The sequence below is a fragment of the Mesoterricola sp. MK458 genome (genome assembly GCF_055384935.1).
Genome location: NZ_AP045075.1, coordinates 4,562,180 through 4,619,175, shown reverse-complemented (window position 1 = coordinate 4,619,175; position 56,996 = coordinate 4,562,180). Strand labels below are relative to the sequence as shown.

Genomic DNA, 56,996 nt, shown 5'->3' with positions numbered 1-56,996 from the left:
GGAAGGCCAGCCAGCGCCAGCGCGATCTTCCCGCTCACGTGGTGGTCTACTACGTCATCGCCTTGGCCCTGTTCACACAGGCCTCCTGCAGGGAGGTGCTTCGCTGCCTTCTGGAGGGCCTCCGTTGGCTCAAGGAAGCCGATGCCACCCTCAAGATCACGGGCAAGTCCGGCATCTCCCAGGCCCGTTCCCGGCTCGGATGGGAGCCGCTCCAGCGGTTGCATGACGACCTGGTCAAGCCCATTGCCACTCCAGCAACCCGCGGGGCCTGGTACAAGCGTTGGCGTGTGGTCAGCCTCGATGGCAGCACCCTCGATCTTCCCGACGATCCAGCCATCGAGGCGGAATTCGGCAGGCCGGCAGCCTCTCGGGGCGAAAGCGGCTTTCCCCAACTCCGCTTCGTCTCACTGGTAGAGAGCGGAACTCACGTGCTCTTCGGATCCCGGATGGGGTCCTTTGCCACCAGCGAACGGGTCCTGGCCGAGGAAGCGCTCCGGCGCCTGGAGCCCGGGATGCTCTGCCTGGCCGATCGTGGCTTCTATGGCTTCGAGTTTTGGGAGAAGGCCCGGGCCACGTGCGCGGACCTGGCCTGGCGGGTCAACGCCAAACTGGGCCTGCCTCGGGAAGTGGAGCTTGAGGACGGCTCTTACTTGTCCCGGGTTTGGGACATCAAGGACCGGTGGCGCCGACGCTCGGAAGGGGTCACAGTCCGCGTCGTGGAATACACGCTCGACGGCGTGCGGGATCCCAGGCTGCCCGCGGCCCCAGAAGGCGAGCATGCCTACCGAATCATCACCACCATCCTAGATCCCAAGGCCGCTCCAGCCCAAGAACTGGCCGCCCTCTACCCCGAGCGCTGGGAGATCGAGTCTGCCTTCGACGAGCTCAAGACCCACCTCCGCGGCCGCCAAACCCTTCTGCGCAGCAAGACGCCCGATCTGGTCCGCCAGGAATTCTACGGTCTCCTTCTCGCCCATTTTGCGGTGCGAGGACTGATGCATGAGGCCGCCTTGCAGGCGACGGTGGATCCGGATCGCCTATCCTTCGTCCATGCCGTCAGGGTGGTCCGCCGGACACTGCCGCACTTCGCGGCTCTCTCCCCCCAAGCCAACGCCTGAAGGCCCATGCCGCGGTGCTGAAGGAGCTCCTGGACGAGATGGTGAGTTCCAGCAGGCGCCGCTGCAATCCACGGGGCGTGAAGCGTAAGATGAGTGGCTGGACCGTCCGCAACCGAACCTTGAAATGCAACGCACGCACCAACCCCGTGGTCCACGTCGTTGGCCTTAAGTGAACCGTATTGGGCCTAGCCCAGAGTTCGACCCCGGACGCCGCTCTTGAGGCACCCCCTTCAGGCATACCTCCTTCTCAATCTCTTTCCCTCCCACCGTCGCGCCGCCAGGGCAGCGCCGATCAACTGGAGCGTTAGCCGTTACCGACGTTATCGCATAATTCCTCGAAGGACCTTCAACCAACAAGTTTCAGAAGTGCTCTATTCGGTAACGCAATCAGAGGAGATTCTGAAATGAACTTCAAACAGGCCTTTATTACACTTGGAATTTCCTTACTAGTCGGGTGCACACCGCCAATTGCCTATACAACTTCCTACCTATTTCCTATTCATGGGCCACTATCAACCAGCAAACCAATTCCAGTCATTCCTGTTACCTTCACTAATGATTCTAGAAATGGCGTTGGGCTTATTATGGCAGGGGATATTTCATTCTCCCTTCCTAGCGGTGAATCGTTTAGTGGGCGCTGGTCAAGAGAGGGCTATATCAACAGTGATCCTATTGCTCTTGCTCAGCAGAGAGAAACAGACATCAGCGCGGCCTGGGACACTGTTTATGGCGAAGGGTATTACATAGCTGACGTACTCGGCTCTCTCATTCATGCACGAGCAATTCTCAAAGGATCAAATGGAAACAGCATTCAGATTGAATTCAATAGTGCTCAGCCTTGGCCCACTCGAGGTGTTGCCAGAGACGATCAAGGCAACATCTATAAGCTAGTGGTCCCGTGATCATTCCGATTCTAAACGCCTACCCTTGAGCTCGGCCCGGACCCCAAAGTGCCTTCATCCCACCACCGCTCCATGACCTCCTTCCTCCTTCTCCGCCGCCCGCGCCGCCACTTTGGGGCCGGTCTGCTTCTGCATTAGGCATTAAGTTGATGAATCTTTGGATGGCCACATTCTGTAACAATTAAATGGAAATGTTCGATGATCGCATACCATGTAACCCAGGGCAAAGTGGCTTTGTTGCTTCGGCGATGTATCATTCTGCTACTTGCCGGACTTCTGATTTTTTACCATACCTACACCCTCTTCGATTTGTATTTGGGTACAGGCACGAGTGTCCATACAAAATATGAATATGTGCAGTCGATTCTTCGCGTTGGTATCACTCTAAGCTTGCTTCTGGTCGTCTTTGGTATCCGTCGAGCTTTGTGGGGAATGTGGGTCGCGATAACCGGCTTGATTATCACTCACTATTGGGCCCATTTTGGAAATCTTCCCGTTGATTTCACTCAGGGCAGGCACCCCCTCTCCTATCTGAAGGGGTTTATTATTCCGACCATCATCACCTTGGCATTCCATTCTTCAAACCATTCCAAAGATTTGAAAACGAAGGCTAAAAATCATTCAATTTGATACGCAATTTCGGCCTCGCCCTCCGGCCAACTCGGACCCCGCCTGCATTGCCTCCCGCTCTCTCTCAACTCCCTGCATTCTCTGCTTCGCTCATCGCGTCGGTTCAGGCGTGGCCAGGTAGCTTCATTCGTTAGGGCATGGAGCTAGAACCCTAGGGCCGTCTTCTCTCAATCAAAGCGAAAGCGTATCGTGATACTTAACCATAATTGATCCAGCGCTTGCCATGTCCTATGAGCTCGAATTTATGGAATCGGCTCTGAAGGAATGGTGAAAACAAGACGGAGACATCCGGGAGCAATTCAAGGGAAACGGGCCCCAAGCTGCACTTCTCGCCTTGGTGGTATCGTCATTCCAACCTCCCTTCCCCTCCCCTCGTGCCGCCAGGTTGGGGCCGACCCCACTTCGGCGTCAGGCCATGGGACGGGCCGCTTCATTCCTAAAACTGGAAAGCATCTGGAACCGACCAATCCATGAACTCCTTTGCCCGACTCTTCGGCTCCGGCCCGCTTGGCGTGGCATCTAGCGCTGTTCTAACGTGGCTTGCCTTGGTCGTCAGGCAACTGAACCCCAAGGGGGTCCTCTGCTTTCCAGATAGCCTCCGATGGACGGTTTTGATCCTGGGCACGCTCGGGGCTTTTCTTAGCATCCTCTGGTCATTTCGCTCCCTTCCCGTCCATCGCCGAGGTCATGAGCTCTGCACCGCAGGGGCCTACCATTGGGTACGACACCCGCTCTATGCTTCCTTCATCTCAATTGCTGCGCCCTGCGTTGCCGTGTTCATCAATCACTGGATAGCCATCGTATGGTTGGCTGCTCTCCACGGCGCCTGGCACCTGGTGATCCCCTGGGAGGAAAAGTTGATGCTGGCCCAATTTGGCGACGATTACCGGGATTACTCAAATCACACCGGCCGTTTCGTTCCCAGGGTGCATAGAGGGGCTTAGGAAACTCCAATCCGATTGCATTCGCCATCGACTAGGCAGGCGCCCAAGCCGATCAACATCATCCACCAGAAAGGCACGCTGGCCAGCGCACCCATCCCTTATGCGCCGAATCAAAATCATGACAAATATATAAATTTCAACAAATAGGGCGGTCTTGACCGCACCAGAATTAGCAATACGCTGTATTTACGATCCGGTTCGAATGGGATCCCGCCAAGGCATAAGCCAATATCACGAAACATCGGATCACCTTCGAAGAGGCCCAATCCGTTTTCTACGATGAATTCGCTGTCCAGTTCTTTGACGAGGAACATTCCAAGGAGGAAGATCGCTTCCTCATGCTTGGCCTGAGCGCCCTGGCCCGATTGCTGCTCGTCTGCCATTGCGAGCGCCATGGGGGTAGCGCCATCCGGATCATTTCCGCGCGCCTCGCCACCAAGTCCGAAAGTGCCTTCTACGGGGGTGAAGCCAGATGAAAGCAGAATACGATCTGTCCAGAATGAAGGCCCGGAAGAACCCCTACGCCTCCCTGCTGAAGAAGCCTGTCACCATGCGGCTTTCCGAGGATGTCGTGCTCTACTTCAAGGCCATGGCCACCGAGGCTGGGGTGCCCTACCAAAGCCTGATCAACCTCTATCTCCGGGATTGCGTGGCCAAGCACCGCAAGGTCCAGATCACATGGCCGGCCAAGGCGTAAGAGGCTCACGCAAGTCTCTCTGCCCCAGGTGCCTTTGCCAGCTTTCGATCAAAGGTGAGCAGCTTGCGGGCCCCCGTCGCCTTTGACAGGTGAAGAGCCAGGTAGTCAGCAAAGTCTGCGGGTCCCGTCTTGTAGGCATCCAGCGCTTCCAGCACCGCAGCTGCCTGATCCATATGCACGGTGGGCTGCAGCAACAGGGTCCCGAGGGCATCAACGATCTGCTGCCTGTTCCAGCCCACCGACTTCAGGACGCAGGCCACCTCGACGATCACGGTCACTGGAACCGCAATTCCCCTCGCCTTTTCAATCGCCTTCCGGGCCAACGGCGACTGCTTTGGGTCATCCCCAAGGATGGCCCTGACCAGGATGTTCGTATCGACGCCAATCAACGGTCACTCCGGTCCCGGACCATGGTCGCAATGGCAGCGTCGATATCAACAGGCTTCGATGGGCGCGGTGCCGAACTGGCCATCTGCCAGAGGTCGGCCCAGGTTTTCTTGCGGATCGGCCGAACCTTGAATTCGCCCTCGGAAAGCTCGAAACTCAGCTGGGTCCCCGCATCCAGGCCCAATGCCTGCCTAATTGCTAATGGGATTGTGACTTGCCCCTTACTCGCGCAAGCCCCCTCTCGATCCTTTTCCCCGCAGAGACCGACAGGGTTGGCCCCTCCATCGTTCCCTCCCCCAGTCGCTCCACCCTTCGTCCGGCATAACCCCTTCCGCCCCGTTTTCGCATAAACTTCCCAGCACGTCGCCCGAAGGGGTGGGTCAAGGAGGAAGCCATGGCAAGGCAAGTTTTCATCAATCTCCCCGTCGCCGACCTGCCCAAGTCGATGGCCTTCTTCAAGGCCCTCGGGTTCGAGCACAATCCGCAATTCACGGGCGAGGACGCGGCCTGCATCGTCATCAGCGACTCCATCTTCGTGATGCTGGGCACCCATGCCAAATTCCGGGAATTCACGCCCAAGGCGGTGTGCGACACGAGCCGGGCGGTGGAGGTCCTGATCTCGCTGAGCTGCGGGAGCCGCGAGGAGGTGGACGATCTGGTGGCCAAGGCGATCGCGGCGGGGGGGTCGACGTACGATGTGCCGGAAGACTTCGGGTTCATGTACACCCACAGCTTCGTGGACCTGGACGGCCACGGGTGGGGGCTGCTCCACATGACGGGCCTGCCCACCAAGCCGTAGGCCTTCGTTGGGCTTCCCCAGCCGTAGGCGGTGCGTCGCGTACCCCGGAAGGAGGACACCTTGGGAATCCTGACCTTCAGCATCAACCTCACCCTGGACGGCTGCCTGGACCACCGGGAAGGCATCGCCGACGACGAGACCCATGCCTTCTTCACGCGCCTCATGGATGAGAACGGGGCGATGCTTTGGGGGCGCGTCACCTACGAGATGATGGAGAGCTACTGGCCGGCGGTCGCCCGCGGCGACGTGGAGGCGCCGCCGGCGTTGCGCGAATGGGCGGTGAAGCTGGACGCCAAGCCTAAGTACGTGGTGTCCTCCACCCGGACGGACTTCCCCTGGACGAACAGCCACCCCATCGCCGGGGACCTGCGCGGGGGCGTTCGGGCGCTCAAGGACGCCACCCCGGACGGCGTGCTTCTCGGCAGCGGCCAGCTGGCGACGGCCCTGGACCGGCTGGACCTCATCGACGAATACCGGCTGCTCGTGCACCCCAGGATCGCCGGCCACGGCCCGACCCTGCACGGGCGCGGTCTGCCCTGCACGCGACGGCTCGAGTTGATTTCGGCGGATCCACTCCGCAACGGCGCGGTGGCCATGCACTACCGGCGCGCGGGTTGACCATGGGGTGATTCAGGCCTATCGCCGCGCCAGGCCCCCCTGCCCCCGCAGGCCCTCCAGGATCCCCGGCAGGACGGCTTCCACCCGGGCCACCTCGGCCTCGGTGGTGTACCGGCTCAGGGAGAACCGCACGGCGCCCAGGGCGTCGGGGGCTCCCATGGCCCGGAGCACGTGGCTGGCCTCCTTCTGGCCGGTGGTGCAGGCGCTGCCGGTGGACACGCAGATGCCGGCCTCGTCCAGGCGCAGGAGGACGGCTTCGCCCTCCACGTCCGCGAAGCTGATCATGGAGGTGTTGGGCACGCGGGGGGCCTGGGCGCCGTGTACGGTCGACCCGGGGATGCGGTCCAGGATGAAGGCCTCCAGGCGGTCCCGCAGGATCCTCACCCGGGAAACGCCGGCCAGATGGGTGCGGGCCAGGTCCGCGGCCACGCCCAGGCTCACGAGGCCCGGCACGTTCTCGGTGCCGCCGCGGCGGCCGCGCTCCTGGCCGCCGCCGATCATGAAGGGGCGCAGGCGCAGGCCCCGCCTCAGGAAGAGGCCGCCGGTGCCCTTGGGGCCGTGGAACTTGTGGCCGCTGAAGTTGAAGAGGTCCGCGGGGATCCGGGCCAGGTCCATGGGCACCTTGCCCAGGGCCTGGGTGCCGTCCACGTGGAAGAGGATGCCGCGGGCCTTCACGATGCGGGCGATGTCCTCCAGGGGGAAGAGGACGCCGGTCTCGTTGTTGGCGGCCATGACCGACACCAGGGCGGTGGCGGGGGTGAGGGCGGCCTCGAGCGCGTCCAGGTCCAGGCGGCCCTGGGCGTCCACGCCCAGGATGGTGACCTCGGCGCCCTGCTTGCGAAGCCAGTCGGCGCAGGCCAGCACGGCGCTGTGCTCCACGGCGGTGGTGACGAAGTGGCGCTTTGCGGGCAGGGCCTCGAAGACGCCGCGGAAGGCGTGGTTGATGCCCTCGGTGCCGCCGCTGTTGAAGACCAGCTCCGCCGGGGCGCACCCCAGGAGTCCGGCCACGCGCTCCCGGGCCACGACCACGGCCCCTTCGGAGAGCCGGCCCAGGGTGTGGGCGCTGCCGGCGTTGCCGAACTGGTCGCCCAGGAAGGGAAGCATGGCCTCCAGGGCTTCCGGGGCCAGGCGGGTGGTGGCGTTGTTGTCAAGGTAGGCGGGGGCTTCCGGCATCCGCCTATGCTACCTCAGAACCGCCAGGAGGTTCTTGTCGGTGCGGGCCAGCACCTGGAAGGCGGCCTTCTGGTCCTCGGGCAGGTCGCGCCAGGCCCAGCGGTCGATGAGGGCCGCCACGGGGCGGGCGGGATCCTCGGCGCGCAGGCGCTGGGCCATGGGCAGGAGCCGGTCCACGTCCTCCTGGAACCAGCGGTCGCGGGTGGCGGGGTCCAGGCGGTCCCGGCCGAAGGCCAGTTCCCCGGTGCCCGCCACCACCACCACCCGCTCCCGGGTGAGGAAGGGGAGCACCTGGTAGTAGTCGCCGCAGCTGATCCACTGGGCGCCGGCCGGGGCCTTGCGGATGAGGGCGCTGGCGTCCTTGGTGGGCGGGGCCACCCGGGAGGCGGCGAAGGTGAGCAGCAGCAGGGCCGCGCCCAGGCCCGCCATGAACCGGGGCCCGGTGAGCGCCCGGGGCCTCAGGCCCCAGAAGCCCATGCCGGCGAAGGCCATTCCCAGGGCCAGGATCCAGGCGGGGCCCGCCAGGTCCTTGACGATGAAGGGAGCCGCCAGGAACAGCGCGCCCAGGAAGATGAGCTCCCTGCCGGCGCGGGCCAGGGCGGTCCATTCCTCCCCTTCCTTCTCCAGCGCGCAGGCCAGGGCCACCAGCGGGACGATGGCGGGGTGGATGTAGGGGGGCAGCTTGGATCCGGAAAGGCTGTAGAAGAGCAGCGGCACGGCGGCGCCCAGGATGACCGCGGCCACGGTCCACCGGATGAGGGGCGCGCCCTCGGAGACCGGGCCCGAGGTGCGGCGCAGGATGGCCACGCCCCGGCGCAGGCCCGCCACGCAGGCGCCGAGCCAGGGCAGGACGCCCACGGCCAGGAAGGCCGTGAAGTAGAACTTGTCCAGGATGGGGTTCTTGGAGCCGGCGCGGTCGTGGACGTGGCTGGTGTAGCGGGCGAAGTGCTCGTGGATGAAGAAGAAGTTGGCATGCCCGGGATTGGCCCGCTCCACCAGGATGAACCAGGGGGCGGCCACGGCCGCGAAGAGGAGCCAGCCCAGGGGGTCCACCAGGGTCCGCAGCAGGGCCGAGCGCATGCGCGGCGAGGACCAGGCGAAGGGAAGGGAGGCGATCAGGACGCAGCCCACCAGCACCGGCGCCGCCAGCCCCTTGGTGAGCATGGCCAGGGCCAGGGCCCCGAAGGCCAGGAGGGTCCAGCCGGTGGCGGGCCTGCCCTCGAACCGCGCCGCCACCGCCTCGATGCCGGCGACCAGGGCCAGCACCTGGAAGGCGGAGAACAGCGCGTCCAGGGTGAGCACCTGGGCGCAGACGTAGGCCAGGATGGCCGTTCCGGCCATGAAGCCCGCCCAGGTGGCCTGGCGCGCCCCCAGCCGCGACGCCAGCTTCCACGCGCACCAGAGGGTGATGAGCGTGGCCAGGGCCAGGGGCAGGCGCGCCGCGAAGGCGTGCAGGCCGAAGGTCTTCATGGAAAGGGCGGAAAGCCAGTACTGGAGGGGCGGCTTCTCGAAGTAGAGGACCTGGTTGAGCCGGGGCGTGAGCCAGTCGGCGCTCGCCAGCATCTCCCGGGGGATCTCGGCGTAGCGGGCCTCGTCAGGTTCCCACAGGGGCCGCATGAACAGCGGGATCAGGCCAAGGAAGAACCAGATCCAGAGAAGGGTGCCCCGTTCCTTTTTCGTCAACCCTCGGTCTCCACGATCTTCTCCATGGCCTTGTGCTCTTCCACGAAGAAGTCGATGGCCTTGCGCAGGGCCTCCTTGATGCCGATCTTCGGCTCGAAGCCGAAGGTCTCGCGCATGCGCCGGATGCTGGGGGTGCGCACCAGGACGTCCTGGTAGCCCTTGCCGTAGAAGGCGCCACTGGTCTCCTGCACGATGTGCGACAGGGGGATGTTGCGCTCGAGGCGGAAGGGATGGTCCTTCCAGATCTCCAGCATGCGCTCGGCGATGTCCTTGACGCTATGGTCGTTGGCGGGGTTGCCGATGTTGAAGATCTTGCCGTCGGCCTTGCCGCCCTCGTTGCGCAGGACGGCCATGAGCCCGTCCATGGCGTCCTCCACGTCGCAGAAGCAGCGGCGCTGCTCGCCGCCGTCCACCAGCTTCAGGGGCTCGCCGTTGAACAGGTTCCAGGCGAACTGGGTCACCAGGCGGCTGGAGCCCTCCTTGGCGGTGTTGAGGCTGTCGAGCTTGGGGCCCATCCAGTTGAAGGGGCGGAACAGGGTGAACTGGAGGTTGTCCCGGAACCCGTAGCCCCAGATGACGCGGTCCAGGAGCTGCTTGGAGGTGGAGTAGATCCACCGCTGCATGGGGATGGGGCCGGTGACCAGGGCCGAGGTCTCCTCGTCGAACTCGGCGTCCGGGCACATGCCGTAGACTTCCGAGGTGCTGGGGAAGACCACCCGCTTCTTGTACTTGACGCACTGGCGGACGACGCGGAGGTTCTCCTCGAAGTCCAGCTCGAACACGCGCAGGGGATCGGTGACGTAGACCTTGGGGGTGGCGATGGCCACCAGGGGCAGCACCACGTCGCAGTTCTTCACGTGGTACTCGATCCACTCCTTGCTGATGCTGATGTCGCCCTCGCGGTAGTGGAAGCGGGGGTTGCCCAGGTATTCGGCCACCTTGTGGTTGCCGAGATCCATGCCATAGACTTCCCAGGTGGTGTCGCGCAGGATGCGGCCCACGAGATGCGACCCGATGAATCCGTTCACGCCGAGGATGAGGATTTTCACGATGAACTCCGTTCACAAAAACACTCCAGTCTATCAGGTCGCCCCGGGCCGGTCATGAACCTCGTGCTCCTCCGGGAGGAGGATTTCACGGCCCCGGGAAAGGTCCGGATCCAGGGGCGGAGGCTTCGGCACGTCCTGGAGGTTCACCGGGCGGGCGTAGGCGACGAGCTGGTGGTGGGCCTCCTGGGCGGGTCCGTGGGCCGGGGACGGGTGACGTCCCTGGAGGGCGGGCTGCACCTGGACGTGACGCTGGACCAGCCCCCGCCCCCCAAGCTGCCCCTGACCCTGGTGCTGGCCCTGCCGCGGCCCAAGGTGCTCAACCGCACCCTGGCGGCGGCCACGAGCCTGGGCGCGGCCCGCATCTTCCTGGTGAACGCCTGGAAGGTGGAAAAAAGCTACTGGAAGAGCCCCCGGCTCTCGGAGGAGAACCTCCTGGAGCAGCGGATCCTGGGCCTGGAGCAGGCCCGGGACACCGTGCTCCCGGAACTGCACCTGCGCCGCCTCCTGCGGCCCTTCGCGGAGGACGAGCTCCCCGGAATCCTCCAGGGCACCCTCCCTATCCTGGCGCATCCGGGCGTGCCCGAGCCCTGCCCCCGCGCCGCCGGGGGGCCCGTGACCCTGGTCATCGGCCCCGAGGGCGGGTTCATCCCCGCCGAGGTGGAGCTTCTCACCCGCAGCGGATGCAGGCCCGTGAACCTCGGGGAGCGGATCCTGCGGGTGGAGACCGCCGTGGCCGCGCTCACCGGCCGCCTTTTCTGAGGGACCGGAGAAGATTCCGATGCGAAGATGGGGGAATCCAAACCCAGAAGGAGAACTCATGGCCACAGGCACGGGACCGCGCATCATCCAGGTGGAGGAGAAGCTCCCCTTCCTCGAAACGATCCCCCTCAGCCTCCAGCACCTCTTCGCCATGTTCGGCGCGACGGTGCTGGTCCCCTTCCTGCTCCACGTGGACCCCGCCACCTCGCTGCTCATGAATGGCGTGGGCACCCTGGTGTACCTCACCGTGACCCGCGGGAAGATCCCGGCCTACCTGGGCTCGAGCTTCGCGTTCATCGCTCCGGTGCTGGCGGTGCTGGCGGTGCCGGCCCTGGGCGGCTACGCGGCCGCGCAGGGCGGCTTCATCGTCTTCGGGCTCTTCTTCATGGCCATTTCCCTCATCGTGCGCCAGGTGGGCACCCGGTGGCTGGAGGTGGTGTTCCCGCCCGCGGCCATGGGGGCCGTGGTGGCCATCATCGGCCTGGAGCTGGCCCCCACCGCCGCGCAGATGGCGGGCCTCGTGCAGGGCCCGGCCACCTCGCCCCTGCCCCACGGGCTGAGCATGGTGGTCTCGCTCTCCACCCTGGCCGTGGTGATCCTGGTCTCACTCTTCGCGCGGGGATTCTTCAGCATCATCCCCGTCCTGGTGGGCGTGGTGGCCGGCTATTGCCTCTCCCTCTACCTGGGCCTGGTGGACCTCACGGCCATCCGCAACGCGCCCTGGTTCGCGGTGCCGCACCTCTACAAGCCCGTCTACAACCTCCAGGCCATCATGATGATCTTCCCGGCCTGCTTCGTGGTGCTGGCCGAGCACATCGGCCACCTGATCGTCACCGGCAACATCGTGGACCGCGACCTCATGAAGGATCCCGGCCTCCACCGTTCGCTTCTGGGCGACGGCCTGTCCAACGTCCTCTCCGGCCTCACGGGCGCCACCCCCAACACCACCTACGGCGAGAACATCGGCGTCATGGCCATCACGAGGGTGTTCAGCGTGTGGGTCATCGGCGGCGCCGCCTGCGTGGCCATCGCCGTCTCCTTCGTGGGCAAGATCGGCGCCGTCATCCGCAGCATCCCCGGCCCCGTCATGGGCGGGGTGTGCCTCCTGCTCTTCGGCGTCATCGCCGCCGCCGGCATCCGCATGATCATCGAGAAGAAGGTGGACTACACCCGGCCCTCCAACCTGATCCTCACCGCCGTCACCTTCGTGGTGGGCATCAGCGGCGCGAAGATCACCCTGGGCCACGTGGCGCTCCAGGGCATGGCCCTGGCCACGGTGGTGGCCATCCTGCTGGGCGTGGTGGTGTGGCTCGGCGAGAAGTGCGCCCCCGCGCCCGCGGCGGCGGCCGAGCCCGAGTAGCCGTCAGGGCGCCAAGGCGCGCACCTTCAGGCCCATCTTCAGGTCCAGCTTGTAGATCCGGTACTTGAGATCCAGGGACGAGCCCACCTTCCGGAAAGCCAGGAGGGTCTGGGCCACATAGAAGTCGTTGTTGTCGAAGGCGGGTTCCTCCACCAGGTCGGAGGCCAGGTTCCCGGCGTAGGTCTGGGCCCGCAGCATTTCCTCGTAGAAAGTGGTCCTGGGGTCCGCGTAATCGTACGCGTAGATGAACACGGCCCCGCCCTTGCCCATGCCGGGGTCCCCCCCTTCGCCGCCCAGGGCCCGGTTGCCCTGGAAGGTGCACCCGCGGAGGTCCAGGTCGCCCCACCGGAGGAAGACGGCGCCGCCCATGGCCCCGCCCGCGCCGCCCCGGCCCCCGGTGACCCCGTCGCCGGGCACGCCGTCCCCGCCGAAGACGCCGCCGGCGCCGCCCGCGGCCCCGGGCAGGAACAGCCCGGAGGCGCTGCCGCCGCTGCTGCCCCCGCCCCCGCCGAAGGCGCCGTCCCCGCCTCCCCCTTCGGGCCCCACGCTGAAGCCGCCGCCTCCACCGAAGGTGGCGGGGCCCCCGGGCAGGTTGTCGGCCCAGATGGAAACCGGATCGCTCGGCATCCCGCCGCGGGCCGCGCCGCCCCCGGCGCCGTCGCCATCCACGGCCGGGCCTCCGCCCCCGTCCGTGGTGGCCACGCCGTCCAGGTGGCCTTCACCGCCGACGCCCAGGAGCCATCCGCCGTCGGCGCCCTTGCCGCCCAGGGCCGGGCTGTCGCCGCCGAACCCGGCACCGCCGCCGTTCTCGCCGTCGCTGCCGGGCGCGCTGTTCCCGCCGATGGCGCGGTTGTCCAGGAAGGTCATGCGCCGGAGGACCACCTTGCCGTCGTTGATGAACAGGCCGCCCCCCATGCCCGCGGCCCCGCCGCCGCCGCCCGGGGCGTCTCCCCCCTTGGCCAGGCCGTTGGCCACCGTGAAGCGGTCGAGGACCACGTCCCCTCCGTCCACGGCGAAGGGCCGGTGGGCCCCGCCCCCGTCCACCGTCAGGACCCGGCCGGAGGGGCCCAGGATGCGGACCTTCGCGGTGATGGGGGGAAGGTCGGCCTGGAGGCGGATGGTCCACGGCTGGTCCAGCGGCAGGCCGAACTGGATGCCGTTGACGCCCTCGAAGGTCTCGGCGCTCCTCAGCACCTCCCGGAGGGTGCCGGGCCCGTCGTCCTCGGCGCTGGTGACAATCCAGGCGTTGTCCGCCGGCAGCAGGTCGTAGGGCTCGGACGTCACGGCCGCGTCCCCTCCCGTAACCCGCACCTGGTAGGTTCCCGCGTCCTCCAGCCCCACCGGGTCCAGGACCAGCGTCGGGCCTGAGACCCCTTCGAGCTCCACGCCGTCCTTGAGCCACAGGAAGGTGTGCGAAGGCGGTTCGGCCCCGGTGTCCACCACCCTGGCTTCCAGGACCACGGCCGATCCCGGCGCGGGCATGGGGTCCAGGGGGCCGTGGAGCGTGACGGTGGTGGTGGCGGGCGTCCCCCCGCAACCCAGCAGGGCGAGGAGGGCAAAGCCGGTCAGCCAGCGGAAGGGGAATGGCATGGTCGCAACCCGGGTCAGGGCCCCGCGGGGGGCGGCATGGACAGGATGTCGATTAATAATTTATCCAAAGCGCGCCGTCGGGCAAGGCCACAGTTCAATCGTGGCCTGCATTCAGCAATTCCAAGGTTGCTTTGACGATCTCAATTTAAAAATCATTCATTGACAGATTCCGCCTCGTTCCTAACTTGTGGATCAACTTGCCAACCGTCAACGGGCAACGCACTTCCCTTCCCGGCCCCACGCTTCCAGGTCCAGGGCCATCACCCCCCCAATGGAGTTCTCCATGAACCGAAAGGTCCTGACCCCCCTTGTCATCTGCCTGCTCGCAGCGGGTTCCCAGGCCGTCGCGCAGTCCAAGCCCGCCTCGCAGAGGGCGGAAGACGGGATGACCAAGCTCTACATGCAGTTGAACAACCTGCTCTTCGGCACCAACAATTCCAAGAGCATGCTCATCCTGCAGCGCCCCGGGACCATGCTGCCCGACGACTTCTCGGAGATGAGCCGGGAGCAGAAGGTGATGCTCAACGACATCGTGGACGCCGTCCCCATGGCCAACCCCAATTTCGTGGCAAATGGCAACATGCGGTACTCCACGATCTTCCGGGCCATCGCCCAGAACGCCCAGCCGGTCACCCGGGTCAGCCTCACCCCGACCGAGGAAGACCTGCTGAAGGCCGCCAAGGCCCATGTCACCAACAAGGCCAACGTCAAGAAGTACGAGGCGCTGCGGGAAGCCTACTGGGAGGCCCTCGCCAACGAGGAAGCCGCCACCCAGAACGGCAAGGAGGCTCCCTACCTCTACAAGCAGAAGAAGGCCGCCGCCATGATGAAATGGGAGAACGAAGGCGGCAAGGTCGAATTCGATAAGCAGACCCAGATCCTCCGGAGCCTGGGGGCCAAGAGCGGCGACGCCTACTGGCAGGCGCTGAACGACCGGCTGCAGATGGCCAGCGTGGATCACAACTACGGCACCACCTTCTACCCCCAGCCCAAGGACTGGAAGACGAATGAAGGCTGGACCGAAGTCACCTTCGACTACGCCAAGAAGGTCGATGAGAACAAGATGAGCCGGGAGGCCATCAACGCCAGCGTCAAGGGCTCGCATTCCTGGTTCAGCATCGACGCCGCGTTTTCCAAAACGGACTACAGCGCCTCCTCCCTGATGGACCACGAGGACCTGAAGATCTCCTTCAAGGTCAAGCGCGTGAACATCTACCGCAGCTGGTTCGACGACCTGGTCCTGAAGAACGACGCCTGGACGCTCCCGGCCACGGCGGGTTTCAAGGAGATCTCCTTCGGCAATCTGGTCACCAACCGCAACAAGACGTGTGCCATGCCCGTGCTCACGACGGCCATGCTCCTCGTGAAGGACCTCAGGCTCGACACCAAGCTGAGCGCGGCCGAGATGAGCGAGTACCAGAACAAAATGTCCGTGAAGGCCAAGATCGGCCTCGGCCCGTTCACCCTCGCCGGCGGCTACGACAAGACCCAGGCGGGCAAGAAGTCCAACACCACCTTCGGCGCCACCGGCGTGAGCGCCCCGGACGTGCAGATCCTCGGCCTGATCGGCACGGCTCCCGACCGGTCCCCCGCGTCCTGGGTCAAGTAGCTTCGCGCCCGGACCCTGACCGTGAAGCGCCTCGCCGCCACCCTCCTCGCCGCCGCTCCGGTCCTGCTGGCGGGCCCCGACACCGCCCTCGTGGAAAAGGTCTACGCGAAACTGGCGGAATCCTTTTCCGCGGGGGAGGCCCTGGGACAGAAGGGCGACTTCCTGCTCCTGGCCCATCCCGGCGTGGCCGTCACGGACGACTTCCTTTCGGACCCTTTCCACGTGGCCAGCCTGGCGGACAGGATCCCCCTTGCGGCCCGCTACTACACCACCGGAGGTCGCAGGGTCTCCTCCACCTACCAGGCCATCCTGGCTTCGGCGGAAATCACCAATTTCGTGGACCAGGCCAAGAAGCAGAAGGCCCTGGTGGCCCGCCGCAGCATCTACGACAAGACCCGCCCCGGCAAGCCCACCGCGGCCTACGCGGACTACCTGAAATACCAGGCCGCCTGGGCCTCCGCCATGGACGCCCTCACCCTGGCCAGGACCGAGCAGAAGACCACCGGCAAGCCCGTGCCCGCCCACCTCGAGGCGGCGGTGGCCAATGCCGCCCGGGACCTGAAGGAAAAGGGCAACCAGCAGGCCATCGAGAGCGCCCAGAAGGACCTGGAGAACCACTACAACGCCAACATCAAGGCCCTGTTCAGCAACCTCACCTCGGAACTGGCCGCCTGGTCGAACCACAGCCACGGGGAGGAGTGGTTCTCCGTCACCTGCTCCCCGCCCGCCGAGACCTGGCTCCAGGCGGCAGGCTGGAACCCCTTCACCCTGACCCAGACTGAAAAGAGCCTGGCAAAGGCGAACCTGGCCGTGCCCCTCGAGAAGACGGCGGGCGCGTCCCCGGCCCTGCCGCCCGATTTCCTGGGTTCGGTCACGCTGACCATGGAGACCAAGCGGGTGAATTTCGCCCGGCCCTGGATGGACACCGGCATCTTCAAAGGCTCCGGCTGGCGCCTCTGGAAGAGCAGCGGGTTCACCATGGTCTCCACCGGCAACCCCGCCGACCGGGATCCCGGCATCATGCCGCTGATGGTCACGGGGGTGCTCCTGTCCCGCAACCTGGTACTCTCCGGCGCCTGGTCCGGCGGCGCCGCGAACGTCAAGGCCCTGGGCCCCTTCTCCGTGGAGAAGGCCACGGTGCAAAGCGGAAGGCTCACCCTCACGGCCAGCGGCGCCCAGGTCGTGGGCTTCTTCTGCGAAACCCTTCCCCGGTCACCCAACCCCGATCCGACCAGGGATTTCCGGGCGCAATGAGGCTTCCCGCCCCCGCGGCGGAATCCGGTTTCCCTGGCAATTCCGCCACCCTGGACCCCCCATGCCCCGCAGAACCTACCCGAGCCTTCTCCTTCTGGCGCTGGCCGGCGCCGCCGCGGCCCAGAACGCCCCCGCGCAGGGCCCGGCCCAGCCCGTCTTCAGCGCGTCGCAGAATCCCCCCTTCGCCGTGCTGAACCCCAACGGGCCGTCGCCGGCCGTGGAACCGGGGCCGCGCTTCACCCTGGACGCCACCCAGCAGGACGTGAGGGCCATCCTCAAGGAGCTGGCCCGGCAAAGCGGCAGGCCCATGTCCATCCTGGAGATGCCGCTGCAGTTGGTCACCCTGAGCTTCAGGGACCTGCCCTTCGAGAAGGCCCTGGCCCAGGTGCTGGCCGCGGGAGGCCTGGACTACCGCCAGGTGGACGAGGGCTACGTGGTGGGCCAGTCCCTGGACCTGCGCCTGAAGTACCCGCAGGCCGGCGAGACCGAGCTGGACGCCACCTACCGGTGCCGCCGCGTGAGCGCCACGTCCCTGGCCACCACCCTCGCCAGCCTCCTGCCCGGGATCAAGGTCGTCCCGGGGCCCCTGTTCCTCTCGCCCGAGCTCAAGGAGGGCTCCAACGGGGATTCGCAGGCGTCGGCGATCAAGGCCATGGGCGCCACCGACATCATGCACCGCACCCACGACGTCGTGATCTCCGGGCCCGCGGACATGGTCCGGCGGGCCCTGACGCTGGCCCAGAAATTCGACCGTCCGCGCAAGATGGTGCGCCTGAGCGTCAAGATCATCTCCATCAGCGAAAGCGCCCAGAAGAACCTCGGGGTGGACTGGATGAATTCGCTCACCCTCAGCGCCACGGAACGGCCCAACGTCGACGGCCTCGGCAACCCGCTCAAGGATTCCCCGGGCTCGGGCGCGGCGCTGGTGGACGGGATCCGCCTGGGGAAGTTCGCCCACGCCCCCCTGGTGGTCTCCGCCACCATCAACGCCCTCGAGCAGAAGGGCCTCGCCAAGACGCTCTCCAATCCCACCCTCATGATCCTGGATGGGGAACGCAGCTTCATCCTCGACGGCCAGAAGTACAGCTATCCGGATTTCAAGGCCCGGGACAACAACGGCCAGCCCATCTTCGGGGTGGCCGAGATGAAGGTGGGCGTGTACCTCCAGGTGGGCGTCCAGGTGGGTATGGACAACGACATGGTCCTCAGCCTCTACCCCCAGGTCACCGCCGTGGCGGGGTTCACGCTCATCAACGGCGCCCAGGTGCCCAACGTGATCACCTCCGAGGAGCAGACCACGGTGAAGGCCGTGAGCGGCGAAGTGCTCGTGCTGGGCGGACTCACCAAGGAAAGCTCCGCCAAGACCCGCAACGGGATCCCCTGGCTCGGGCGCATCCCCCTGCTGGGATCCCTCTTCTCCAGCACCCTGGCCGATTCCTCCAAGGCCGAGCTCATGATCATCCTCACGCCGGAGCTGGTGGAGGATCCCGCGCCCAGGACGAACCTGGCCCTCACCGTCACGCCGGCCCCGGCGCCCTAGCCGGCTACAGGTAGTAGCCGTACAGGTCCACGTCCAGGGTCACCGGCGTGCCGCCCGCCTCCAGCTCGGCCAGCTCGCCCCGCACCTCGGAGCCCGCGGGCACCAGGAGGCCCGGGGAGAACCGCTTGCCCACGATGTTCTCGGTGAGGCGGGATTCCAGGCGGGTGGTGACCCCCGCCAGGTCGTAGGACGAGCTGCCCTGCTTCATGACGATGCCCAGCCGCACGGCGCGGGCGGACCGGTTCACCTTCCCGCGCAGGGTGAAGGAGGCCTCGGTGATCACGAGGGTCCTGCCCGCCGGCACCCGGAAGGCCTCGCCGTTCCGGGACGCGGAGAACACGCCGTTCTCGCTCACGGACCAGGAGAAGGTCCGGGCCGAGTTCTTCACGCCCACGGCCTTCACCATCACCAGCGTGCGCTCGGCCCCGAAGGCCTGGCCCGCCACCAGCGCGAGGGCCGCCGCAATGATCAACATCCTGGAACCCATGGGGATCTCCTTGCCCATCAGGTGCCGGAATGGCCCTCAAGGTTCACGCGCTTCGAGCGCCAGACCGTGGGCGAGAGCCCCGTCTCCCGGCGGAACATGCGCGCGAAGTACGCCTGCGAACTGAACCCCAGGGCCTGGGCCACGGCGCCCACGGTGAGGCTGGAGTCCGCCAGCATCCGGCAGGCCCGGTCCAGGCGCAGGAGAAGGCGGTACCGCTGGGGCGCGAGCCCCGTCTGGGCCCGGAAGCTACGTCGGAACCAGGAGTAGCTCACCCCCAGTTCCGCGGCCGCGGCCTCCAGGTTGAGCCGGTCCACGGCGGGATCGGCCAGGATGCGCCGGGCGTCGCGCACCAGGCGCCCCCTCCGGCCCTCGCCTTCGCCCTGGCGCGCGGCGATCTCCAGCCTGGCCAGGAGGTCGCCCAGGACCCCGGCCATGAGCAGGCCCGCGCCGGGCCGCGGGTCGCGGGCGAGCTCCCGCAGCTTGACGATGCCGCCCAGGAGGCCCTCGTCGAACCCCGCCCGCACCACCCGGGGCAGGGTGCCGAAAAGGTCAAGTCCCGCCCACCGCTCCATCCAGGCGCCGCCGAAGTCCACGTGGTGGAGAGTGCAGCCCCGGCGGGCGTCGGGCACCAGCCCGCAGCCCCCCCTTCCGTCCAGGAGCACCACCTCCCCCGCCTCCACCCGCTCCGGGCGCCGCCCCAGCAAGGCTTCTCCACGCACCAAGTAGATCAGGCGCCACCCCGAGGCCGGGGCGCCCATGCCGCCCTCCACGGAACCCACGGCCGTGGCGTAGAGGCCCCAGGCCTCCTCGAGGGGGGTGGGGGCGAAGGTGGCGAGTTCGGGCATGGGCGGGGTCCGGTGTCAGAAAGTGCAAACATTCTGCCAGAAGTGCGGCTATCCGGGGGGGTCCCCCGGCCCCTATGCTCTCCATGTCCCCCCGGAGCGGTCATGCGCGAAGCCCTGAAGCACCTCAAGGAATACCTGTTGTGCGGGGTCTCCCACGTGATCCCCTTCGTGGCCTGCGGGGGCATCCTCATCGCCTTCTCCATCGCCCTGGCCCCCATGCGGCCCGGAGTGGGGCCCGACTTCACCAACGCGCCCCTGCTCAAGGTGGTCCTGGACATCGGGTCGGCGGCCTTCACCCTGGTGGTGCCGGTGCTGGCGGGCTACATCGCCTTCGGCATGGCGGACCGCCCCGGGCTCGTGCCGGGCTTCGTGGGGGGATTCGTGGCCAACGCAGTGGGCGCGGGATTCCTGGGCGGCATCATCGCCGGGCTCCTGGCCGGCGGCGCCGTGATGCTCCTCAAGCGGATCCCCGTGAACCGGATGCTCCGGCCCATCATGCCGATCCTGGTGATCCCGGTCCTGTCGTCGCTGGCGGTGGGCCTGCTCATGTACGGCCTCCTGGGGGCGCCCATCCGGGACCTCATGACCTGCATGGGCCACGCGCTCCGGAGCCTGGGCAGCGGGAACCAGGTGCTCCTGGGCCTGGTGCTGGGGGCCATGATCGCCTTCGACATGGGCGGCCCCGTCAACAAGACCGCCTTCTTCTTCGGGGTGGCCATGATCAAGGAGGGCAACGTGGCCGTCATGGGCGCCTGCGCGGCGGCGATCTGCATCCCGCCCCTGGGCCTGGGCCTGGCGACCTTGCTGGCCCCGTCCCGCTGGAGCTCCCAGGAGCGGGAATCGGGCCTGGCCGCCCTGGCCATGGGCACCATCGGCATCACCGAGGGCGCCATCCCCTTCGCGGCCGCCGACCCCCTGCGGGTCATCCCGGTCATCATGGGCGGCTCCGCCCTGGGGGCGGTGCTGGCCATGCTGGGCCGGGTGGGGGACCACGCCCCCCACGGCGGGCTCATCGTCATGCCCGTGGTGGACCACCGCCTGTGGTACCTCGTCTCGATCCTGGCGGGCACCCTCGCCGTGGCCGTCGCCATGAATCTCGTCAGGGCCCGCCGGCCCAAGGAGGCCAAGTGAAGATCATCGCCATCACGGCGTGCCCCACGGGCATCGCCCACACCTACATGGCCGCGGAGTGCCTGGAGCGCGCCGGGACCTCCCTGGGCCACCAGGTCAAGGTGGAGACCCAGGGCGCCATGGGCGTGGAGAACCGCCTGACCGACAAGGACATCGAAAGCGCCGACGCCCTCATCCTGGCCGCGGACATCCCCGTGACCGGCCGGGAGCGCTTCGCCGCCGTGCCCCGGGTCCTGGAGGTGCCGGTGCAGCAGGCCATCCGGAATCCCGCCGAGATCTTCAGCCGCCTCCAATGACCCTGGAGGCCGCCTTCCCCTTTCCCCTCCCGGGCGGGCTCCACGCGCGGCCCGCGGCCGTGCTGCGGGACCGGGCCCTGGCCTTCGACGCCCAGTGCGTGCTCGTCAACGACCGCACCGGGGCCCGCGCGCCCCTGGCCAACCTCCTGGGCCTGCTGGCCACCGACACCCGCCACCTGGACCCCTGCCGCATCCAGGCCGAGGGTCCCGGGGGGGAGAAGGCGCTGGCGGACCTGTCCGGGTTCATCCAGGGCGAGTTCCTGGCCTGCGACGGGCCGGGGGAGACGGACCGCCCCGGGACCCGGGCCGGCATCGCCGTCCGGCGCATCCTCGCCCGGGCCGGGTGCGCCTTCCGGGAGGGCGTCCCCGTGGCCCCCGGGGTGGGCTCGGGCCCGGCCGTGATGGCCCGCGCCCCCAGGCCCCAGGCGCTCCCGGGGCCCTGCCCCGATCCCGGCCAGGCCCGCGCGGCCCTGCGCGCCGCCCTGGCCAGCGTGCTCGGTTCCCTGCGCGCCGCCGCGGCCCAGCCGGGCGATCCCGCCCGCTCCGCGGTGCTGGAGGCCCAGGCCGCCATGCTCCAGGACGGGGAGTGGATCGCCGTGATGGAGGCGGACCTCGCTTCGGGCGCCCCCGCGGCCGTGGACCGCGGCGTGCGGTGGGCCCGGGCCCGGCTCCTGGCCTCAAGCAACGCCTACCTGCGGGAGCGGGCCCTGGACGTCCAGGACCTGGGCGAGCGGCTCCTGGCCGAACTCACCGGGGCCGCGCCCGACGTCCTGGAGCTGCCCGGGCCCTGCGTGGTGGTGGCCCACGACCTCACCCCTTCCCGGCTCCTGGCCCTGGACCGCCGCCTCGTGCGCGGCCTGGTGCTGGCCGAAGGCGCGGCCACCTCGCACACCGCCATCCTGGCACGCAACTTCGGCATCCCCTGCGTGGCCGGGGCCCCGGGGCCCGCCTTCACGCCGGGCCAGCGCATCACGGTGGACGGGGACCGGGGCCTGCTGGTCGCGGACCCGCCGCCGGCCCTGGACGCCTACTACGCCGTCGAGGCCCGGGAGCGGTCCCGGCGCCCGGCCCCCGAGGCGGGCCTCACCTCCGACGGCGTCCGCATCGAGCTCCAGGCCAACATCCTGGGCGCCGCGGAGGCCGAATCGGCGTTCGCGTGCGGGGCGGAGGGCATCGGGCTCTTCCGCTCGGAGATGCTCTTCCTGGACCGGGCCTCGGCCCCCGGCGAGGAGGAGCAGTACCTGGCCTACCGCCAGGTGCTGGAGGCCGCCGCGGGCCGGCCCGTGGTGCTGCGCCTCCTGGACGTGGGCGGCGACAAGCCCCTGCCCTATCTGCCGCTGCCCCCGGAAGCCAACCCCTATCTGGGCCGGCGCGGCGTGCGCTGGTACGCCGTCCACCCGGAACTGGTGAGGACCCAGCTGCGGGCCGCGTCCCGCGCGGCGGCCCACGGGGACCTGCGCCTCATGATCCCGATGGTCGCCGAGGCGGAGGAGATCCGCGCCGTGCGCGCCCTGATGGCCGAGGCGGAGGGCTCCCGCCTGCCCCTGGGCATCATGGTGGAGGTGCCCGCCGCCGCCCTGAACCTGGCGGCCCTGGCCCGGGAGGCCGACTTCCTCTGCGTGGGGACCAACGACCTGGTGCAGTATCTCTTCGCGGCGGACCGCGGCGACGCGCGGGTCGCCAAGGACTGGCACGACTGGCATCCGGCGACGCTGCGCGTGCTGGCGCGCATCGTGGCCGAGGCTTCCGGCCGCCCCCTCAGCCTCTGCGGCGAGATGGCGGGGCGGTCGCGGTTGCTGCCCCTGCTGGTGGGGCTCGGCTTCCGCAACCTGAGCATGGCCCCGGCGCTCCTGCCCGAGGCCCGCAGGGTCCTCGCCGGCCTGGATTCGAACCGGTGCTGGGCCCTGGCCGGGCGCGCCCTGGAGGCCGGCGACGCCGAGGCGGTGGAGGCCCTGCTCCGCGAGGGCGGCGGGAGCCCCGGGGACGCGGGCCTGGTCACCCTGGACCTCATCGAGGCCCGCGCCTCCTGCGCCACCAAGGAGGAGGCCATCAAACTCCTGGCCGAGCGCGTTGCGGCCCTGGGCCGCGCCCGGGACCCCCTGGCCCTGGAGGAGGCCGCCTGGGAGCGCGAACTCACCTACGCCACCGGCGTGGGCTTCGGCTTCGCCGTGCCCCACTGCAAGTCCTTCGCCGTGGAAACCCCGTCCCTGGCAGTCCTGCGCCTGGCAGAGCCCGTGGAGTGGGGTTCCCTGGACGGGCTCCCCGTGGACTGCCTCCTCTTCCTGGCCACCCCCGCCGGCGACGGCGGCCAGGAGCACCTGCGCGTCTTCGCCCGCCTCGCCCGCAAGCTCATGGACGAAGGCTTCCGCGACGCCCTGCGGAACGCCCCCACGTCCCAGGCCATCCTCACGCACCTCACGAACCAGGTCATCACCCCCCTTTGACAGGACGCCCCATGCGCAGAACCCTCCTCGCCGCCTCCCTCACCACCTCCCTGGCTTCGCTGATCGCCGCGGCGCCCGACCTCGAGAAGGGGCGGACCCTCTTCGTGGCCAACTACTCCCACCTGGACACCCAGTGGCGCTGGGCCTACCCGCTGGTGGTGCGGGAGATGCTCCGCAACACGCTCTACGACAACTTCCGCATCATGGAGGAGCACCCAGAATACGTCTTCAACTGGTCGGGCGCCGGGCGCTACCAGCTCATCAAGGAGTACTACCCCGCCGAGTACGCGCGCCTCAAGGCCTACGTGGCCAAGGGCCAGTGGTGGCCGTCCTCCAACGCCTGGGAGGAATCGGACGTCAACGTGCCCGCCTCGGAATCCATCATCCGCCAGCTCCTGGTGGGCCACACCTTCTTCAAGCGGGAATTCGGAACGGAGAGCTCGGACTTCATGCTGCCGGACTGCTTCGGGTTCCCGGCCTCCCTGCCCTCCATCCTGGCCCACTGCGGCCTCAAGGGCTTCTCGACCCAGAAGCTCACCTGGCATTCCGCCAACGGCATCCCCTTCAACGTGGGGCGCTGGGAGGGACCCGACGGCAATTCGGTGGTGGCCGCCCTCAACGCGGGCACCTACGACGCCCATCTCACCGCGCCCCTGGACGGCGAGGCCTGGGTCAAGCGCCTGGACGCCAACGGCGCGGCCTCGGGCCTGAAGGTGGACTACCTCTACAACGGCAACGGGGACGAGGGCGGGTCGCCCTTCCCGGATTCGCTGGCGACCCTCTGGGCCGGGCTCAAGGCCAAGGGCCCCGTGAACGTGGTCGCGGGCCGGGCCGACCTCATGTTCAACGCCATCACCGACGCCCAGAAGGCCAAGCTCCCCTCCTACCGCGGGGACCTCCTGCTCATCGAGCACTCCGCGGGCTCCCTCTCCTCCCAGGCCTTCATGAAGCACGTGAACCGCCGCAACGAGCTCCTGGCGGACGCGGCGGAAAAGGCCAGCACCGCGGCCCTCCTCCTGGGGGCGGCCCCCTACCCCGCCGCCACCCTGGAGAAGGCCTGGGGCCTGGTGCTGCGCAACGAGTTCCACGACATCCTGCCCGGCACCTCCCTGCCCAAGAGCTACGAATACGCCTGGAACGACGAGCTCCTGGCGGCCAAGGCCTTCCAGGGGAGCCTGGAGGACGGCGTGGCCGCCGTCACGCGGGGCCTGGACACGCGGGTGGAGGGCGTGCCCCTGGTGGTCTTCAATCCCCTGGGCATCGCCCGGGAGGACGTGGTGGACGCCCTGGTCCCCGAGGCCCTGGCCAAGGCCGGCAGCCTCGTGGCCACCGACGGCGCCGGGCGCAAGCTGCCCACCCAGCTCACCGTGGGCCCCGACGGGAAGTCCCACGTGATCTTCCGGGCCAAGGTGCCCTCCGTGGGCTTCGCGGTCTTCGGCCTCCAGGCCGGCCCGGCCTCCGGGAGCCGGGAGCTCTCCGCCACGGCGCGGGTGATCGAGAACGCCCGCTACCGCGTGACCCTCCTCGATTCCGGCGACCTGGGCGGGGTCTACGACAAGGTCAACCGCCGCGAGCTCCTCTCGGGGCCGGGACGCCTGGCCTTCCACCACGAGAAGCCCTCGCGGTGGCCGGCGTGGAACATGGACTGGCACGACCGCCAGAAGCCCGCCCGGGCCTTCGTCTCGGGCCCCGCGCGCATCTCGGTGCTGGAAAACGGCCCCGTGCGCGTGTCGCTCCAGGTGGAGCGCGAGTCCGAAGGTTCCCGCTTCCAGCAGACCTTCAGCCTCACCCTGGGCGGCGACCGCGTGGAGGTGGCCAACCTCGTGGACTGGAAGTCCTCCCAGAGCTCCCTCAAGGCCGACCTGCCCCTGGCCGTCTCCAACCCGCAGGCCACCTACAACTGGGACCTGGGCACCATCTCCCGGGGCAACAACGATCCAAAGAAGTACGAGGTGCCCACCCACGGCTGGATGGACCTCACCGACGCCAAGGGCGACTACGGCGTCACCGTCCTCACCGGCGCCAAGTACGGGTCCGACAAGCCCGACGACCACACCCTGCGCCTGACCCTCCTGTACACGCCCGGCGTGGACAAGGACTACCGCGAGCAGCGCTTCCAGGACTGGGGCCGCCACGCCTTCACCTACGGCATCGCCGGCCACAAGGGCGACTGGCGCAAGGCCGGCAGCCCCTGGCTGGCCCAGCGCCAGGACCGGCCCCTGGAGGCCTTCCAGGCCGCCCCCCACGCGGGGCCCCTGGGGCGGGCCTTCAGCCTGCTGCAGGTGTCCGGGGCCCAGGTGGCCATCCAGGCCGTGAAGCGCGCCGAGGACGGCAACGGCGTCGTGGTCCGCCTCCAGGAGCTGGACGGCGCCCCCGCGGAGGTGGCCCTCAAGGCCGCCGGCCCCGTGCGCGCCGCCCGGGAACTGGACGGCCTCGAGCGCCCCCTGGGCACCGTGGCGGTGAAGGACGGCGCCCTCAAGCTGGCCTTCAAGCCCTACCAGCTCCGCACCCTCGGGCTGGCCCTGGACGCGCCCGCGGCCCTGCCCGCGCCGGCCTCCACCCCCCTGGACCTGCCCTTCAACCTCCAGGCCTTCACCACCGACGGCCACCGGGAGGACGGGGCCATGGACGGCGCCTTCACGGGCTATCCCGCCGAGATGATCGAGGACGCGGTCCAGGCCGCGGGCGTCACCTTCCGCATGGGCCCCCGCGCGCCCCGGACCCCCAACGCCGTGGCCTGCGACGGCCAGACCCTCGCCCTGCCCCCGGGCACCCGGAAGGTGCACCTCCTGCTGGCCGCCTCCGTGGGCAATGCCAGCGCCGTGTTCAAGGCGGGCGCCTCGGCCGTGACGGTGCCGGTGCCGGCCTGGACGGGCTACGTGGGCTCCTGGGACAACCGGGTCTTCGACGGCGAGGTCTCCGAGAAGACCTACAGCGTGGACAATCCCATGCTGCGCCTGGATCCCGCCTTCCTGGCCCCGGGAAGGCCCGCCTGGTGGGCCTCGCACCTCCACGCCAAGGGCGAGGACCGGGTGTACGAATACAGCTACATGTTCTCCGTGCCCGTGGAGATTCCGGAGGGGGCGTCCACCCTCACCCTGCCCCGGGACCGCAACGTGAAGGTCTTCGCCGCCACCGCGGCCTCCGTGGACAACACGGACGTCCTGCCCCTGCGTCCCCTCTTCCCGGAACTCCTGCGGGACGCGGCCTTCCAGGCGCGGTTCGCCAGGCCGTGACCTGACGATATACTCCGGGGGACTGGAGAACGCATGATCCGCAGATGTTCCGACCTGCCCATGGAACCCAAGATGGCCATCCGGGGCGGGTCGGGGCCCGCGTCGAGCGGGGACTACTTCGGCATGGGCGCCATGGACGGGGTCGTGGGCGCGGGGCGCACGGTGCTGGAGCCCGGCTCCAGCATCGGGGAACACCCCCACCCCAACACCGACGAGCTCTACCTGATCATGGAGGGCCACGGCACCGGGATCCTGGACGGGGAACGGTTCCCCGTGGGGCCGGGGGATCTCTTCATCCTGAAGGCGGGCCACACCCACGGGCTGGTGAACGACTCCGGGGAACGGCTCGTGTTCTTCGGCCTGCTCACCCGGCAGGACCCCGGGTCCCCCTTGCGGAAATAAATTAATAATACATATTTCGGGAACCTTCTTCAGCGGGGCGTCCCCGGCGGCGCCGTGCTCGAATCCCACCCAACGTCCGGCCATGGAGGCCCGGCGGATCCGCCCGCCCGTTCCACATGCCCCCGAGGATCCCCTCCCTTTTCATCGTCTTGGGTCTGGCCACCGGGCTGGGGGCCCAGGATCGCACGGAACTGGTGAACCGGTCAGGCCGGCCCTGGACCCTGGCCCTGGCCGAAGGCCCCAAGCCCGGCCGGGGCACCCTGACCCTCGTGGACAAGTTCACGGGAAAGGTGCGGGCCGAGCTGTCCAAGGTCGGCGAGAGCGCCACCCTGCCGCCCCAGGGGCGCGTCCTGCTCATCTTCAACCGCAGCGGCGGCTACCTCTACCGGGATTTCCTGCTGAAGGACGCCCTGGGCTATTACGCCGAATACGTCGCCAGTGTGGAATTCCTTTCCACGCCCCGCATTTCCATCCAGCTCGTGGACCAGCACGTGGGACCCCCCATGGACCGGGCGGATGATGGGGCCGTGAAACAGTACGTCATGGATGCCATCGCGGTCGGAAGTGGGAACATCATTATTCATCACAATTCACTCCAGGAACTGAATTCGCTAGACCATCCGGCCGCATTTCTACCCGCATTCGAGCCAATGGCCATTCCAGTGGACTGATTTATCGACCTATTGACAAATACAATAAATAAGCCAGACTTGAAACGTGGATTGAGTCGCAACCTCGATTCGCACCTCTTGGTAATTCATTAATCATTGCCGCCGTCCATACGGCCTCGCCTTGTTGGAGTTTTCCCGTGAACGCATTCGTTCTCGTAGCCTTCCTCTGCCCCACGCTCGCCCTATCCGCCCAGTCCCCCGCACAGCCTGCCGGAACGCCGGGCGGCGATTCCATCCTCGTGGGCGACTACCGGCCAACCCCCGTCGACCAGCCCCAGGTGGTGGAAGCGAAAAGCTTCCTCCAGCAGAAGCTGCCCAACCTGACCTTCCTGGACGTGACCCGGGCCTACACCCAGGTGGTGGCGGGCCTCAACGTCAAGCTGGTGGCCCGGGTGCTGGACGAGGAAGGGACCATGGACTGGGAGTTCGTGGCGTACCAGAGCCTGGACGGGAAGTGGCACCTCACCTCCGCGAGCCGCATCTGACCGGGACGCCTCAATCGGCCAGGCCCGCCCATCCGGGGTCGGGCGCAAACCGGCCGCCCAGGCGATGTTCCAGGCCCTCCAGGCGGGCCCGCTGCACCTCGGCCCCCTCGTTGCGGCTGTGGTGGATGGGCCCGCCCGTGCAGGGGGCGAAGCCGGTTCCGAAGATCATGCCGGCATCCAGCAGGTCCGCGTCCAGGGTGATGCCTTCCCGGAGGCAGGCCACCGACTCGTTCAGGAGCCGGAGGACCAGGCGCTGCTCCACGGGCCCGCCCGGCGTGGGCAGGGGTCCCCGGGGCATGCGGGGACGGCCGCCGCGGTAGTCGTAGAACCCCCGGCCGGTCTTGCGGCCCAGGCGCCCCGCGGCCACCAGGTCCTCCAGGCGCCGGGGCACGGGGGTGCCGAAGGTGGCCCCCAGGATCCGGGCCACGGAAAGACAGACGTCCAGGCCCACGGTGTCGGCCAGGTGCACCGGCCCCATGGGCATGCCGAAAGCCAGGGCCGCCCGGTCGATTTCCTGGGCCGGCACGCCCTCCCCCTCCAGGGCCACGGCCTCCAGGAGGTAGGGCATGAGGATGCGGTTCACCAGGAAGCCCGGGGTGCTCCGCACGGGCAGGGGTAGGCGCCGGATGGCGCCCACGAAGGCAAGCGCCCGCTCGGTGACCTCGGCCGGCGTGGTGGCCATGGACACCACCTCCACCAGCTGCATGCGCGCCACGGGGTTGAAGAAATGGAGGCCCACGAACCGCTCGGGATGCGCCAGGGCGCCGGCCAGCTCCTCCAGGGGGATGCAGGAGGTGTTGGTGGCCAGGAGGGCTCCGGGGCGCATGCGGGGCTCCAGGGTGCGGTACAGGGCACGCTTGGCCTCGGGGTCCTCGAAGATGGCCTCGATGACCACGTCGGCCCGGGCGGCGCCATCGCCGGCCAGGTCCCCACCGATGCGGTCCAGGGCCGCGGCCACAAGGCGGGGATCCTTGAGCTTGTGGCGGAAGAGTTCCGCGGCGCGCCGCATGGCCTGGGCCAGGCGGCGGCCGTCCAGGTCCTGGACGGTCACCTGGAGTCCCTGGAGGGCGCACCAGGCCGCGATGTCGCCGCCCATGGCGCCCGCCCCCGCCACGTGCACGAAGCGCGCCGGGGGATGATCCGACCGGCCGAGGGATTTGAGCCGCTCCTGGAGCTGGAAGACCCGGACCAGGTTCCGGGAGGTGGGGCCGGCGATGAGCTGGGCCACGGACCGGGCCTCCGCGGCGTAGGCGTCTTCCGGATTCCGGGCCTGGGCCTCCCATAGGCCGATGAGGGCGGTGGGCGCAGGGTAGCGGGCCGGGGGGGCCGCCCGGGCCACCCGGCTCCGGAGGAACCGGGCCAGGAGCGGCCGCAGCGGCCACACGCCGGGCAGCCGCCGCACCCACGGGGCCCGCCGGGGCGGCGCGGCGCGGCGCAGGGCGGCGAGGGCGGCCAAGGCGAGCATGCGCTCCGGCACCACTTCGTCCACGAGGCCCAGGGCGCGCGCCCTGGGGGCCGGGAGGGTCCTCCCCGTGAGCATCAGGTCCAGGGCCGCCGCCGGGCCCAGGAGGCGCGCCAGGCGCACGGTCCCGCCGAAGCCCGGGTGGATGCCCAGCAGGACCTCCGGCAGGCCCAGGCGGGTTTCCGGGGCGTCGGAGGCCACCCGGTACCGGCAGGCCAGGGCCAGTTCCAGGCCGCCCCCCAGGCAGTAGCCGTGCACCAGGGCCACCGTGGGCACGGAAAGGGCCTCCAACTTTGCGAAGACCCCCTGCCCGCGGCGGATCCGCGCCGCGGCCTCCCCGCCCTGGGCCAGGCCTTCGAATTCCGAAACGTCGGCGCCCGCGATGAACCCGCCGGCCTTGCCCGAGCGCAGGGTCAACCCCTTCCACGAGCCCTCGGCCACCCGGTCCAGCACCCGGTCCAGTTCCTCCATCACCTGGGCGGAAAGCGTGTTGGCGGTTGCGTCGGCCCGGTCCAGGACCAGATGCAGGAAGCCCTCTCCGTCCGCCTCCGCCCGCCAGTGCCTGAACCCTTCGAATCCGGGGGGCATCACGCGCCCTCCCGTTCCAGGAGCATGGCCCCGCCCTGCCCGCCGCCGATGCACAGGCTGGCCAGGCCCCGGCGGGCGCCGTTCCGCCTGAGCACGTGGAGCAGGTGGAGCACGATGCGGGCCCCGCTGCAGCCCACGGGGTGGCCCAGGGCGATGCCGCCCCCGTCCACGTTCAGGCGCGCGGGGTCGATGGGGTCGAAGGGGGGCGCGTGCAGTTCCTCTCGGCAGTAGTCCGCGTCCGCCCAGGCCTCCTGGCAGGCCAGGACCTGGGCGGCGAAGGCCTCGTTGATCTCCCAGAAGTCCACGTCGCCGGTGCGCAGACCGTTCCGGCGGAGGATGGGCGCCATGGCGTGCACCGGGCCCAGGCCCATCTGGCTGGGCTCCAGGCCCGCCCACTGGCAGTCCGCCACCTGCCCCAGGCTCCTGAGCCCGTGGCGGACCATGGCCTCCTCGCTGGCCAGGAGGAGGCAGGCGGCACCGTCCGTGACCTGGGCGCTGTTGCCCGCGGTGACCCGGCCGTGGGGGGGATCGAAGGCGGGCCGGAGGCGCCCCAGCCCCGCCAGGTCCGCGTCCCGCCGCAGGCCCTCGTCCCGGTCGCGGAAGGCGCCGTCCGCGCCGGCGAGGGGGGCCAACTCCTCCAGGCGGCCTTCGTCCTGGGCCCGGGCGAGGCGCTGGTGGCTGGCCAGGGCGTAGGCGTCCATGCGTTCCCGGGTGAGGCCGAAGCGGTTGGCGAGCAGCTCCGCGGTCTGGCCCATGTTCAGCCCAGCGAGGGGATCCGTGAGGCCCCGGGCCAGGCTGATGACCGGCTTGAGGTGGGCCGGGCGGAACCGGGCCGCGGCCCGCACCTTGGCCCACAGGGTCCGGGCCCGGGCCAGGTCCGCCAGCACCCGAACCATTCCGTCACTGAAGAGCACCGGGGACTGGCTCATGGCTTCCGTGCCCCCCGCCAGCACCAGGTCGGCCCGGCCGCAGGCGATGTCCAGGGCAGCGGCGTCGATGGCCTGCATGCCCGAGCCGCAGTTCCGCTGCACGGTCCAGGCGGGCACCGCCTTCCCGCACCCCAGGCGCAGGGCCACCAGTCGCGCGATGTTGGCCTCGTCGGGGCCGGGAACGATGCACCCGAGGATCACCTCGTCCAGGTCCTCGGGCCGGAAGGTCTGGCGGGCGAGAAGGGCCCTGCCCGCCGCCACGGCCAGGTCCGAGGCCCGGAAGGGGCCCGGCGCGCCGCGGGCCTTGAGGAAGGGCGTGCGCGCCCCGTCGACGATGTGGACGGGGCGCCCCCCCGCGTAGGCTCCCATGGTCATTCCTTGGGTTGGCCGATGCGGGTGAAGTCGTCCACGCGGATGGCCTCGCGGCGGGCTTCCAGGGCCCGGCGCAGGGTATCCCCCTCCGGGCCCGTGAGGATGCCGGCCTTGATCCCCGCCGCCAGCAGGGCATCGTCGGGCCCCGCGGCCAGGAGGCCCTTGCCCACGGCGGCCCAGAGCTTCTTCTCCACGGGTTCCGCGGCGATGACCTTGCGCAGGGCGTCCTCCAGGCGGCCCACCGGCTCCCGGGGGTCCATGGGCACGAAGGCGCCGGCGGTGAGGCGGTCCCTCACCGCCGAAGGCTCGATCAGGATCGACGCGAGGCGGTGGCCCAGGTGGTCGCTGGGCCCCTTGGCGTGACGCCCGGTGGGGAAGATGAGCCCGCGGAGCAACCAAGCCGCAGGCCGGCTGGGCAGGTTCCGGAACAGGCCGTCGAAGGCCTCCTCGATCTTCTGGAACCCGTCCTCGCAGGCCCAACGAAGGAGCGGCCATTCCCCCGCCGGGCGGCCCCGGTCCTCGAACTGCTTGAGGCAGGCGGAAACCAGGTACAGGTTGCTGAGGATGTCGGCGCACCGGCCCGAGAGCTTCTCCTTGCGCTTCAGGCCGCCGCCCAGGGTGAGCAGGGCCATGTCGGACGCCAGGGCGAAGGCGGCGGAATACCGGGTGGCCCGCTGGTAGAAGCGCCGGGCGGGGCCCCCCGGGGCCCGGGCCAGCCTCCCGCCCGTGAGGCCGTGGAACAGCGCCCTCGCGGCCACGGACAGGGTGAAGGCGACATGGGCGCCCATGTGGTGGTCAAACTCTCCCAGGGCGTCCTCATGGCGCAGGGCGCGCATCTCGTTGAGCACGTGCGGGTGGCAGCGGATGACCCCCTGCCCGAAGATGATGAGCGTGCGGGTGAGGATGTTCGCGCCTTCCACCGTGATGCTGATGGGGATGGCCTGGTGGGCCCGGCCCAGGATGTTCCGGGGGCCCAGACAGATGCCGCTGCCACCCAGCACGTCCATGCCGTCGCAGATCAGCCGGCGGCTGCGCTCCGTGCACTGGTACTTCACGATGGCCGAGATGACCGAGGGGCGCTCCCCCTGGTCCAGGGCGCCGCAGGTCATGGTGCGTGCGGCGTCCATGACGTAGGCGTTGCCGGCGATGCGGGCCAGGGGCTCCTCGATGCCCTCGAACTTCCCGATGGGCAGGCGGAACTGCTTGCGGACCCGGGCGTAGGCGCCCGCCACCAGGGCGACGATCTTGCCGCCGCCCGTGGAGAGCGCGGGCAGCGACAGGGACCGCCCCGCGGCCAGGCACTCCATGAGCATCTTCCAGCCCCGGCCCGCCTGGGCCGCGCCCCCGATGATCCAGTCCACGGGGATGAAGACGTCCCGGCCCCAGTTGGGCCCCACCTGGAAGGGGATCCCCATGGCGTCGTGCCGGGTGCCGATGACCACGCCCGGGGTGGAGGTGGGGATGAGGGCCAAGGTGATGCCTTCGCTGCCCTCGGGCAGGAGGCGGTCGGGGTCGGTGAGCCGGAAGGCCAGCCCCAGGAGGGTGGCCACGGGGCCCAGCGTGATGTAGCGCTTCTCCCAGTTCAGGCGGATGCCCAGGATCTCCCGTCCCTCGAAGGCGCCCCGGCACACCACGCCGGTGTCCGGGATGGAGGCGGCGTCGCTGCCGGCCTCGGGGGAGGTGAGGGCGAAGCAGGGGAGGTCGATACCCCGGGCCAGGCGGGGCAGGTAGTGGTTCTTCTGCGCCTCGGTGCCATAGTGGTTCAGCAGCTCCGCGGGCCCCAGGGAATTGGGCACCATGACCGTCACCACCGCGGCGGCGCTGCGCCCCGCCAGCTTGATGATCACCTGGGAGTGGGCCAGGGCCGAGAACCCGAGGCCCCCGTATTCCTTCGGGATGATCATCCCGAAAAAGCCCTTCTCCTTCAGGAAGGCCCACACCTCGGGGGGCAGGTCCTTGAGGTCCTCCACGATGCGCCAGTCGTCCAGCATGCCGCAGAGCTCCTCCACCGGCCCGTCCAGGAAGGCCTGCTCCGCGGCGGTGAGGACGGGGGCGGGCCGCGACAGGAGACGGGCCCAGTCGGGGCGGCCGCTGAAGAGCTCGCCGTCCCACCAGACCGTTCCGGCCTCCAGGGCCTCCTGCTCCGTGCGGGAGAGGGGCGGCAGCTTGCCCTTGAAGACGGCCAGGAGGGGCCGCATGAGCAGGGCCCGGCGCAGCGGGGGCAGGTTCAGGACGAGGGCCGCGGCGGCGAAGGCGGCCCAGGCCGCCGGCGGGGCTCCGGCCCACGCCTCCCAGGCCGCGAGGACCGCGGCCGCCAGGGCCGTCCACAGGGCCAACCCCGCCCGGAAGTAGGCGAAGGTAAAGGCGATGACGATTAACGTGGCCGCTGCGTAAAACTGGATCATCGCAATTCCCTTGGAGGTGGGTGGGGATCGGGTGAAGCCAGTCTACTCAGGTTGGGGTCGGCGGCAAGCCGCATTTTTCAACGGTTTCGCTTCATTTTTTTAATGAATATCAATGCTTTTTGGTTGTTTTTGACATTAATTAACGATGCCTGTATCCAGATAGCATTTTCACTTTTTCAAGGACGGGCGAACAACTCGATGAAAAAGTCCTTCATATGCTGCCAACTGCGCCGGGCCGCCGCTTCCTGGTAGGCCGCACCCTTGGACGAGTCGTTGCCGGCCTCCTTCTGGGTGAAGGCATGGACCGCCCCGCCGTAGGCGATGAAGGTGTAGTCCGCCTTCGCCTTGCGCATCTCCTCGTGGAAGGCCGCCACGTCCTTGGCGGGCACGAAGGGGTCGTCGGCGCCGTGGCACACCAGGATCTTGGCCGCGATGGGCGCCACGGCGCGGTCGGCGGGGGCGTCCAGGCCTCCGTGGAAGGAGACCACGCCCTTCACCGGCATTCCGGCCCGGGCGGCCTCCAGGGCGCCGGTGCCGCCGAAGCAGAAGCCGATGACCGCCAGGCGCCCGGGGTCCACCGAGGCCTGCCCCTTCAGGGCGTCCAGGGCCGCCCGGATCCGCCGCTGGTACAGGGCGCGGTCGCCCTTGAACGTGCCGGCCAGGACCCCGGCCTCCCGGGTGTCCCTGGGCGCGGCCCCTTCCCCGAAGATGTCGGCCGCCAGGGCCACGTAGCCCAGTTTCGCCAGTTCGTCGGCGGTGCGGCGCTCGTGATCCGTGGGGCCCATCCACTGGTGGATGATGACGATGCCGGGGACCTTGCCCTTCCGGGCGGCGGGGGTGGCCAGGTAGCCCGCGAGGCGGGTGGAGCCATCCCGATAGGCGAGGGGTTGGCCGGCCAGCATGGGGAGGGCGGCCAGGGCAAGGGAGAGGTGGGCGCATCGCATGGGGCCTCCGGACGATTGAGGAAGCCTACTCCCCTTTGACCGCACCCTCGCGGTATTTTTCCGGCAGGGGGCCCTGATTATTGAATGGATAATAAGAGCAATAAATCGTCATTTGGGAGTCGACAGGCCGGACCCCGGGCGGTAACAATCAGGGCCGGGCCCCCGAGGCCCGGTTTCAACGCCCCCTTTTCAGAACCCTATCCCACGGAGCATTCCGAAGATGAAACGCCCTATCAAGGCCCTGGGCTTCGCCCTGGCTGTTTTTGCCGCGCCCCTGGGCGCCCGGGCGCCCCGCGTCCTGCTTCCCACCCGCCCGGTGGATCCCGCCTGCTGGAGCACCTTCCTCACCTGCGCCCAGTTCATCGAAAAATGGGCGGGGCCCCGGGTGCCGGACTGGGTGGTCCATTCCTCGCTGTTCGACTACACGGCCCGCAAGCCCCTCTACGACGACCTGGGCCGCCCCCTCCTGGACGACGGGGGCCGGCAGCGCACCGCGCCCATCCACCAGAGCGGCCGGATCTTCTTCCCCCCGGCCTGGCGCCTGGGCGCGAACCGCCGCATGCCCATCGTCATCTACAGCCACGGCACCTCCCTCGTGAAGGACGGCGTGGCCTCCGGATTCGGCGGCCACGAATGGATCCTGGGGGCGGCGGCGGCCGCCTACTATGGTTTCGCCGTGGCCATGCCAGACCAGCCGGGCATGGGGGGGGACGGATCCTCCTTCCACCCCTACTGTCATGGGAAATCGCTGGCCTACGCCATCGTGGACGGGATCCGGGCCATCCGGGACCGCTTCTCGGAGGATCCCTTCGTGGCCGACGGCCAGTACGCCTGGGACGGACGGATCTTCCTCATGGGCTATTCCGAAGGCGGGTACGCCTCCCTGGCCGCCGCGCGGGAGATGGAGACCCACCGGGACGCCTACGGCGGCGACCTGGGCTTCCAGCTGGCGGGGTCGGCCTGCATGGCGGGCCCCTTCGACGTCTCCGGCACCACCCGGAGGCAGATCCTCGCCCGGGACCAGCCCTTCCGGCACCCGTTCTTCATCCCCTATGTGCTCCTGGGCTACCATGCGGTCTACGGCGGGGTGATGAACCCCCTGGTGACGCTGAACCCGCGTCTGCTGGCCACCCGGGAGGACGGGAACATCCTCCAATGGTCCAACGGGCTCACGGACGGGCTCCTGGTGGACAGCCGCATCGCGGCGCGCATGGGGCGCGCCCCGGGGACCGTGGTCCTGCGCGACCTGCTCAACCCCGACTGGGTGGCCCGGGACCTGGAGGACCCGGCCTTCGCCACGAGCCCGGTGCGCGGGATCCTGGAGGAGAACGACGTGGCCGCGGGCTGGACCCCCACCCGGCCCATCCTCTTCTGCCAGAGCCCCGACGATCAGGACGTGCCCCTGCAGAACACCCTGGCCGCCCGGAGGCTCCTGGAGGACGCGGTGCGCGAACGGGGCGGGGACCCCGCCGGGCTCATCAGCTTCCTGCCCCTGGGCCGTCCCGGGGACGGGATCACCCACGTGAAGGGCGCGCTGCTGGCCATCCCGGCGGCCTTCGATTGGATCTACAAGACCGCCAAGGCGCCGCCGGCCCCGTGCCCCTGACCCGGGCGGGTGATGCGCCGCGCCTCACGCCGGGCGGGACCTGGCCAGCCCCGCCACGTAGGCCAGGGCACCCAGGGGGACCAGGAAGGCCCAGCGGACCGCGCTGGCGTCGGTCACCACCCCCATGAGCAGCGGCAACACGGCCCCCCCCACGTTGGCCATCACCGCCAGGCCTCCGATCTCGGAGGACCGTTCGGGCCGGGCCTCCAGGGTGAGGGCGAACAGGCACGGCCAGATGTTGGAGAAGGCCATGCCGCAGAGCGCCACGGAGGCCACCGCCACCTCCCGGGTTCCCAGGATCAGGCCGCCCAGGCCCACCAGGCACGCCACCGCGCACACCCGCAGGAAGCGCCGGGTCTCCATCCGCCCCAGGACCACGGCGCCCAAAAGCCGGCCCGCCCCCTGGCTCACCCAGAAGAGTCCCTGCCCCAGGGTGAGGGCTTCCTTCCGGATATCCATGCCGAAGGTGAGCCAGAGGTGGCTGGCCAGGAAGTTGTTCATGCCCATTTCCGAGCCCGAGAAGAGGAAGATGCCCAGGACCTTCCACCGCAGCGCCGGGGCTCCCAGGAGGCCGAGCATGCCCTTCAGGGTGGCGGGGCGTTCGGCGGGAACCGCCGGGAAGGGCGCCCAGGTGACCGCCGCCCACACCGCCAGGGACGCCAGGGCGAAGGCCGGGAACACGCCCTTCCAGGTGAGCCCCAGGGCCACCCCCACGGGCAGCAGGTAGGGGCCGGCGATGGAGCCCAGGCTCTTGAAGAACTGGGCGAACGTGAGGTTCCGGGAATAGCGCTCGGGTTCGGTCACGTCCCTCAGGAGGGGGTTGCCCGCCACCAGCAGGAACGTCATCCCCACGCCGATGAGGAAGATGGCGGCCAGGAGGTGTTCGTAGCGGGTGAGCAGCACCCAGGGGAGGGCGTGGGCGGCGGCGGTGACCAGGAGCCCGGCCTGGAGGACGAACCGCTTGCCCTTCCGGGTGGCCAGCATGCCCACCGGCAGCGCGCAGAGGGCGAAGGCCGAAGCCCCCGCGAGGGGGATCAGGGCGCCCTGGGACGCGGAGATGCCGAAGACCTCCCGGGCGATGCCCAGGAAGCTGCCCCTCAGGTCCCCGAAGCCCATCACCAGGAAGGCCAATAGCAGCGCCGCCATCCGCAGGTTCAAGGCCACCCCCTAGGAGGCTGTCCACGTATTCCTCGGCCCCGCGATGATGGCACCGGCCATGGCAAGACAAGGCACGCGAGGAGAGCGATTCGGGTAATCGTTCGACGAGCGTAACGCGGGATTGCCGTGGCCGCTGCCATCACCCGAAGGGCGGCACCTGGAAGCCCGCTTCTCGTGTGCAAGTCCCTTGAAAATATGACCTATATTTCCTGCGGGCCTTGCGCTCGATAATCGGGCTTCCAGGTGCCGTCGCGGGGCCGAGTAATACATGGACAGCCTCCTTGGCCTTGAGTGGCCCCAGGAGGCTGTCGGTTCGCACCGGGAGGTGGCAGGATGGACCCATGCCCCACAACCCCTACGATCCCGAAGCCTTCCGATCGCTCGGCCACCGCGCCGTGGACGCCCTGGCCGACCACCTCGCCCAGGTCCAGGGCCGCACGCCGCCGGTGCTGCCCTGGCGCGAACCTGCGGCGTCCCTCCTGGCCTGGCCCCCGGACTTCACCCCCGGGGGCGGGGCCGATCCCCTGGAGGTCATCGGGCGGGTGCTCAAGGATTCCCACCACCTGCAGCACCCGCGCTACGTGGGGCACCAATGCTCGGCGCCCCTGCCCCTCGCCGCGGTCCTGGGCATGGTGGGGGACCTCCTGAACAACGGCACCGCCGTCTACGAGATGGGGCCCGTGTCCACGGCCATGGAACGCAGCCTCGTGACGTGGTTCGCGGGCCTGGCGGGCTACGACCCGGCCCGGGCGGGGGGCATCCTCACCCACGGCGGCAGCGCCGGCAACCTCACGGCGCTGCTGGCGGCGCGCCAGGCCACCCTGCCCCACGACGTGTGGGAAGAGGGGTACCGCGCGCCCATGGACCTGTGCCTGATGGCCTCGGACCAGACCCACTATTCCGTGCGCCGCTCCGCCCAAGTGCTGGGGCTGGGCGGGCGCAACGTCATCGCGGTGCCCACCGACGAGCGCTACCGCATGCGCCCGGAGGCCCTGGAAGCGGCCCTGGACGACGCCCAGGCCCGGGGCCGCCGGGTCCTGGCGGTGGTGGGCAGCGCGGGGTCCACCGCCACCGGGGCCATCGACCCGCTGGAGGACCTCGCGGGCCTCTGCGAGGCGCGGGGAATCTGGTTCCACGTGGACGGCGCCCACAGCGGCGCCTTCCTGGTCTCCGACCGGCTCCGCCCGCGCCTCGCGGGCATCGGGCGGGCCCACAGCGTGGTCATCGACGCCCACAAGATGCTGATGATGCCTTCCCTGGCCACGGCCGTGCTCTTCCGGGACGAGGGCCACTCCTTCGAGACGTTCAGCCAGCAGGCCTCGTACCTCTTCGACCGGAGCGCCCGCCAGGAGTGGTACAACCTCGCCCACCGCACCCTCGAGTGCACCAAGCGCTTCCTGAGCCTGGACCTCTACGTGGCCCTCCAGGTGCTCGGGACCGACTACTTCGCCCGGTATCTGGAATCGCGCGTGGACCTGGCCTCCTGGTTCGCCGACGCCATCCAGGACAGGCCCGGCTGGGAGCTGGCGGTGCGCCCCGAGGGCAACATCGTCTGCTTCCGCGCCCCGGGCGGCGAAGCGCGCCAGTCCGCGGTGCGGGACGCCGTCGTCCGCGAAGGCTCCTTCCACCTGGTCAAGACCCAGCTGCGGGGCCGCACCTGGCTGCGCACGACGCTCATCAACCCCCTCACCACCCGGGAGGACCTCACGGCCCTCATGGGCCGGCTGGACGGGACCGGGGCGTAAACGTCAGGCTGTGCGCGCCCCGCCCAGCTCCTTCAGCATCTGCACCAGCACGTTGCCCGTGACCACCTGCCGGTAGTGGGCGGAGGCGCGGATGTCATCGATGGGGGAGATGTCCTCCAGCACCGCCTGGCGGGCCTCCTCCAGGGGCAGCGCGTCCAGGGCGCGGCCCACCACGGCGGCCTCGGCGCGCAGCGCCCGCAGGGGCACGGGGGCCACGGATCCCAGGCCCACCCGCAGCTCCGTCACGACCCGGTCCTGGATGCGGGCGTAGGCCGCGAGGCAGACCTTCGAGATGGCCTGGGCCTGGCGGGTGCCCACCTTCCGGTAGAAGTGGAAGCCCAGGCCCTGGGGCTTGGGCAGGCGGATGCGCGCCACCAGCTCGTCGGGGGCCAGGTCCATCCTCTTGTAGCCCTGGTGGAAGGCGTCGTAGGCCACCCAGCGGGAACCCCGCACGGACACCAGCTGCACCTCGGCGCCGTAGGCCAGGAGGCTCGGGGGCGTGTCGGCGGCGGGGCTGGCGTTGACGATGTTGCCCCCCAGGGTGCCGCGGTTCTGGATCGCCAGGGCGCCCGTGGCCCGGGCGCTCTTGACGAGGTTGGGGAAGAACTGGTGCACGGCGCGCTGCTCCAGCAGCTCGGTGTAGGTGATCAGGGACCCCAGCGAAATCCGTGCCGGGTCGTCCTCGATCCCGCGCAGCTCGTAGATCCGGGAGAGGTCCAGGAGCCTGCGCCCCGGAAGCCGGCCCGCGTTGAACAGCACCATGAGGTCGGTGCCTCCGGCGATGGGGGTCCAGGCGCCGGGTTCGGCGGCCAGCATGCCCAGGGCCTCGTCCAGCGTGCCGGGAGCCTGGATGGTGTAGTCGGGCAGGAAGGATCTCATCGGGCCTCCCCCTGCCGGGCCACGGAGCGCACCGCGTCCACGATCTTGGAATACCCGGTGCAGCGGCAGAGGTTGCCCGCGAGGCCCGCCTGCACCTGCTCCTTGTCCGGATTGGGGCAGCGCCGGAGCAGGTCGTCGGCGGCGATGAGCATCCCCGGGGTGCAGAAGCCGCACTGGGCGGCGTTGTGGACCAGGAAGGCGTCCTGGATGGGCGAGAGGGTCTCCCCTTCGGCCAGGCCCTCGACGGTGACCACCACGCCGTCCTGGGCCTGCAGGGCGGGGATGAGGCAGCTGTTCACCACCCGGCCGTTGAGCAGCACGGAGCAGGCGCCGCACTCCCCTTCCCCGCAGCCCTCCTTCGTTCCGGTCAGGCGCAGGCCGTCCCGCAGGACGTCCAGGAGCCGGGCCATGGGATGGGTGTCCACCGTGCGGCGCACGCCGTTGACCTGGAGGGTGAGCTGAATGGTCTCAGGCATGGCGGGCCTCCTCCAGGCGGTTCAGGATCCGTTCGGGCGTCATGGGCACCTCGTCCAGGCGCAGGTCGCCCAGGGCGTCCCGCAGGGCGTTGAGGAGGGCCGGGGCCGGGCCGTCCATGGGAAGCTCCCCGATCCCCTTGGCGCCGCCGGGGCCGAAGGGGCTTCCCCCCTCCAGGAACTCCACCCGGATGTGCGGCAGGTCCGCGGCGGTGGGGATGATGTAGTTGGTGAGCTGGTTGTTGGCCATGCGGCCTTCCCGGAAGGTGACCTCCTCCCAGAGGCCCCAGCCGATGCCCTGGGCCACGCCGCCCTGGATCTGCCCCGCGGCCAGCGTGGGGTTCACCACGCGGCCCACCTCCTGCACCGTGGCGAAATCCTCGACCTTCACCTCGAAGGTGACCAGGTCCACCGCCACCGCGGCCGCGTAGCAGGCCCAGGAGAAGTTGGGATAGGCGTCGCCCTGGTAGGTCTTGTCGTCCCAGGCGAAGCCCGGGTTGGCGCGGTACTGGCCGTAGGTCTTCAGCGAGCCCAGCTTCAGGTGCGCGGCCCGCATGGCCTCCCGGAAGGCCTCCGGGGTGTAGGGCTCGGCCAGGAACCCGCCCTGCACCAGGGCGAGGCGCAGGCCCCGCGCGGCGTCCTCCAGGATGCGCCCGACCACCATGGTGCTGCGGGAGGCGACGGTGGGGCCGCTGTTGGGCACGTACTTCGTGTCCACCTCGGCCATGTCCACCATGTCCACCGGCAGGTCCAGGGTCTCGGCGACGATCTGGCAGAAGACGGTGTTCTTGCCCTGGCCCATCTCGGTGGAGGCCGCGAGCACCGCCACGGTGCCGTCCGGACGCCCCTCCACGCCGGCGACGGAGGCCATGGTGGCCTCGCCGCTTCCGGTGAAGCCGCAGCCGTGCATGAACACCGAGAGCCCCACGCCCCGCTTGACGGGGTCGTCCCAGGCGTTCCGCACGGCGTAGGCCTTCTGCAGCGCCCGGTAGTCGATGGCCGCCATGGCGCGGTCCATGAGGCCCTCCAGGCCCGGGTCCTCGCGCATGACCTGGCCGGTGGCCATGGTGTCGCCCAGGCGGAGGACGTTCAGCCGCCGGAGCTCCACGGGATCCATCCCCATGCGCCGCGCGCAGACGTCCATGTGGCGCTCGATGGCGAACAGGCTCTGGGGGGCACCGAAGCCCCGGAAGGCGCCGCAGGGCGGCGTGTTGGTGGCCACGGCCCGGGCCAGGATCCGCACGTCGGGGCAGCGGTAGACCCCCGCGGCGTGCAGGGCGCCCCGGCTCAGCACCACCGGCGAGAGGGTGGTGAAGGCGCCGCCGTCCAGGGCGAAATCGATGTCCAGGGCCAGGAGCCGGCCCTGGTCGTCGAAGGCGGAGCGGATGCGGGTGCGGGACGGGTGGCGCTTGGTGGTGGCGGCCATGTCCTCCTCGCGGTCGTAGGCGATCTTCACGGAGCGGCCGCTCTTGAGGGCCAGCAGCGCGGCGTGGCCGGCGATGACCGAGGGGTAGTCCTCCTTGCCGCCGAAGGCGCCGCCCATCTCCAGGGCCACCACCCGCACCCGTTCGCCGGGGATCCCGAAGAGCTGCCTCATGGCGTCGTGCACGTAGTAGGGGCACTGCAGGGAGCCCGAAACCGTCACCTCCAGGCCATCGGGGCCGTGCTCCACGGTGCCGATCATGACGTTGGGCTCCAGGTAGAGCTGCTCCTGCGCGCCGGTGCGGTAGACCCCCTCCACCACGTGCGCCGCCCGCGCGAAGACCGGCTCCGGGTCGCCCTTGGCGATGCGGATCTCCTTGAGGACGTTCCGGTCGCCGTGGATGACCCGGACGCAGGCCAGGGCCTCCTCGATGTCCAGCAGGGGCGGGAGCTCCTCCACGTCCAGCTTCACCAGGCGGCGGGCCTTCTCCGCCACCGCCCGGTCCGGGTGCGCCAGGAGGAGGACGGGCTGCTCGGCGTGGGCGATGGTGCCGCCCACCGGCACCAGGAAGGGCTGGTCGTCCACGTGGCCCGCCACGAAGTTCTTCCCGGGGATGTCCGCGGCGGTCACCACCGTGATCTCGTCCCAGGGGACACCCTCCAGGAGGGTGATGCCCTTGAGCACGCCCCGGGCGCACCGGGAGCGGACCGTCATGCCCAGCAGGCATCCCGGCAGGTCCACGTCATCCGCGTACGCGGCCGAGCCCATGACCTTGCCCCGCCCTTCCTTCCGAATGGTAGAAGCCCCGATCACGTGCACCTCCCTGGATCCTGCGCCTGAAACTCATCTGCAGGCTCCAGTATGGCCCAGCGGGCGCCGGGAGGCCAATCCCCCCCGGCGCCCGCCGGATCCTACGGAGCGTTTCGGCTACTTCTTGGGCAGCGTGGAGGCCACGCCCTGGACGTAGTAGTCCATGGCGCCCAGTTCCGCATCGGTCATGTTCTTGCCCTTGGGAACCTTGACCTTGCCGTCCTGGGCGACGACGGGGCCGGCGAAGGGATGATGCTTGCCGGTCTCGATGGCCTTCTGCTCCTTCTCGACCATGGCCTTGACGTTGGCCGGAATGGCTTTGTTGAGGGGGGCCAGCTTGATCATGCCCTCCTTGAAGCCGCCCCAGACGTTGGTGCCCTTCCAGGTGCCGGCCAGGACTTCCTTGACGGTCTTGGTGTAGAACGCGCCCCAGTGGTGGGTGGTGCCGGTGAGCTGGGCGGTGGGACCGTACTTGCTCATGTCGGAGTGGTAGGAGAAGGCGTAGACGTTCTTGTTCTCCTTGTGCTTCTCTTCCGCGGCCTGGACGATGGCGGTGGAGTCGGTGTGGTGGGTGACCATGTCGGCGCCCTGGGAGATCAGGGTGAGGGCGGCTTCGCGCTCCTTGCCGGGATCGAACCAGGAGTTCACCCAGATGACGCGCACCTCGGCCTTGGGGTTGACGCTGCGCATGCCCTGGGTGAAGGCGTTGATGCCCTGCATCACTTCGGGAATGGGGAAGGCGCCCACGTAGCCCGCGATGTTCGACTTGGTCATCTTGCCGGCGATGACGCCGCACAGGTAGCGGCCTTCATAGAACCGGGCGTTGTAGATGCCCATGTTGGGGCCGGTCTTGTAGCCGGTGGAGTGGAAGAAGAACTTGTCGGGGAAGGCCCGGGCGACCTTCTCGGTGGGGTTCATGTAGCCGAAGGAGGTCGTGAAGACGATCTTCGCTCCGCCCGTGACGAGGCCGCGGATCACGCGCTCGGCGTCGGCGCCCTCGGGGACGTTCTCGACGAACTTGGTGGTGACCTGGCCGCCCATGGCCTTCTCCATCTCCTTGCGGCCGATGTCGTGCTGGTAGGTCCAGCCCGCGTCCCCGACGGGGCTGACGTAGACGAAGCCCACCTGGGTGGGGGCGGCGGCGGAGAGGACGGAGGCTGCGATCAGGCCGCCCAGGGTGGTCAGGACGTTTTTCCGGGAATTCATTTGATTCCTCCAGAAGGATTGGGGTGGGGTGAAGGGAGTTCAGGCCTCGGGGCTGAAGGGCTGGCCGAGCGAAGCGGGGGAATTGAGACGGATCGTAGCCTTGTTGTGGGAGATGATGACCAGCACGATGATGGTGGCGGCGTAGGGCAGGGCCGAAAGGAACTGGGACGGGATGTTCAGGTGCATGCCCGAACCCTGGACGAACATCTGGGTGATCATGCAGCCGCCGAACAGGTAGGCGCCCACCATGACCCGGCCGGGCCGCCAGGTGGCGAACACCACCAGCGCCAGCGCGATCCAGCCCCGGCCGGCCACCATGCCCTCCACCCAGAGCGGCGTGTGGAAAACGGACAGGAACGCCCCGGCGATGCCCGCCATGGCCCCGCCGAACAGGACCGCCAGGTAGCGGATGCGCACCACGTTGTAACCGACCGAATGGGCGGCAACGGGGGCCTCGCCCACGGCCCTGAGCACCAGGCCCAGGCGGCTTCGGTACAGGAACCAGGCCACCGCGGCCAGGAGCACCCAGGAGAAGTACACCAGGCCCTGGTGCTCGAAGAAGGCGTGGCCCACCAGCGGCAGCTTGTGCAGGACGGGCACGTTCCAGGTGGCGACGCTGGGCAGGGCCTGGGACTCGTAGGGCTTGCCGATGAAGGCCGAAAGCCCCACGCCGAAGATGGAGAGCGCCAGCCCGGAGGCGACCTGGTTGGCCATGAACGTGAGGGCCGCGACGGCGAAGATGAGGCCCATGGCCATGCCCGCCGCCATCCCGGCCAGGATGCCCAGGACGGGGCTGCCGGTGTGCACCGTCACGGCGAAGGCGGCCACGGCGCCCATGGACATGATGCCTTCGGTGCCCAGGTTCAGGACGCCGGACTTCTCGGTGACCAGTTCGCCCACGGCGGCGATGATCAGCGGCGTCCCCGCCACGATGGTGGCGAACAGGATGGCGGAAAGGAGACTCGGCTGCATGACTATCTCCTATTTCTTCCAGCGGATGCGGTGGGTGATGAAGACGTCCGAACAGAGCAGGAAGAACAGCAGCAGGCCCTGGAAGACCTTCGAGATGGAGTAGGGGAGGGCCAGGTACTGCTGGGCCTGCTCCCCGCCCAGGTAGAGGAGGGCCATGAGGAGCCCGGAGAAGAGGATGCCCACGGGGTCAAGGCGGCCCACGAAGGCCACGATCATGGCCGCGAAGCCGTAGCCCGGCGAGATGTGCTCGGTGATCTGCCCCACGGGGCCCGAGATCTCCGCCACGCCCGCGATGCCGGCCATGGCGCCGCCCACCAGCATGCCGATCCACACCGTCCGCCGCGCCGAGAAGCCCGCGTAGCGCCCGGCGTTCTCCGCCTGGCCCGCGACCTTCATTTGGTAGCCCATGAAGCTCCGGTTCATGAAGATCCAGCCCGCGATCAGCGCCCCCAGGGCGATGAAGAGCCCGGCGTTGACGCGGGTGCCCTCCACCAGGATGGGCATGGTGGCCTTGGCCTGGAAGAGCCGCGTCTGGGGGAAGTTGAACCCGTCGGGGTCCATCCAGGGGCCGTGCACCAGCCAGGACACGATCAGCTCGGCGATGTAGACGAGCATCAGGCTCGTGAGGATCTCGTTGGCGTTGAACCGCGTGCGCAGCCAGGCCGGGATGGCGGCCCAGAACATGCCGCCCAGGGCCCCGGCGACGATCATGGCCGGAAGCAGCAGCATGCTGTTGGTGTCGTGGAAGTGGAGGGCCAGCCCGCCCCCGGCCAGGGCGCCGATGAGCAGCTGGCCTTCGGCGCCGATGTTCCAGATGTTGCCCCGGAACCCCACCGCCAGGCCCACCGCGCAGAGGATGAGCGGCGTCGCCTTCAGGAACAGCTCGGCGATTCCGTACTTGTCCTGGATGGGGTTGAGGAAGAAGACCTTGAACCCCTCCACCGGGCTCTTGCCCAGGAGGTGGAAGAGGAGCATGCCCGAGGCCACCATCAGTCCCACCGCCAGGAGCGGGGACAGGTAGCGCATGAGCCGGGAGGGTTCGGGACGCTGTTCGAACTTAAGCCACATGGGGAGCCTCATCCTTGGCCGGTTCCGCCCCGGGCCACATTCCGCTCATCCAGACGCCCACTTCCTCCACCCCGGTCTCCGAGGTGGCCTTGGAAGGTGAAAGGCGGCCCTTGGCGATCACCACGAGTCGATCGCAGATCTCGAACAGCTCGTCCAGTTCCTCGGAGATCACCAGCACCGCGGTGCCCTTCTCCCGGAGGCCGAGCAGCTGCTGGCGGATGAAGGAGGCCGCCCCCACGTCGACGCCCCAGGTGGGCTGCGCCAGCACCAGGACCTTGGGCTCCTGGAGGATCTCGCGGCCCACGATGAATTTCTGGAGGTTGCCGCCCGAAAGGGACTTGGCTTCGCTGGCCGCGCCGCCGCACTTCACGTCGAAAAGCCGGATGCAGTCGTCCGCGAAGGTCTTGGCCGCCTTCCGGCGGATCATGCCGAAGCGCACCATCTTCCGGCGGAAGGCGGTGAGCAGCACGTTGTCCGTGAGGGAAAGCCGCGGCACGGCCCCACGCCCCAGGCGCTCCTCGGGCACGAAGCACATGCCCAGGGCCCGGCGCCGGGACGCGTTCATGCGGCCCGCGGGCACGCCGCAGACGTGGATCCAGCGCTTGTCTGGCACCGGCTCCTCGCCGGAGATGGCCCGCAGCAGCTCCTGCTGGCCGTTGCCCGAGACGCCCGCGATGCCCACGATCTCGCCGCTGCGCACTTCCAGGGACACGTCCTCGAGGTCCACGCCGAAGGGGTCCTCCGACTTGACGGATAGGCCGTCGATGCGCAGGCGCACCTCCCGGCCCTCCTCGGGTTCCCCGTGGTGGAAGGTGGGCAGGTCCTCGCCGATCATCAGGCGGGCCATGGTCTTCGGCGTCTCCTGGGAGGGCGTGCAGTGGCCCGTGACCCGGCCGTTGCGCAGCACCGTGGCGGTGTGGCACAGCTCCTGGATCTCGTCCAGCTTGTGGCTGATGTAGAGGATGCTCACGCCTTCCGAAGCCAGCTGGCGCAGCGTCTCGAAGAGCTTGCGCACCGCCTGGGGGGTCAGCACGGAGGTGGGCTCATCCAGGATGAGCAGGCGGGGGTTCTGCAGCAGGCAGCGGATGATCTCCACCCGCTGGCGCTCGCCGACGCTCAGGGCGTGCACGAGCCTGCGCGGGTCCACCGGCAGCCCGTACTTCTCCGAGATCTCCTCGATCCGCTTGGAGAGCCCGGCCAGGTCGAGCCGCCCGGGCACGGCCAGGGCCACGTTCTGGGCGACGGTGAGCGTCTCGAACAGGGAGAAGTGCTGGAATACCATCCCGATGCCCAGTTCCCGGGCGTGGGCGGGGTTCTGCACCGTCACCGGGCTGCCCTCCCAGAGGAGCTCACCCTTGTCCGGGTGCGTCACGCCGTAGATGATCTTCATCAAAGTCGATTTTCCGGCCCCGTTCTCGCCCAGCACCGCCCGGATCTCGCCGGGCATGATCGTCAGGTCGACGTTGTCGTTGGCGATGACAGAGGGGTAGATCTTGCTCACCCCTTTGATGACTAGCCGCGGTGTCTCGGATGGCGCGTTCGGCATTGGTGATCCCACACAGGCTGACGTTCGGTGCGGCCACTTGCAGGCGAGTCCCGCCCTTCGGGCAAGTCGCCGTATGAATTGATAATTTCACCAACCCACTGGCTTTGCCCTAAATTATGACCGAGAGGTCGCTTCAAGGCGGGGTGGAAGAGAAAGAGTCACTGGATGCGGTATGCAAGTGAGGATAAACAAAAAAGAGACCATCGTGTCAAAATATTTTCAGTCTGAAATCACCCAGCCGTACCCCACCCGCAAGGCGGATGCCCAACGTTAACATTCCCTTCAATAACGGGGATGAACCCTGCCGGAAAATGATGGCCGTCACACCCCAGGAGCCCCCATGAGCGAGCCCGACCTTCTCGTCTGCCGTTGCCGGTTCATGCTCCCCCTGGCCGCACCGGACCGGACCCGGCGCATCCAGGACGGCTACGTCCTCGCCCGGGACGGGGAGATCCTCGAGGCCGGGCCCTACGACGCCGCCGTGGGCCGGCGCCTGGCGGAAACCTGGGGCACCCGGCTGCGCGTCCTGCACACCCGGAGGGAGGTGCCTTCCGGCGACCCCATCCCCATGCAGGACATGGTCCTGCTCCCCGCCTTCGTGAAGGCCCACGGCCACGACCACGAGCAGCCCCTCATCGGCATCGCCCGGGACGAGCCCCTCACCGCCTGGCTCGACCACGCCGTGAACCCCTTCACGGGCTTCCTCAACGCCCGCCGGGACGAGCTGCGCGAGCGCCTGGGCTGCACGCCCCAGGCCGCCACCTACCGCATGGCGCGCCTCTGCGACATCCACTACGGCATCACCGCCACCATGGTCCACCACTGCAACTGGAACAAGTACCACCTGGAGGACATCGCCGAGGCCAACGAGGCCGCGGGCACCACCATGATCGTGGCGGTGGGGGGGCAGGACCGGTTCTACGCGAAAGAGCTTCTGGATGGGCCGGGGGACGCCGTCGCGCGCCTCGACAAGGCCCTGGAGATCCAGGCCCGGTGCCGGCGCACGCGCTTCGTCCCCGGCCCCGACCAGTGCTTCTCCAACAGCCGCGCCGTGCTGGTGCCCCAGAAGGCCTGGGCCCGGGAGCACGGGACCCTCTTCCACATCCACAGCTCCGAGGAGCCGCGCACCACGAAGTGGTTCACCGAATCCATCGAGCCCGGGCTGACGCCCGTGGAGTACTTCCAGGAGATCGGCATCCTGGACGAAGGCACCGTCCTGGCCCACCAGGTGAACTGCGGCCCCCGGGACGTGGAGCTCATCGCCCGCAGCGGCGCCGCGGTGGTGCACAACCCGCTGGCCAACACCATCCTGGGCTCGGGCATGCCGCCCCTCATCGACATGCTGCGCGCCGGCGTGCCCGTGGCCATCTCCACCGACGGCTCGGGCTCGGCCGACAACCAGAACATCCTGGCCGCGGCGCGCCTGGCCTCCCAGTACCAGAAGGCCCTGCACCAGGACGCCACCCTCCTGCCCTCCCAGCAGCTGCTGGAGATGATCACCGTGGCGCCCAGCCGGATCCTGCGCCTCAACCAGGGCGAGCTGGCCCCGGGGCGCCAGGCGGACTGGGTCCTGATGGACCTGGCCCGGCCCAACCTGGTGCCCACGCGCCTGGACAACGTCACGGAAAACCTCCTCTGGGCCGCGGACGGCTCGGAGGTGGACGCGGTGGTGGCCCACGGCGCGGTGCTGAAGCTGGACGGCCAGCTCCTCCCGTGGCGGGACGGCACCCGCCCCGAGGCCATCTTCGCCAAGGTGCAGGCCCTCTCGGAGTGGTTCGCGGACCACCGCGCGCAGGCCCCCGAGGTGACGGGAACCGGCGCCCACGCCTGATCCGGCCCATCCAGCCGGCCGAAAACTGTAAGTATTTTTCCAACAAGTAATTTTTTGGAAAATTTTTTCTTGATTCCTCCCTGGGGCTTCATATGCTTGGTCTACTCAATCAACCCCCCAAGGAGGAGCCGTGGAACCAAACCGTAGGTCCTTATCCCTGCTTGCACTGGGGCTGATCGCCGCCCCGGCCGCTCTCTTCGCCCAGAGCACGACCACTTCGGCCCTCGCCGGCCTGATCCGGGACCAGAGCGGAAAACCGATCGTGGGCGCCGTGGTCCGGGTGACATCGGACTCCCTGATCGGCGGCAGCCGCACCGCCACGACGGCCGAGAACGGCCGGTACCGGATCCAGGCCCTCCCTCCCGGCCGCTATGCCATCACGGTCCAGGCCAAGGGCTTTCCCACCCGGAAGACCTCCGAAATCGCTGAACTCGGCAAGACCACCACGGTCGACTTCCGCCTGGCTCCCGAGTCCACGGCCACGGTGGAAGTGGTCGGCGTCGCGGGGACCGAGGAAATGGCCTCCACCACCACCCGGAACTACCGGGCCGAAGAGATCGCCAACCTTCCCATCCGGCGCGACATTTCCGCCATCGCGGCCCTGACCCCCGGCATCAACCTCACGGTCGGCTCCAGCGCCCGGGTCTCAGCTTCGGGCTTCGGCGGCGACCGCGACAATGCGAATGCCTACCTGATCAACGGCATCAATGTGGGCGACTCCTCCGCCGGACAGGCCTGGGTCCAGGTCAATCCCGACTGGTTCGACGAAGTCCAGATCGGCGGCATCGGCGCCGGCGCCGAGTTCGGCGGATTCTCCGGAGCCTATTTCAACGGCGTCATCAAGAAGGGCGGCAATGAACTCACGGGCTCCCTCTCCGGCTACTACCAGAAGGACTCCTGGAGCGCGACCAAGGAAATCGTGGACACGTCCCTGACGAACATCGGAACCGCCCGCAAGGTGGGCGACACGGCCATCGACATGGCCTTGAACTTCGGCGGCCCCCTCATCAAGGACAAGCTCTGGTATTTCCTCTCCCTGGAATCCATTTCCACGGAACGCACCCCGGCGGGAAGCCCCACCTCCGAAAAGCGGTCCACGCCCAGGGCCATGATCAACCTCACCTGGCAGGCCATCCCCACCGCCACCCTCTCGGTATTCGCGGACTTCGACACCGTCGAGACAGACCACCGCGGCGCCAGCCGCGTCCTACCCGCGGAGGCGACCCGGGAGCAGCACGGCCCCAACTACACCTACGGCATCGAGTGGCTGCAGACCCTCGGCAGCAACCTGACCTGGACGGCCCGCCTCAGCGGGTACACCGGCATCGACGACCACAAGGCCTACAACGGCGAGAACTACTCGATGTACATCGACGGCACCGTGCCGGTGAACGCGGCGTACGCCAGCTACCAGAAGTACGCCGGCTACGAGCAGATCCTGAACGCCTACGAGGCCTTCGAAAACACCCGTTCCCGCATCGGCCTCCTGAGTTCCCTCGACTATTACCTGCCTTCGAGCCACGGCTCCCATGCGATCAAGGTCGGCATCGACATGGACCATGCCCGCGACAAGGAGCACACCTGGTACCCGGGCGGCATCTCCCTGAACGCACTCGCCGACGGGAACCTCGTCTACACGGACTTCGTCCAGGTGGGAGGCGGCTACAATTTCGACACGAAGCTGGACCGGACCTGCCTGTTCATCCAGGACGCCTGGACCATCAACGACAAAATTTCCGTGCGCCCCGGCCTGCGCTTCGAACAGTTCAAGGGCGGCAACATCTGGAAGACAAACACCGTCGCGCCCCGCTTCGGCATCACCTTCACCCCGGACGCCGCCAAGACCTGGTCCATCAAGGCCCACGTGGGACGCTACTTCGATGGCCTGAGCGGCGCCTACTATGATCGCGCGATTCCGGGTGCCTACCCCGTCGAGAACCGCTACTGGTGGCCGAACTATGACGACGCGCAGGTACTGGAGATCCACAATCTCTCCAATCCCCTCGGCGACGTTCCCCTCCCGGCGTTCACCGAGGACAACTTCCGGAACCGGGTGAGCGAGGCGAGCACGCTGGATCCCAACATCAAGCACCCGCACTTCGATGAAATGCAGTTCGCCATCGAGAAGCGGTTCGCGAAGAATTGGCAGGTGGCCGTGAACTATGTGTGGCGCAAAGGCAAGGACCTGCTCGCACGGTTCGACAGGCTGCCTGTTTCCAGCTCCACCACCTCCGTCACGAACCCCCTCAATGGGGAAGTCCTGACCTTCAACCGTCCAGGCTTCAACGATTATGACCCGGCGAACCCGAACCTGGCTCCGCACGACTTCTACATCACCAACGACCCGGACGCCAAGCGCGACTACAAGGCCGGGACCTTTAGCCTGGACGGCCGGTTCACCGAGAACTGGGACCTCAATATCAGTTACACCAAGGCGAGCAACAAGGGAAACCTGGTCAAGTCCAACGCCTACACTTCCGGTCGCGAGTGGGCCGGATCGATGTACAACAACTACGGTTCCCTCCCGGGCACCAACGACGATGAAATCAAGGTCCGCACGTCGTACCAGACGCCCTGGGGAACCCGGGTGAGCGCCAGTTTCGCGTATCTCAGCGGCCTGCATTACACCCGCTACATCCGAACCTCGCGCCTGAGCAACCGCGAGTACTACTACGTGAACATCGAACCCCAGGGCTCCAGCACCTATGACGCGCGCAGGATCCTCGACCTTCGCGTCGCACACAAGTTCAAGGTGACCAACAAGGTCGGCTTCGAAGCCTTCTTCGATGTGTTCAACGCCCTGAACTGTGCCGCCGTCACCTCCCGCGGTGAACGGTACGACAGCGTCTACTACAACATGGTGCTCGACATCGAACAGCCCAGAACCTTCCGCATCGGCGGTAAGCTTACCTTCTGATCCGGACCGGCGGTCCCACCCTCGCTTGGCGACGGGGCGGCTGAGGCCTCCCCGTCGCCGGGGAACGGAGTAATACCATGAAAATCCTCGCCTGCGCCCTGGCCAGCATCCTGCTCACAGCGGGCACACCGACCCTCCCGGCCCCCCCCAAGGGCACCCTGGTCATCGTCGGAGGCCACGGCACCACGCCCGACATCATGGACGCCTTCCTGAAGGGCGCCGGGGGCCGGGGCGGGGTCATCGGCATCATCCCCACGGCCACCTCGGACCCCGAGGGGGAACTCAAGGATTGGAACGAGACGCTCCCCCCCCACGGCATCACCCTGGTGCCCCTGGACGTGCGCAAGCGCGAGGATTCCTCCACCCCGGCCATGCTCGAGGCCGCCGGGCGCTGCACGGGGTTCTGGTTCTCCGGCGGGGACCAGGCCCTGGTGGGCGACAAGATCGTGGGGACGCCGCTGCACAAGCTCATCAAGGACAAGTACCAGGCCGGCGCCGTCGTGGGCGGCACCAGCGCGGGCGCCGCCATCATGTCCAAGATCATGCTGGTGGGCGAAGACGTGTTCGGCAAGCTGGAGCTGCGGGAGATGGGGCCCAACGCCTACGTCACCCGGGAGGGCATGGGGTTCCTGCCGCAAGACGTGGTCATCGACCAGCACTTCATCAAGCGGGGCCGCGAGAACCGTCTGCTCAGCATCGGCATGACCTTCCCCGGCGTCCTTTCCATCGGCGTGGACGAGACCACCGCTCTGGTGGTGCGCAACGGCGTGGGCACCGTGCAAGGCGCCAGCGGCGTCCTGGTCTTCGACTCCCGGGGCATGCACCTGAAGAACGGCGGCTTCACGGGCCTGACGCTCCACTACCTCCGCAAGGGCGGCACCATCGACCTGGCCACCCGGAAGGTGAAACCCTGACATGCGCATCCTCCCGTTCCTCCTCGCCTCGACCCTGATGGCCGCTTCCGGGGAGCCGCGGGTTCCCGCCGATCCCCTCCGCCTGAAGGCCACCATCTCCTATGCGGACATGGAGGCCTTCCTGGAGAAAGTGGCCAGGCCCGGCTTCATCACCGTCACCGAAGAGGGCCGCAGCGTCGAGGGCCGCGCCATTCGCCTGGTGCGCCTGAACCGCGGCGGCGCCAAGGCGCGGTTCAAGGCGTTCTTCTACGCCCAGCAGCACGGCAACGAGATTTCCGGCAAGGACGCCCAGCTCTGCCTCATCCGGGCCATCGCCGACAAGCCCGCGCTCCTGCCCGAGGACGTGGACCTCTACCTGATGCCCATGGTGAACCCCGACGGGGCCGAGGCCAGGCGGCGCACCAACGGCGCCCTGGCCGACCTGAACCGGGACCACATCCGCCTGCTCCAGCCCGAGACCCGCGCCCTCCACGCCGTGGCCCGGCGCATCCTCCCCCACCTGGCCGTGGACAGCCACGAATTCACCCGGGACGGCAAGGACTGGGACGCCAAGGGCTGGGACTGCTGGCCGCTGATCACCATGGACGCCCTCAACGCGCCCTGGATCCCCGCGGCGCTGCGGAAGGAGGCCCTGGCCCGGGTGGAATCCGCCCGGCCCGTCATGGCCCGTGCCGGCTACGCCTACACGCGCTACACCGTGGGCGGCCTGCCGCCCCTGGACGAGATCCGCCCCTCCACCACCGAGGTGGACGACGGCCGCAACAGCCTGGGCAGCATGGGCATCCTCTCCTTCATCATCGAGGCGGGCACCCGGCGCCAGCCCGGCGCGCCCCAGGACCTGCCGGCCCGGGCCGACGCCTTCACCCGGCTCTACCGGCACCTGCTGGGCACCGCCGCCTCCCGGCGGAAGGTGGCGTCCCTGTGCGAAGCCGCCCGCAGGGAGCCCATCCCCCCCTACCTGCCCACGAACTTCTTCTGGGCCAACCTGGACGGCAAGGCCCCCCTGGTCAAGGTGACGGAGCGGGCCACGGGCAAGGTCCTGGAGATCCCGTCCCCGGGCCTCATGACCGACCTGGTGGTCAAGGGCAGCGTGGCCACCCCCCGGGCCTACGTCATCGACGCGGCCGCGGCCGGGGTCTTCAAGGCCCTCCTGGACCGGCACGGGATCCGGTACGTCCAGGCCGGCGCCGCCCCCCTCCAGGCCGAGCGCTGCCGCCTCCTCCGGGTGGAGGAGGGCTACGACGACCTGTACGGCCGGTACGAGAACCGCCAGATCGTCGCCCGCGACCCCGCCGCCGGCCACACCTTCCCCGAGGGGTCCCTCCTGGTGCCCCTGGACCAGCCCCTGGCGCGCAGCGCCATCGGGATCCTCGAACCCTGCCTCCTCTACGGGCTCTACAGCTACCAGGATTTCCGCACCCTGGCCCTGCCCGATGGTACCCTTCCGGTCTGGCGCGTCCTTTAGCCGGACCCTGGAGTCGCCGCATGCTCCTCATCAAGAACGCCGAAATCCATTCCCCTTCCCCCGAAGGCCGGTGCGACCTGCTCGCCGGCGGCGGGAAGATCCTCCGCATGCATCCCGACATCCGGATCCCCAGGCGCTATTGCGACGTCATCGACGCCCGGAACCTCATCGCCGTTCCGGGCTTCATCGACGGCCACGTGCACATCATGGGCGGAGGCGGGGAGGGCGGCCCCGCCACCCGCACCCCCGAGCTGGTGCTCTCGGACGCCGTCCTGGGCGGGGTGACCACCATCATCGGGTGCCTGGGCACCGACGGGGTGACCCGGACCATGACCGGCCTCCTGGCCAAGGCCCAGGGGCTGGAGGCCGAGGGGATCACCACCTATGCCCTCACCGGCCACTACGCGGTGCCGGTGCACACCCTCACGGGCAGCATCGAGGGCGACCTCCTTTGCATCGAGAAGATCCTCGGCGTGGGCGAGGTGGCCATGAGCGACCACCGCTCCTCCCAGCCCACCTTCGAGGCCTTCGCGCAGCTCGCGGGGGAGACCCGCCGGGGCGGGATCCTCTCCGGCAAGGCCGGGGTGGTGAACATCCACCTGGGCGACGGCCGGCGCGGCCTGGAATACCTGCGCAGGCTGCTCCTGGAGACCGAGATCCCGGCCCGCCAGTTCCTGCCCACCCACATCAACCGCAACCCCACGCTGTTCGAGGAGGGCACCGCCTACGCCCTGTCGGGCGGCTTCGTGGACTTCACCACCTCCACCGTTCCGGCCTTCGTGGAGGCCGGCGAGATCAAGCCCTCCGAGGGCCTCCGGCGCATGCTGGACGCGGGGGTGGACCCCGGGCACATCACCTTCACCTCCGACGGCCAGGGCAGCCTGCCCGACTTCGATGTCAACGGCCGCATCCAGGGCGTGGGCGTGGGCCGGGTCACGAGCCTGTTCCCGGAGGTGCGCGACGCCGTGCAGAAGGAGGGCATCCCCCTGGCCACCGCCCTGCGGGTCATCACCTCCAACCCCGCGCGCATCTTCAAGCTCCAGGGCAAGGGCCAGCTGGCCCCGGGCATGGACGCCGACATCGTGCTGCTCGACCCCCGGGACCTCACGGTCCACACCATGATCGCCCGGGGCCGGGTCCTCATGAAGGCCCACAAGGTGCTGGTCAAGGGAACCTTCGAGTGACGGAACTGCTGGGCCGGCCCGCCGGCGACTGGATCGCCGAGTACGGCCTGCCCCTCCACCTCACCTGGCTGCCCCGGGTCCGCGAGAACGTGCGTGCCTTCACGCAGATCTTCCGGGACCTCTACCCCCGGGGCGGGGTCCGGTACGCCGTGAAGGCCTCCGCCCACCCCGTCCTGCTCGCCGCCATCCGAGCCGAGGGCGCCGGGGCGGACGTGGCCTCCCCCTTCGAGACCCGCATGGCCCTGCAGGCCGGCATGGACCCGCGCACCCTGGACCTCAACGGCAACTGCAAGGAGGACGACCTCATCCGCGAGGCCATCGGCTCCCGCATGCTCATCGTGGCCGACTCCGCCGAGGAGCTGGCCCTGGTGGAGTCCGCGGCCCGGACCATGGGCCGGCGCGCCCGGGTCCTCCTGAGACTCTCGGGCTTCGATCTGGGGCGGGTCACGGGGGACGACATCTTCACGGCCGGGCCCTGGTCCAAGTTCGGCATCCCCGTGGGCGAGATCCCGCCCCTCCTGGAAAACCTGGCGAGCTATCCCTCGGTGCGCTTCCTGGGCTTCCACACCCACATCGGCTCCCAGATCACCCGGCCCGAACCCTACCTGGCCGTGCTGGGCCGCATGGTGGAGCTGGGCCGGGCCCTGCGGCAGCGCACCGGCGCGTGCCCCATCCTGAACCTGGGCGGGGGCTTCCCCGTGAACTACCTGGACGAGGCGGCCTGGGACGAACTGCGCCGGCGCACCGCCGCCCGGGACGGATTCAGCTGGAACCTGGGCATGGCCGGCCTGGGCGCCGACGGCGCCTGGCACGGCGAGGCCTACCACAGCCCCTGGCCCAAGGAGCGGATGCTCGAGGCCGTCCTGAAGGGCGAGGTGAGGGTGGACGGCGAGACGTTGGGCACCCTGGAGGCCCTGGCCTCCCTGGACAGCCCGGAACTCCTGGTGGAACCCGGCCGGGCCATCACCGAGGACGCCGGGGTCACCCTGT

General features: G+C 68.8%; 48 protein-coding genes (2 of these 48 running past the window's edge). 28 read left to right on the top strand and 20 right to left on the bottom strand.

Annotation, left to right across the window (positions count from 1 at the left end):
- From ACZ5LB_RS20140 to ACZ5LB_RS20115, 6 genes are all read left to right on the top strand, one after another.
- On the top strand, positions 1-1,118 hold the 3' portion of the coding sequence (locus ACZ5LB_RS20140) for an IS4 family transposase (protein ID WP_464603519.1). 118 nt of this gene lie to the left of the window's left edge; the window shows 1,118 of its 1,236 coding nt (coding positions 119-1,236); its start codon lies beyond the left edge, outside the window; it ends in the stop codon at positions 1,116-1,118.
- A gap of 404 nt (positions 1,119-1,522) precedes the next feature.
- Complete coding sequence (locus tag ACZ5LB_RS20135) at positions 1,523-2,020, top strand: hypothetical protein (protein ID WP_464603997.1); 498 nt, start codon at positions 1,523-1,525, stop codon at positions 2,018-2,020.
- A gap of 198 nt (positions 2,021-2,218) precedes the next feature.
- Positions 2,219-2,650: a hypothetical protein gene (locus tag ACZ5LB_RS20130; RefSeq protein ID WP_464603996.1), complete on the top strand. Its 432-nt coding sequence runs from the start codon at positions 2,219-2,221 to the stop codon at positions 2,648-2,650.
- A 470-nt stretch (positions 2,651-3,120) separates the two neighbouring features.
- Entirely contained in the window at positions 3,121-3,594 is a 474-nt protein-coding gene (locus ACZ5LB_RS20125; RefSeq protein ID WP_464603995.1) for a methyltransferase family protein, read from the top strand.
- Positions 3,595-3,824: 230 nt separating this feature from the next.
- A complete protein-coding gene (locus ACZ5LB_RS20120; protein ID WP_464606340.1) occupies positions 3,825-4,070 on the top strand; it encodes a BrnT family toxin in 246 nt (81 codons plus the stop codon).
- A complete protein-coding gene (locus ACZ5LB_RS20115; RefSeq protein WP_464603994.1) occupies positions 4,067-4,291 on the top strand; it encodes a BrnA antitoxin family protein in 225 nt (74 codons plus the stop codon). Before ACZ5LB_RS20120 ends, ACZ5LB_RS20115 begins: the two co-directional genes overlap by 4 nt.
- A 5-nt stretch (positions 4,292-4,296) precedes the next feature.
- Here ACZ5LB_RS20115 and ACZ5LB_RS20110 read toward each other — a convergent pair whose 3' ends face one another.
- Positions 4,297-4,680 carry a PIN domain-containing protein gene (locus tag ACZ5LB_RS20110; protein ID WP_464603993.1) on the bottom strand — a complete coding sequence of 128 codons (384 nt, stop codon included), beginning with the start codon at positions 4,678-4,680 and terminating at the stop codon, positions 4,297-4,299.
- The gene (locus tag ACZ5LB_RS20105; protein WP_464603992.1) at positions 4,677-5,156 is read right to left on the bottom strand and encodes an AbrB/MazE/SpoVT family DNA-binding domain-containing protein; all 480 of its coding nucleotides are present in this window, start codon (positions 5,154-5,156) and stop codon (positions 4,677-4,679) included. The genes ACZ5LB_RS20110 and ACZ5LB_RS20105 overlap by 4 nt, the downstream gene beginning before the upstream one ends.
- Here ACZ5LB_RS20105 and ACZ5LB_RS20100 point away from each other — a divergent pair.
- Both ACZ5LB_RS20100 and ACZ5LB_RS20095 read left to right on the top strand, forming a co-directional pair.
- Entirely contained in the window at positions 5,073-5,477 is a 405-nt protein-coding gene (locus ACZ5LB_RS20100) for a VOC family protein (RefSeq protein WP_464603991.1), read from the top strand. The two genes, ACZ5LB_RS20105 and ACZ5LB_RS20100, sit on opposite strands and share 84 nt — an antisense overlap.
- A 60-nt stretch (positions 5,478-5,537) precedes the next feature.
- Positions 5,538-6,095, top strand: coding sequence for a dihydrofolate reductase family protein (locus ACZ5LB_RS20095; RefSeq protein WP_464603990.1), 558 nt, complete (start codon positions 5,538-5,540; stop codon positions 6,093-6,095).
- A gap of 18 nt (positions 6,096-6,113) precedes the next feature.
- Here the strand turns inward: ACZ5LB_RS20095 and ACZ5LB_RS20090 are convergent, their stop codons facing one another.
- From ACZ5LB_RS20090 to ACZ5LB_RS20080, 3 genes are read right to left on the bottom strand one after another with little or no spacing between them, the layout of a single operon-like run.
- A complete protein-coding gene (locus ACZ5LB_RS20090) occupies positions 6,114-7,268 on the bottom strand; it encodes a cysteine desulfurase family protein (protein ID WP_464603989.1) in 1,155 nt (384 codons plus the stop codon).
- Between the two features lie 9 nt (positions 7,269-7,277).
- The gene (locus ACZ5LB_RS20085; RefSeq protein ID WP_464603988.1) at positions 7,278-8,951 is read right to left on the bottom strand and encodes a glycosyltransferase family 39 protein; all 1,674 of its coding nucleotides are present in this window, start codon (positions 8,949-8,951) and stop codon (positions 7,278-7,280) included.
- On the bottom strand, positions 8,948-10,000 hold the full coding sequence (locus ACZ5LB_RS20080) for a bifunctional UDP-4-keto-pentose/UDP-xylose synthase (RefSeq protein ID WP_464603987.1): 1,053 nt from the start codon (positions 9,998-10,000) through the stop codon (positions 8,948-8,950). The genes ACZ5LB_RS20085 and ACZ5LB_RS20080 overlap by 4 nt, the downstream gene beginning before the upstream one ends.
- A 54-nt stretch (positions 10,001-10,054) precedes the next feature.
- On the opposite strand from ACZ5LB_RS20080, the gene ACZ5LB_RS20075 reads away from it, so the two are divergent.
- Both ACZ5LB_RS20075 and uraA read left to right on the top strand, forming a co-directional pair.
- The gene (locus ACZ5LB_RS20075) at positions 10,055-10,759 is read left to right on the top strand and encodes a 16S rRNA (uracil(1498)-N(3))-methyltransferase (protein ID WP_464603986.1); all 705 of its coding nucleotides are present in this window, start codon (positions 10,055-10,057) and stop codon (positions 10,757-10,759) included.
- A gap of 58 nt (positions 10,760-10,817) precedes the next feature.
- Entirely contained in the window at positions 10,818-12,119 is a 1,302-nt protein-coding gene (gene uraA / locus ACZ5LB_RS20070; protein ID WP_464603985.1) for a uracil permease, read from the top strand.
- Positions 12,120-12,122: 3 nt separating this feature from the next.
- On the opposite strand, the gene ACZ5LB_RS20065 is transcribed toward uraA, so the two are convergent.
- Positions 12,123-13,709: an immunoglobulin domain-containing protein gene (locus ACZ5LB_RS20065; RefSeq protein ID WP_464603984.1), complete on the bottom strand. Its 1,587-nt coding sequence runs from the start codon at positions 13,707-13,709 to the stop codon at positions 12,123-12,125.
- A gap of 283 nt (positions 13,710-13,992) precedes the next feature.
- Between ACZ5LB_RS20065 and ACZ5LB_RS20060 the strand changes: the two genes are divergently transcribed.
- The 3 genes from ACZ5LB_RS20060 to ACZ5LB_RS20050 all read left to right on the top strand — a co-directional run bounded on the left by ACZ5LB_RS20060 (position 13,993) and on the right by ACZ5LB_RS20050 (position 18,112).
- Positions 13,993-15,318 carry a hypothetical protein gene (locus tag ACZ5LB_RS20060; RefSeq protein WP_464603982.1) on the top strand — a complete coding sequence of 442 codons (1,326 nt, stop codon included), beginning with the start codon at positions 13,993-13,995 and terminating at the stop codon, positions 15,316-15,318.
- A gap of 21 nt (positions 15,319-15,339) precedes the next feature.
- Positions 15,340-16,572: a hypothetical protein gene (locus ACZ5LB_RS20055; protein ID WP_464603981.1), complete on the top strand. Its 1,233-nt coding sequence runs from the start codon at positions 15,340-15,342 to the stop codon at positions 16,570-16,572.
- A 61-nt stretch (positions 16,573-16,633) separates the two neighbouring features.
- On the top strand, positions 16,634-18,112 hold the full coding sequence (locus ACZ5LB_RS20050) for a hypothetical protein (protein ID WP_464603980.1): 1,479 nt from the start codon (positions 16,634-16,636) through the stop codon (positions 18,110-18,112).
- 4 nt (positions 18,113-18,116) lie between these two features.
- Here the strand turns inward: ACZ5LB_RS20050 and ACZ5LB_RS20045 are convergent, their stop codons facing one another.
- On the bottom strand, positions 18,117-18,587 hold the full coding sequence (locus ACZ5LB_RS20045; RefSeq protein ID WP_464603979.1) for a hypothetical protein: 471 nt from the start codon (positions 18,585-18,587) through the stop codon (positions 18,117-18,119).
- Positions 18,588-18,616: 29 nt separating this feature from the next.
- Positions 18,617-19,444, bottom strand: a complete 828-nt coding sequence (locus ACZ5LB_RS20040) for a helix-turn-helix domain-containing protein (protein WP_464603978.1) — start codon at positions 19,442-19,444, stop codon at positions 18,617-18,619.
- 102 nt (positions 19,445-19,546) lie between these two features.
- On the opposite strand from ACZ5LB_RS20040, the gene ACZ5LB_RS20035 reads away from it, so the two are divergent.
- The 7 genes from ACZ5LB_RS20035 (at position 19,547) to ACZ5LB_RS20005 (ending at position 28,109) form a co-directional block, all read left to right on the top strand.
- Positions 19,547-20,575 (top strand): PTS fructose transporter subunit IIC, encoded by a 1,029-nt coding sequence (locus tag ACZ5LB_RS20035; protein ID WP_464603977.1) that lies wholly within the window; start codon positions 19,547-19,549, stop codon positions 20,573-20,575.
- Positions 20,572-20,871, top strand: a complete 300-nt coding sequence (locus ACZ5LB_RS20030; RefSeq protein WP_464603976.1) for a PTS fructose transporter subunit IIB — start codon at positions 20,572-20,574, stop codon at positions 20,869-20,871. Before ACZ5LB_RS20035 ends, ACZ5LB_RS20030 begins: the two co-directional genes overlap by 4 nt.
- A complete protein-coding gene (gene ptsP / locus ACZ5LB_RS20025) occupies positions 20,868-23,315 on the top strand; it encodes a phosphoenolpyruvate--protein phosphotransferase (RefSeq protein ID WP_464603975.1) in 2,448 nt (815 codons plus the stop codon). Before ACZ5LB_RS20030 ends, ptsP begins: the two co-directional genes overlap by 4 nt.
- 11 nt (positions 23,316-23,326) lie before the next feature.
- The gene (locus ACZ5LB_RS20020; protein WP_464603974.1) at positions 23,327-26,551 is read left to right on the top strand and encodes an alpha-mannosidase; all 3,225 of its coding nucleotides are present in this window, start codon (positions 23,327-23,329) and stop codon (positions 26,549-26,551) included.
- 33 nt (positions 26,552-26,584) lie between these two features.
- Positions 26,585-26,953 carry a cupin domain-containing protein gene (locus tag ACZ5LB_RS20015; RefSeq protein WP_464603973.1) on the top strand — a complete coding sequence of 123 codons (369 nt, stop codon included), beginning with the start codon at positions 26,585-26,587 and terminating at the stop codon, positions 26,951-26,953.
- A gap of 116 nt (positions 26,954-27,069) precedes the next feature.
- Positions 27,070-27,624 (top strand): hypothetical protein, encoded by a 555-nt coding sequence (locus tag ACZ5LB_RS20010; protein ID WP_464603972.1) that lies wholly within the window; start codon positions 27,070-27,072, stop codon positions 27,622-27,624.
- Between the two features lie 137 nt (positions 27,625-27,761).
- On the top strand, positions 27,762-28,109 hold the full coding sequence (locus ACZ5LB_RS20005; protein ID WP_464603971.1) for a cystatin family protein: 348 nt from the start codon (positions 27,762-27,764) through the stop codon (positions 28,107-28,109).
- A gap of 10 nt (positions 28,110-28,119) precedes the next feature.
- Here ACZ5LB_RS20005 and ACZ5LB_RS20000 read toward each other — a convergent pair whose 3' ends face one another.
- The 4 genes from ACZ5LB_RS20000 to ACZ5LB_RS19985 all read right to left on the bottom strand — a co-directional run bounded on the left by ACZ5LB_RS20000 (position 28,120) and on the right by ACZ5LB_RS19985 (position 34,809).
- Complete coding sequence (locus tag ACZ5LB_RS20000) at positions 28,120-30,159, bottom strand: 3-hydroxyacyl-CoA dehydrogenase NAD-binding domain-containing protein (RefSeq protein ID WP_464603970.1); 2,040 nt, start codon at positions 30,157-30,159, stop codon at positions 28,120-28,122.
- A complete protein-coding gene (locus ACZ5LB_RS19995; RefSeq protein WP_464603969.1) occupies positions 30,159-31,463 on the bottom strand; it encodes an acetyl-CoA C-acetyltransferase in 1,305 nt (434 codons plus the stop codon). Before ACZ5LB_RS19995 ends, ACZ5LB_RS20000 begins: the two co-directional genes overlap by 1 nt.
- Positions 31,460-33,865 carry an acyl-CoA dehydrogenase gene (locus tag ACZ5LB_RS19990; RefSeq protein WP_464603968.1) on the bottom strand — a complete coding sequence of 802 codons (2,406 nt, stop codon included), beginning with the start codon at positions 33,863-33,865 and terminating at the stop codon, positions 31,460-31,462. Before ACZ5LB_RS19990 ends, ACZ5LB_RS19995 begins: the two co-directional genes overlap by 4 nt.
- Positions 33,866-34,041: 176 nt before the next feature.
- A complete protein-coding gene (locus tag ACZ5LB_RS19985) occupies positions 34,042-34,809 on the bottom strand; it encodes a dienelactone hydrolase family protein (protein WP_464603967.1) in 768 nt (255 codons plus the stop codon).
- Positions 34,810-35,029: 220 nt separating this feature from the next.
- Between ACZ5LB_RS19985 and ACZ5LB_RS19980 the strand changes: the two genes are divergently transcribed.
- On the top strand, positions 35,030-36,415 hold the full coding sequence (locus ACZ5LB_RS19980) for a lipase family protein (RefSeq protein ID WP_464603966.1): 1,386 nt from the start codon (positions 35,030-35,032) through the stop codon (positions 36,413-36,415).
- A gap of 24 nt (positions 36,416-36,439) precedes the next feature.
- Here ACZ5LB_RS19980 and ACZ5LB_RS19975 read toward each other — a convergent pair whose 3' ends face one another.
- The gene (locus tag ACZ5LB_RS19975; protein ID WP_464603965.1) at positions 36,440-37,573 is read right to left on the bottom strand and encodes an MFS transporter; all 1,134 of its coding nucleotides are present in this window, start codon (positions 37,571-37,573) and stop codon (positions 36,440-36,442) included.
- A gap of 341 nt (positions 37,574-37,914) precedes the next feature.
- Between ACZ5LB_RS19975 and ACZ5LB_RS19970 the strand changes: the two genes are divergently transcribed.
- The gene (locus tag ACZ5LB_RS19970; RefSeq protein WP_464603964.1) at positions 37,915-39,318 is read left to right on the top strand and encodes a pyridoxal phosphate-dependent decarboxylase family protein; all 1,404 of its coding nucleotides are present in this window, start codon (positions 37,915-37,917) and stop codon (positions 39,316-39,318) included.
- Between the two features lie 3 nt (positions 39,319-39,321).
- Here the strand turns inward: ACZ5LB_RS19970 and ACZ5LB_RS19965 are convergent, their stop codons facing one another.
- The 7 genes from ACZ5LB_RS19965 to ACZ5LB_RS19935 all read right to left on the bottom strand — a co-directional run bounded on the left by ACZ5LB_RS19965 (position 39,322) and on the right by ACZ5LB_RS19935 (position 47,695).
- Complete coding sequence (locus ACZ5LB_RS19965; RefSeq protein WP_464603963.1) at positions 39,322-40,197, bottom strand: FAD binding domain-containing protein; 876 nt, start codon at positions 40,195-40,197, stop codon at positions 39,322-39,324.
- Positions 40,194-40,673 carry a (2Fe-2S)-binding protein gene (locus tag ACZ5LB_RS19960; protein WP_464603962.1) on the bottom strand — a complete coding sequence of 160 codons (480 nt, stop codon included), beginning with the start codon at positions 40,671-40,673 and terminating at the stop codon, positions 40,194-40,196. The genes ACZ5LB_RS19965 and ACZ5LB_RS19960 overlap by 4 nt, the downstream gene beginning before the upstream one ends.
- Positions 40,666-42,906, bottom strand: coding sequence for a xanthine dehydrogenase family protein molybdopterin-binding subunit (locus ACZ5LB_RS19955; RefSeq protein ID WP_464603961.1), 2,241 nt, complete (start codon positions 42,904-42,906; stop codon positions 40,666-40,668). Before ACZ5LB_RS19955 ends, ACZ5LB_RS19960 begins: the two co-directional genes overlap by 8 nt.
- Positions 42,907-43,020: 114 nt before the next feature.
- Positions 43,021-44,109 (bottom strand): BMP family ABC transporter substrate-binding protein, encoded by a 1,089-nt coding sequence (locus ACZ5LB_RS19950; protein WP_464603960.1) that lies wholly within the window; start codon positions 44,107-44,109, stop codon positions 43,021-43,023.
- Positions 44,110-44,148: 39 nt separating this feature from the next.
- Positions 44,149-45,081 (bottom strand): ABC transporter permease, encoded by a 933-nt coding sequence (locus ACZ5LB_RS19945; RefSeq protein ID WP_464603959.1) that lies wholly within the window; start codon positions 45,079-45,081, stop codon positions 44,149-44,151.
- 9 nt (positions 45,082-45,090) lie between these two features.
- The gene (locus ACZ5LB_RS19940) at positions 45,091-46,149 is read right to left on the bottom strand and encodes an ABC transporter permease (RefSeq protein ID WP_464603958.1); all 1,059 of its coding nucleotides are present in this window, start codon (positions 46,147-46,149) and stop codon (positions 45,091-45,093) included.
- Entirely contained in the window at positions 46,139-47,695 is a 1,557-nt protein-coding gene (locus tag ACZ5LB_RS19935; protein ID WP_464603957.1) for an ABC transporter ATP-binding protein, read from the bottom strand. Before ACZ5LB_RS19935 ends, ACZ5LB_RS19940 begins: the two co-directional genes overlap by 11 nt.
- A 340-nt stretch (positions 47,696-48,035) precedes the next feature.
- On the opposite strand from ACZ5LB_RS19935, the gene ACZ5LB_RS19930 reads away from it, so the two are divergent.
- The 6 genes from ACZ5LB_RS19930 to ACZ5LB_RS19905 all read left to right on the top strand — a co-directional run.
- Positions 48,036-49,526, top strand: coding sequence for an amidohydrolase family protein (locus ACZ5LB_RS19930; protein WP_464603956.1), 1,491 nt, complete (start codon positions 48,036-48,038; stop codon positions 49,524-49,526).
- A gap of 130 nt (positions 49,527-49,656) precedes the next feature.
- Positions 49,657-52,443 carry a TonB-dependent receptor gene (locus tag ACZ5LB_RS19925; protein WP_464603955.1) on the top strand — a complete coding sequence of 929 codons (2,787 nt, stop codon included), beginning with the start codon at positions 49,657-49,659 and terminating at the stop codon, positions 52,441-52,443.
- A gap of 77 nt (positions 52,444-52,520) precedes the next feature.
- A complete protein-coding gene (locus ACZ5LB_RS19920; protein ID WP_464603954.1) occupies positions 52,521-53,357 on the top strand; it encodes a cyanophycinase in 837 nt (278 codons plus the stop codon).
- 1 nt (position 53,358) lies between these two features.
- On the top strand, positions 53,359-54,822 hold the full coding sequence (locus ACZ5LB_RS19915; RefSeq protein ID WP_464603953.1) for a M14 family zinc carboxypeptidase: 1,464 nt from the start codon (positions 53,359-53,361) through the stop codon (positions 54,820-54,822).
- A gap of 20 nt (positions 54,823-54,842) precedes the next feature.
- The gene (gene iadA / locus ACZ5LB_RS19910) at positions 54,843-56,006 is read left to right on the top strand and encodes a beta-aspartyl-peptidase (protein WP_464603952.1); all 1,164 of its coding nucleotides are present in this window, start codon (positions 54,843-54,845) and stop codon (positions 56,004-56,006) included.
- A protein-coding gene (locus ACZ5LB_RS19905; protein WP_464603951.1) for a diaminopimelate decarboxylase family protein crosses the window boundary here: on the top strand, positions 56,003-56,996 show its 5' portion. It continues 389 nt past the right edge of the window; 994 of the gene's 1,383 nt are visible here — the first part of the coding sequence; its start codon is at positions 56,003-56,005; its stop codon lies beyond the right edge, outside the window. The genes iadA and ACZ5LB_RS19905 overlap by 4 nt, the downstream gene beginning before the upstream one ends.

What these genes read in the sequence shown, in the direction of transcription:
- ACZ5LB_RS19970 (WP_464603964.1), top strand. Translation starts at nt 37,915, where the DNA reads ATGCCCCACAACCCCTACGATCCCGAAGCCTTCCGATCGCTCGGCCAC.
- ptsP (WP_464603975.1), top strand. Translation starts at nt 20,868, where the DNA reads ATGACCCTGGAGGCCGCCTTCCCCTTTCCCCTCCCGGGCGGGCTCCAC.
- ACZ5LB_RS20100 (WP_464603991.1), top strand. Translation starts at nt 5,073, where the DNA reads ATGGCAAGGCAAGTTTTCATCAATCTCCCCGTCGCCGACCTGCCCAAG.
- ACZ5LB_RS20075 (WP_464603986.1), top strand. Translation starts at nt 10,055, where the DNA reads ATGAACCTCGTGCTCCTCCGGGAGGAGGATTTCACGGCCCCGGGAAAG.
- ACZ5LB_RS20135 (WP_464603997.1), top strand. Translation starts at nt 1,523, where the DNA reads ATGAACTTCAAACAGGCCTTTATTACACTTGGAATTTCCTTACTAGTC.
- ACZ5LB_RS19960 (WP_464603962.1), bottom strand. Translation starts at nt 40,673, where the DNA reads ATGCCTGAGACCATTCAGCTCACCCTCCAGGTCAACGGCGTGCGCCGC.
- ACZ5LB_RS20045 (WP_464603979.1), bottom strand. Translation starts at nt 18,587, where the DNA reads ATGTTGATCATTGCGGCGGCCCTCGCGCTGGTGGCGGGCCAGGCCTTC.
- iadA (WP_464603952.1), top strand. Translation starts at nt 54,843, where the DNA reads ATGCTCCTCATCAAGAACGCCGAAATCCATTCCCCTTCCCCCGAAGGC.
- ACZ5LB_RS19950 (WP_464603960.1), bottom strand. Translation starts at nt 44,109, where the DNA reads ATGAATTCCCGGAAAAACGTCCTGACCACCCTGGGCGGCCTGATCGCA.
- ACZ5LB_RS19915 (WP_464603953.1), top strand. Translation starts at nt 53,359, where the DNA reads ATGCGCATCCTCCCGTTCCTCCTCGCCTCGACCCTGATGGCCGCTTCC.
- ACZ5LB_RS20000 (WP_464603970.1), bottom strand. Translation starts at nt 30,159, where the DNA reads ATGCCCCCCGGATTCGAAGGGTTCAGGCACTGGCGGGCGGAGGCGGAC.
- ACZ5LB_RS20130 (WP_464603996.1), top strand. Translation starts at nt 2,219, where the DNA reads ATGATCGCATACCATGTAACCCAGGGCAAAGTGGCTTTGTTGCTTCGG.
- ACZ5LB_RS19935 (WP_464603957.1), bottom strand. Translation starts at nt 47,695, where the DNA reads ATGCCGAACGCGCCATCCGAGACACCGCGGCTAGTCATCAAAGGGGTG.
- ACZ5LB_RS19980 (WP_464603966.1), top strand. Translation starts at nt 35,030, where the DNA reads ATGAAACGCCCTATCAAGGCCCTGGGCTTCGCCCTGGCTGTTTTTGCC.
- ACZ5LB_RS19985 (WP_464603967.1), bottom strand. Translation starts at nt 34,809, where the DNA reads ATGCGATGCGCCCACCTCTCCCTTGCCCTGGCCGCCCTCCCCATGCTG.
- ACZ5LB_RS20015 (WP_464603973.1), top strand. Translation starts at nt 26,585, where the DNA reads ATGATCCGCAGATGTTCCGACCTGCCCATGGAACCCAAGATGGCCATC.
- ACZ5LB_RS20065 (WP_464603984.1), bottom strand. Translation starts at nt 13,709, where the DNA reads ATGCCATTCCCCTTCCGCTGGCTGACCGGCTTTGCCCTCCTCGCCCTG.
- ACZ5LB_RS20125 (WP_464603995.1), top strand. Translation starts at nt 3,121, where the DNA reads ATGAACTCCTTTGCCCGACTCTTCGGCTCCGGCCCGCTTGGCGTGGCA.
- uraA (WP_464603985.1), top strand. Translation starts at nt 10,818, where the DNA reads ATGGCCACAGGCACGGGACCGCGCATCATCCAGGTGGAGGAGAAGCTC.
- ACZ5LB_RS20115 (WP_464603994.1), top strand. Translation starts at nt 4,067, where the DNA reads ATGAAAGCAGAATACGATCTGTCCAGAATGAAGGCCCGGAAGAACCCC.
- ACZ5LB_RS20050 (WP_464603980.1), top strand. Translation starts at nt 16,634, where the DNA reads ATGCCCCGCAGAACCTACCCGAGCCTTCTCCTTCTGGCGCTGGCCGGC.
- ACZ5LB_RS20020 (WP_464603974.1), top strand. Translation starts at nt 23,327, where the DNA reads ATGCGCAGAACCCTCCTCGCCGCCTCCCTCACCACCTCCCTGGCTTCG.
- ACZ5LB_RS20060 (WP_464603982.1), top strand. Translation starts at nt 13,993, where the DNA reads ATGAACCGAAAGGTCCTGACCCCCCTTGTCATCTGCCTGCTCGCAGCG.
- ACZ5LB_RS19920 (WP_464603954.1), top strand. Translation starts at nt 52,521, where the DNA reads ATGAAAATCCTCGCCTGCGCCCTGGCCAGCATCCTGCTCACAGCGGGC.
- ACZ5LB_RS20035 (WP_464603977.1), top strand. Translation starts at nt 19,547, where the DNA reads ATGCGCGAAGCCCTGAAGCACCTCAAGGAATACCTGTTGTGCGGGGTC.
- ACZ5LB_RS20090 (WP_464603989.1), bottom strand. Translation starts at nt 7,268, where the DNA reads ATGCCGGAAGCCCCCGCCTACCTTGACAACAACGCCACCACCCGCCTG.
- ACZ5LB_RS19930 (WP_464603956.1), top strand. Translation starts at nt 48,036, where the DNA reads ATGAGCGAGCCCGACCTTCTCGTCTGCCGTTGCCGGTTCATGCTCCCC.
- ACZ5LB_RS19940 (WP_464603958.1), bottom strand. Translation starts at nt 46,149, where the DNA reads ATGTGGCTTAAGTTCGAACAGCGTCCCGAACCCTCCCGGCTCATGCGC.
- ACZ5LB_RS19965 (WP_464603963.1), bottom strand. Translation starts at nt 40,197, where the DNA reads ATGAGATCCTTCCTGCCCGACTACACCATCCAGGCTCCCGGCACGCTG.
- ACZ5LB_RS19945 (WP_464603959.1), bottom strand. Translation starts at nt 45,081, where the DNA reads ATGCAGCCGAGTCTCCTTTCCGCCATCCTGTTCGCCACCATCGTGGCG.
- ACZ5LB_RS19990 (WP_464603968.1), bottom strand. Translation starts at nt 33,865, where the DNA reads ATGATCCAGTTTTACGCAGCGGCCACGTTAATCGTCATCGCCTTTACC.
- ACZ5LB_RS20040 (WP_464603978.1), bottom strand. Translation starts at nt 19,444, where the DNA reads ATGCCCGAACTCGCCACCTTCGCCCCCACCCCCCTCGAGGAGGCCTGG.
- ACZ5LB_RS20010 (WP_464603972.1), top strand. Translation starts at nt 27,070, where the DNA reads ATGCCCCCGAGGATCCCCTCCCTTTTCATCGTCTTGGGTCTGGCCACC.
- ACZ5LB_RS19995 (WP_464603969.1), bottom strand. Translation starts at nt 31,463, where the DNA reads ATGACCATGGGAGCCTACGCGGGGGGGCGCCCCGTCCACATCGTCGAC.